This window comes from Bradyrhizobium sp. R2.2-H (genome assembly GCF_004346455.1).
Classification (GTDB): domain Bacteria; phylum Pseudomonadota; class Alphaproteobacteria; order Rhizobiales; family Xanthobacteraceae; genus Bradyrhizobium; species Bradyrhizobium diversitatis.
The window spans coordinates 1-40,920 of sequence record NZ_SMBR01000029.1 but is presented as its reverse complement, the minus strand read 5'-3'; the positions used below and the strand labels follow the sequence as shown (position 1 = coordinate 40,920).

The following is a 40,920-nucleotide window of genomic DNA, read 5'->3' as shown; positions in this document are numbered from 1 at the left end:
AAGCTCTCGACCGGCATCAATGCCGACCTGTCGATCACCGGCACCGGCAACGCGCTGAATGCGCTTGGCCTCGCCGGCAACACCGGCACCGCCAGCGCATTCTCGGCGGCCCGCACCTCCGGCATCGGCGGCATCAGCGGCAAGACCCTGACCTTCACCTCCTTCAACGGCGGCACCGCGGTTGACGTCACCTTCGGCGACGGCACCAACGGCACGGTCAAGACGCTCGACCAGCTCAACTCGAAGCTTCAGGCCAACAACCTGTCCGCGACGATCGACGCCAACGGCCTGCTGACGATCTCGACCACCAACGACTACGCGTCCTCGACCATCGGGTCGAGCACCGCGGGTGGTGCGATCGGCGGCACGCTGACCTCGTCGCTCACCTTCTCGACGGCTTCCACCCCCGTCCAGGACGTCGTCGCGCAGACCTCGCGTGCCAATCTGGTCAACCAGTACAACAACATCCTCCAGCAGATCGACTCGACCGCGCAGGACTCCTCGTTCAACGGCGTCAACCTCTTGAACGGCGATCAGCTCAAGCTGGTGTTCGACGAAACCGCCAAATCGAGCCTGAGCATCACCGGCGTGACCTACAACTCCAAGGGTCTGGGCCTTGCTGCGCTGACCAGCGGTGTTGATTTCATCGACAACGCGGCCACCAACAAGGTGCTGACCAACCTGAACGCTGCGTCGAGCACGCTGCGCTCGGAAGCCTCCGCTCTGGGTTCGAATCTGACCATCGTGCAGGTGCGTCAGGACTTCAACAAGAACCTGATCAACGTGCTGCAGACCGGTTCGTCCAACCTGACCCTGGCCGACACCAACGTCGAGGCGGCCAACAGCCAGGCGCTCTCGACCCGCCAGTCGATCGCGGTCTCCGCGCTGTCGCTGGCCAACCAGTCGCAGCAGAGCGTGCTCCAGCTGCTCCGCTAAATCGCGGACGACATCGCAAGCAGGATCCGGCGGCGGGGCTTTGGCCCCGCCGCTTTTTCGTGTGTCATGCGATCTTTCGAGAGGTGAGGAGACGCTCTGAAAAGTAACCAGCGGTTATGGTTAATGGAGCGTAAGCGTAGAGAAACGCCAATTATTTCAGACGGATTGTCGATGCCATCCGCGCCTTCCGGCAGCTTATGGTGAACCGCCGCTTATGCCGGCGAGATGCGTTTCACCCTTTGTTAGCCATGTCCGCGCAGGCTGTGCCCGTCACTCGATCCGAAGCGATCGAACGAAGACGCGTAAGCCAGAAGGGTAAGAGTCATGTCCGGTATCGTTCTCTCTGCGTCGGTTCGTCAGAACCTGCTCTCTCTACAGTCCACCGCCGATCTTCTCGCCACCACACAGAACCGTCTGTCGACCGGCAAGAGCGTCAACTCGGCCCTGGACAATCCCACCAACTTCTTCACGGCGCAGTCGCTCGACAACCGCGCCAGCGACATCAACAACCTGCTCGACGGCATCGCCAACGGCGTGCAGGTGCTGCAGGCCGCCAATACCGGCCTGACCTCGCTGCAGAAGCTGATCGACAGCGCCAAGTCGATTGCCAACCAGGCGCTGCAGACCACGGTCGGCTACTCCACCAAGTCCAACGTCTCCACCACGATCGCGGGCGCAACCGCCGCCGACCTGCGCGGCACGACCTCCTATGCCAGCGCGACCGCCTACAGCAACGTGCTGTACAACGGTACGGCGGGCGGCGTTACCGCGGCCGTCGCAACCACCACTCTCGGCGCGACGCAAGGTACGTTCTCGAACACGGTTGCCGTGAACGCTGCCGACGGCACTACCGCCGTGACAGGCACGATGACCCTGATCGGCACCACCGCGGCCACGAAGATCAGTTCGGCTCCCGCCGACGGCGACACGCTGACGGTGAACGGCAAGACCATCACATTCCGCGCCGGCTCGGCTCCCTTGGCGGCCGCCGTTCCGGCCGGCTCGGGCCTCAGCGGCAACCTCGTGACCGACGGCAACGGCAACACCACCGTCTATCTCGGCACCGCCGCCACCCCGGCCGCGACCGTCAACGACCTCCTGACCGCGATCGACCTCGCCAGCGGCGTGAACACCTCGGTGATCGCAAGCGGGTTGGCGACGATCGCGAACAGCGCCGGCCAGACGCCTTCCTCGATTGCCGCGGGTATCGTGGCGCTGAAGAGCTCGACGGGTGCGGATCTGTCCTTGACCGGCAAGGCCGACCTGCTCACGGCGCTGGGCCTCTCCGGCGCAACGGGCGGCGGCAATGCGTCGCTGAGCGTCAACCGGACCACGACCGCGGGCTCGCTGGGATCGCTGATTTCCGATGGCGCATCCCTGAATGTCGACGGCCACGTCATTACCTTCAAGAACGCCCCGGTTCCGGGCTCAGCAGGTGCGCCGGCCATTCCAGCCGGCTTCGGCAAGAGCGGCAACGTGATCACCGACGGCAACGGCAACTCGACGGTCTACCTCCAGGCCGGCACTGTCGCCGACGTGCTGAACGCGATCGACCTCGCCACCGGCGTGCAGACCGCGTCGATTGCGGCCAACGGCGCGGCGACACTGAATACCGCAACCGGCCAGAGCAAGTCGTCGATCAACACCAGCGGCCAGCTCCAGCTCTCGACCGGCATCAACGCCGATCTGTCGATCACCGGCACCGGCAACGCGCTGGCGGTGTTTGGGCTTTCGGGCAACACCGGCAACGCGACGGCGTTCTCGGCGGCGCGCACCTCCGGCATCGGCGGCATCAGCGGCAAGAGCCTGACCTTCACCTCCTTCAACGGCGGCACCGCGGTCGACGTCACCTTCGGCGACGGCACCAACGGCACGGTCAAGACGCTCGACCAGCTCAACTCGAAGCTTCAGGCCAACAACCTGTCCGCGACGATCGACGCCAATGGCCTGCTGACGATCACGGCGTCCAATGACTATGCTTCCTCGACGCTCGGCTCGACTGCAGCGGGCGGTGCGATCGGCGGCACGCTGACCTCGGCGCTGACGTTCTCGACGGCTTCCACCCCCGTCCAGGATGCGGTTGCACAGACGGCCCGTGCGAACCTGGTATCTCAGTACAACAACATCCTGAACCAGATCGACACGACCGCGCAGGACTCCTCGTTCAACGGCGTCAACCTCTTGAACGGCGACCAGCTCAAGCTGGTGTTCGACGAGACCGGCAAGTCGAGCCTGAACATCACCGGAGTGACCTACAACTCCAAGGGCCTCGGCCTCGCCGCGCTGACCGTCGGCGTCGACTTCATCGACAACGCCGCCGCCAACAGGGTGTTGACCAATTTGAACGCCGCCTCGAGCACGTTGCGCTCGGAGGCTTCGAGCCTCGGTTCGAACCTCTCGGTGGTGCAGATCCGTCAGGACTTCAACAAGAACCTGATCAATGTGCTGCAGACCGGCTCGTCCAACCTGACCCTGGCCGACACCAACGTCGAGGCGGCGAACAGCCAGGCGCTCTCGACCCGTCAGTCGATCGCGGTCTCCGCACTGTCGCTGGCCAACCAGTCGCAGCAGAGCGTGCTCCAGCTGCTCCGCTAGTAAGCAACTGAAATTACGAGGTAAAATCGAGCGGCGGGGTCATTTGCCCTGCCGCTCTTTTTGCATTTGGAGGCGGGCAGGGGCCTTCACCCGCCGTTAACCCTATCCCTTAAACCGGCGTTAACCATACTTTAAAGGACACCTCCTAAAACTGGACAAAAGCCCGCTTTGCAGACCGCGCGGCCGATTCGTATCCGGTTCAAGAGGAAGACTCGCCAATGTCCAACATCGTTCTCTCGGCGTCCGTTCGCCAGAACCTGTTGTCGCTGCAGTCGACGGCCGACTTGCTGGCCACGACGCAGGAGCGGTTGTCGACCGGCAAAAAGGTCAATACGGCGCTCGACAATCCCACCAATTTCTTCACGGCGCAGGGGTTGGACAACCGGGCGAGCGACATCAGCAACCTGCTCGACGGCATCAACAACGGCGTGCAGGTGCTCCAGGCCGCCAACACCGGCATCACCTCGCTGCAAAAGCTGATCGACAGCGCGAAATCGATCGCCAACCAGGCGCTGCAGACCACCGTCGGCTATTCCACCAAGTCGAACGTCTCGACCACGATTCCCGGTGCGACGCCGGCCGATCTGCGCGGCACGACGTCGTATGCAAGCGCAACCGCCAACAGCAACGTGCTCTACACCGGCGCTCCCGGTGGCGTGACGCCGGTGACGGCCGCCGCCGCACTCGGCGCATCGTTGGGCTCGACCGCGGGCACGTTGACCGGCGCCGCCACCAACGCGGCCGACGGCACCACTGCACTGACTGGCACCGCGACGCTGATCGGCACCACGGCAGCGAGCACCCTCGGCTCGTCGCCTGCCGACGGAGACTCGATCACGGTCAACGGCAAGACCATTACCTTCCGGACCGGCGCGGCGCCCGCGACGCAGCCGACCGGCTGGGGCCTCGATGCCAGCGGCCACATCGCTACCGACGGCAACGGCAACTCGATCGTCTACATGGGGACGGCCGCCGCGCCCACCGGCACCGTCAACGACCTGTTGAGCGCGATCGATCTGGCCAGCGGCGTCAAGAGCGCGACGATCAGCGCCGGCGCCGCGACCATCTCGGTCAGCGGCTCGGCCGGTCCTGTCGGCACGTTGCAGGTGGCATCCTCCATCACGGGCGGCCAGGTCACGCTGAAGAGCTCGACCGGCGCCGATCTGAGCGTGACCGGAAAGGCCGACTTCCTCAAGGCGCTCGGTCTGACGGCCGCAACCGGCGCCGGCAATGCCAACGTCACCGCGGCCCGGTCGACCACCGCGGGTTCGCTCGGCACCCTCGTTCAGGACGGCTCGACGCTGAACATCGACGGCCACACCATCACCTTCAAGAACGCGCAAACGCCGCAATCGGCGGCGAGCGTCACGTCGGGTGGCGTCAGCGGCAACATCGTCACGGACGGCAACGGCAACTCGACCGTCTATATCCAGAGCGCGACGCTGACCGACCTGCTCAACGCCGTCGACCTCGCGACTGGCGTCAAGACGGCCAGCATCTTCAACGGCGCGGCGACGCTGTCGACCACGGCAGGCCAGATCCCGTCGTCGGTCAACAGCAGCGGTCAGCTTGCGCTTTCCACCGGCGTCAACGCCGATCTCTCGATCACCGGCACCGGCAATGCCCTCGGCGCATTCGGTCTCAGCGGCAATACGGGAACGGCGACCGCCTTCACTGCGGCCCGCACGTCCGGCGTCGGCGGCATCAGCGGCAAGACGCTGACTTTCACCTCGTTCAACGGCGGCACCCCGGTGAATGTCACTTTCGGCGACGGCACCAACGGCACCGTCAAGACGCTGGACCAGCTCAACGCGCAGCTGCAGGCCAACCACCTGACGGCGACGATCGATGCCAACGGCGTGCTCACGGTGACCACCGTCAACGAATACGCCTCGTCGACGCTCGGTTCGACCCTCGCGGGCGGCGCGGTCGGCGGCACCATCACCGGCGTTCTGGCCTTTACCACCGCGCAGCCTCCGGTCCAGGATCCGGTGGCGCAGACCGCGCGCTCCAACCTGGTCAACCAGTTCAACAACATCCTGGCCCAGATCGACACGACGTCGCAGGACTCCTCCTTTAACGGCGTCAACCTGCTCAACGGCGACACGCTGAAGCTCGTCTTCAACGAGACCGGCAGCTCCACGCTGAGCATCAACGGCGTGGTGTTCAATGCGGCGGGCCTCGGTCTCAGCAATCTCGTCAACGGCGTCGACTTCATCGACAACGGCGCCACCAACAAGGTGCTGGCCAGCCTGAATGCAGCCTCGAGTACGCTGCGTTCGGAAGGCTCCACCCTCGGTTCGAACCTGTCGATCGTGCAGGTGCGTCAGGACTTCTCCAAGAACCTGATCAACGTGCTGCAGACCGGCTCGTCCAACCTGACGCTCGCCGATACCAATGAGGAAGCGGCGAACAGCCAGGCGCTTTCGACTCGCCAGTCGATCGCGGTTTCCGCGCTGTCGTTGGCCAACCAGTCGCAACAGAGCGTGCTGCAGCTGCTCCGCTAAGTTCGCGGCGCAGGTTCGCTACTCGAGATTTCGCGGCGGAGCTAACGCTCCGCCGTTCTTTTAAGGGAGATCGCTAAGACAAGATTAGCTGAGATCGATGCGCATCACGCCGAGCGAGTTTACATCGTGCGTGCGTGCATCTAGCGTTGCGCCGACGAAGAGCTCCGTGCCCCGTAATTGTCCGGAGTGCTTCCAAGCACAACACGTAAGCAAATCTTAAGCGGTGCTGCCTAGGGTTGGGAAAGAAATCCTTAAGCGCGTATAACGCGCTAGGTAACGTCCAGGGTGTGATTGATGTCGAATTCCGCTGCCTCGGCTTATGCGCGTGTTGCAACGACCACCGCATCTCCTCGGGACATCGAGGCGCAGACCCTGCTCAAGGCCGCCAACAAGCTCCAGGACGCGGTGAACAACGCCGATCCGCTCAGCGAGCAGACCATGCAGGCCCTGATGTTCAACCGCAAGCTCTGGACGATCTTCCTGAGCGAGGCGATGCGTGACACCAATCCGCAGCCGATCGACGTCCGGCAGAAGATCGCCAACATCAGCGTGTTCGTGCTGAGCCAGACGGCCGCGCTGCAGATGAGCCCGCAGTTCGATCATTTCCGCCCGCTGATCGAGATCAACCGCAACATTGCTGCAGGCCTGTCCGGACGGCCGTGACGGAGAGCGGTCGTGGTCGAGCATTTGCCGACCGCGGACCAAGTCGATGCTGAAGGAAGCCGGCGCCGGGGCGGATCAACGACATCGCCACCGAACTTGCGGCGGACTCGACTGGTGTCGATCCGCCGTCGTGACGGTCGACACCTGGTCGTCAGGCGCTGACGTCCGTGCTGAGCGGACGCGAGGGCTCGGACTGCATATCCAGCGCATGGAAATAGGCGCGCCGGCGCAGCATCGCCTCGTCGGGGAACTGGGTCACCACCGCGTCGGTCCTGGCGTTGACGACCTGGAATACGAAGGATGCGGCCGCCTGGTCGAACACGACCTGGCGCGAGACGTTCTCGTGGTTCGGCAGATCATTGCGCACAGGCGCGCCGGTAGCGCTCGCGGCGACCGTCTGGCTCACCGGAAGATCCGTTTGCACGGCCTCGTTCGCCGCCACGTTGGACGTCGGTACGATCTGCGCGGGTGCCGGGATCCCCACCGGCCTGATGCTGAAATCTGTACTCATGGCAGCCTCCTGGTTGCCTTACGTGAGTCAAATCCCAACCCCTCTAATAACGCAACCATGGAACACCAGGTTTGAAGACCTGGTAAGGAAACGTGACTAACCGTGCGACGCCATCGCCGAGCAATATTTCGTAAAAATGTCGCTTGTTCCTGCGCGCTCAGAGCGAGCGGCTGACCGCGAGCGGGGTGATGTGGCGCGGACCCGGCGCGGCGCGGCGTCCCGCGGCCGTATAGGTGTTCGGCACGTTGCGCTTCTGGATCTCGGCGTTGACGCCGCGCACGACGCTCTCGGAGACAGCGTGCGCGGTCGCGAGCACGGTGAGATTGACCTGGAGCATCGCGCGAAACGCATCGTGGTGGCGATGCAGCGTCGAGAGCAACTCCGGCGCGGATTTCGCGAGCTGGGCCTGGTTCGCCTTCAGCTGGCTGACGGCGCCGACGTAATTGCGCGACAGCTCCTGCTTCTTGCTCTCGAGCGTCATCGCCTCGCGGACCTTGCCGGCGCGAACGAGCTCGGTCTCGCGCTCGATCAGTCCGAGCAGCGCGCTCATTGCGTCCATCAGGCCTTCGGCGAGCTTGCGCGCCTCGGTGCTGCCGGGCGCGGTGTTCGGACTCTGGGCTTGCATCGGCTGACGTGAGGCGTGGAAATGGTTCATTTCGTTTGACCTTATGCCGTGCGGATCGTTTTCGCCTGCTGCATGATCAGGGTGCGGTAGACTTCGGTGGCGACGCCGACGCCGCCGGCCTGGGCAAAGCTCTTGGAATATTGCTCGGTCAGCATCGAGCGCCACACCCCGGTGCCGGTCGTATCGCCGAACGGACCTTCGCCCTTCAGGCCCGAGGTCATCTGCGAGAACATGCTGTTGAGGAACATCGCCTCGAAATCGGTGGCGGTCTTCTGCGCCTTGGCCTGCTGCTGCGGTGAGACTTTCTGCAGCGCGGCGGCGAGCTCGAAGTCCGGCCGGCCGTTGCGGCTCTCCACCGAGAACGCCGAAGCGGTGGCGAGGCGCGGGGTGTTGATTGAGCCTGCCTGCATCACATCACCTCGATGTCGGCTTCGATCGCGCCGGCGGCCTTGATCGCCTGGAGGATGCTGATCATGTCGCGGGGACCGATGCCGAGGCCGTTGAGGCCGTCGACGAGCTGCTGAAGCGAGACGCCGTCCTTGACGACGGCCAGCTTCTTGCCGTCCTCGGTGACGGTGACGCTGCTGCGCGGCGCGACCACGGTGCGGCCGCGCGACAGCGGGTTGGGCTGACTGACCTGCGGGCTCTCGGAGATGGTGACGGTGAGGTTGCCCTGCGCCACAGCCACGGTGGCGACGCGGACGTCGCGGCCCATCACGATGATGCCGCTCCGCTCGTCGATGATGATCTTGGCGGCGAGATCGGGATCGACCTGGAGCTGCTCGATCTCGGTGAGGAATGCGACGACGTTGCCCTTGAACTCCGGCGGGACCGACAGCTGCACCGTCGATGGGTCGATCGGCTCGGCGGTCTTGACGCCGAGATAGTCGTTGACCGCAGCCGCAATGCGCTTGGCGGTGGTGAAGTCGGCGTTGCGCAGCGCCAGGCGCACGTTCGGCAGCCGATTGAGCGCGAACTCGATCTCGCGCTCGATGATGGCGCCGTTGGCGATGCGTCCGACGGTCGGAACGCCGCGCACGATCTTGGCCGCCTCGCCCTCGGCCTGGAAGCCGGAAATCGCGAGCGAGCCCTGCGCCACTGCATAGACGTTGCCGTCGGCGCCCAAGAGGGGGGTCACGAGCAGGGTGCCGCCCTGGAGGTTCTTGGCGTCACCGAGCGCGGAGACGGTGACATCCATGCGCGTGCCCTGGGTGGCGAAGGCTGGCAGGTTGCCGGTCACCATCACGGCCGCGACGTTGCCGGTGCGGATGGTGGCGCCGCGGATGTTGACGCCCATGCGCTCGAGCATCGCCTGCAGCGATTGCTTGGTGAAGGGGATGTTGTTGAGCGTGTCGCCGGTGCCGTTGAGGCCCACGACGAGGCCGTAGCCGATGAGCTGGTTCTGCCGCACGCCCTCGATGTTGGCGAGGTCCTTGATGCGCGAGGTCGCAGCCGCTGACGTGACCGAGAGCGCCAGCGCTGACAGCGCGGCGCAGGCCACCCCAACAATCCTCACCCAACGAACGCCTGGCATCCTCTGCTCCCCAAGGCTCCTAGAAAGGCTCCTCAAATCGGAAGGACCTGCACGACACTCCCATGACGAGCTGGTCCGGCGCTTTCCTTGCGAGCGCTGTGCCAACCCGGGGCTTCGGGATAGATCGCTGAATAGGTTGAATAAATCTGTTTCGACCGGTGTCAGCGGGTGTTGTGCCTGAGGAGCGAAACTGCCGCCTGTCGGCAGATTTTGCCGGGCTGTTTACGGGCCGTTAACCATAAAACGGCGAAGCTCCGGCATCGATCACCCGGATTCCTTCCGATGCGCATCTACGGACCGAACGGAACCACGCTGGGAACGCCGGCCAGCCAGGCCAGGCGGACCGGCTCTGGCACCTTCGTGCTGCCCGACACCTCGTCGGCACAGGAGACGCGGAGCGCTGCCGCACCGAAAACCACCGCCAACATCGACGCGCTGCTGGCATTGCAGGGCGTCGAAGAGGATCCGGTCGAGCGCCGCAAGCGCTCGGTCGCCCGCGGCAGGACGGCGCTCGACGTGCTCGACGATCTGAAGATGGGACTGCTGTCCGGAAACCTCGACGCCTCGACCGTGATGCGTCTGCGTGATGCTGCGGCGAACCTCAAGTCCTCGTCGGGCGATGCCGGACTCGATTCCGTGCTCTCGGAGATCGAGTTGCGCGTCGAAGTCGAGCTCGCGAAGGCCGGGCAGGCCTAGCGTCTACGCCGCTTCCTCCTTCTGCTGCGCATCGTAGCGGCGCTGCGCCGCGAGCACGTCCTTCAGATTCTGCTCGGCCCAATCGCGCAGTGGATCGACCGCCGCGGCCAGCGTCAGCCCGAGCGGCGTGATCGAATATTCCACCGTGACAGGAACGGTCGCGATGGCATGTCGCCTGATCAGGCCGTCGCGTTCGAGCGACTTGAGAACCTGACTCAGCATCTTCTGCGAGATGCCTTCAATCGTGCGGCGCAACTGATTGAAGCGCATCGGCTCCTCGCGCAGGAGCAAGAGGATCAGCACCGCCCATTTGTCGCCGACGCGATCGAGGATCTGGCGAGTAGGGCAGTTCGCTGCGTAGACGTCCGGTTTCATCGTCGGCCCTCAAGAGTCTGGTCGCTTGAGAATATGCATGCCGGTTACTCCAGCGTAATCAGGTAAGCACAAAGTGCTCTCTTAACACCAGCATCCTTTGCGATATCTAGTTACTGATAGTTACTATAGAAGCAAAGGAGCCTTCCATGAAAATCGCAGTCGCCGGCGCCTCGGGCCGGGCCGGGTCGGAGATCACCAGGGAACTGTCCCGCCGCGGCCACGCCGTCACAGCCATCGCTCGGAACCCCGAGAAGATCGCAGCCCTGCCCAACGTCACGCCGACCAAGGGGGATGTGCTCGACCAGGCCGGCCTCGCCAGGCTGTGGGCCGGACACGACGTCGCCGTGAGTTCCGTGCACTTCCTGGCCAGTGACCCGCTCAAGCTGATCGGTGCGGCGAAGGACTCCAAGGTCGGTCGTTACCTCGTCGTCGGCGGTGCCGGCAGCCTTGAGGTCGCCCCAGGCGTGAAGCTGGTCACAACGCCCAATTTTCCTACCCAATACAAGGCTGAGGCGGAGGCGGGCTCGGCCTTCCTCGACCTGCTGCGGCAGGAAAAGGACCTGAATTGGACCTTCATCTCGCCGTCGGCTTTGTTCGTCGAGGGGGAACGCACGGGCAAGTTCCGGCTTGGGACCGACCAGCTTCTCGCAGATGCGAACGGCAAGAGCTGGATCACCTTCGCCGACTATGCCATCGCGCTCGCCGACGAGGTCGAACGGCCCGCCCATCTGAGGCAGCGCTTCACGGTCGGCTATTGAGCCGTCAGCCGCCCCCCGGATCCCTCCAGGATAAACCTTCCTGTGCAAGGGCTTGGGGGCGGCACCGGGGCGATGAGGGGAAATATTGTCTGTCACAGGAGGCCGCTATATAACGCCCCGCTCGACGGACCTCGTTCCGTATGCGAGTCGTTGCTTAGACAGATAGGCCTCCCTTGGAAAAGTTGAAAAACTACCGACCGACCGACAAAGAGCCTTTCATGAACGACCGGCAGAAGGAGTACTTCCGTTTGAAGCTCCTCGCCTGGAAGGATGAGATCCTCAAAGAGTCCAAGCTCACCCTGCAGGCTTTGCAGGAGGAGAACGTGAACCACCCCGATCTCGCCGATCGGGCATCGTCCGAAACCGACCGTGCCATCGAACTCCGCGCCCGCGACCGCCAGCGCAAGTTGATCGCCAAGATCGACGCCGCGCTCCAGCGCATCGAGGACAACACCTACGGCTATTGCGAGGAAACCGGCGAGCCGATCTCGTTGAAGCGGCTCGAAGCCCGGCCCATCGCGACGCTCTCGGTGGAAGCGCAGGAGCGCCACGAGAAACGCGAGAAGGTCTATCGCGACGAATAGAGCCCGAGCCGCCAAGTGCGGCTCTTTGTTTTTGGGGCGCAAGGTGCCGCTTGGCGCCGTGATCCGCATTTTGCCTGCAGCTTGCAGCCGCGCGAAGCGTGATCGCGAAAAGTGAATCACGATCAATGGGCTAGACTCTACTCCTCCGAGCTCACGTGAGCTCGGATGAGAAACAGCCTTCACTTCAGGTGGGACGAGTTTTGCGAGTCGCATCAACGACATCGGCTCGAATGGTGAGACGCCGATCCAGCTGCATCAAGCATCGCTGCAATCAGGCCTGCCGCGACGCCAGGAGGCGCGTGTCCCCATAAAGCCTGGACCAGCTCAATATTTCCTTAAATGCCGGCAAGAGGCCGTAAGCCGCATCCGTCAGCTCGTACTCGACCCTCAAAGGTTTCTCCGTGAGGACGATGCGCGATACGAGGCCATCCTGCTCGAGCTCGCGAAGCTGCGTCGTCAGCATGTGCTGGGTGATGCCGCCGATCGATCGTCGCAAGGCACCGAAGCGAACCGCACCGTTCATCAGCGTAAACAGGATCTCCAGTTTCCACTTGCCGCCAAGCGCGTGGATGGCGCGCTTGAAGTCGCCGAGCAGGGCAGGATCCGGGCTGCAATCGCAGTCGTCGTCACAGTTGCTGGTCAGGTTTTCCATACCGGTCTTGAAATCCATTCTACTTGTCCCCTTGGAGATAGTGATCAGATGCGGCCTTGAGCAGGGCCGCGGCGGAACCGATCCGCCGGCGCTCGCATCGAGGGGAATTTGGCAATGAGCACTGTTCTGGTCACCGGCGGGTCGGGCTTCGTCGGCATTCACGTCGTCCTGCAACTTCTGGCCGCGGGCCATGCCGTGCGGACGACGGTGCGCCGGCCCGATCGTCGGGACGACGTGCTGGCGATGCTGCGCGAGGGCGGGGCGGCTGCGCCGGAAACCGTGTCTTTCTTCACGGCGGACCTCACGGCAGACGCGGGCTGGCGCGAGGCGATCGACGGGTGCGACTACGTCCTGCACGTCGCCTCGCCGCTGTCGACCAGCGTGCCCAAGGACGAGAACGAGATGATCGTCCCGGCCCGCGACGGCACGCTGCGGGTGCTGCGCGCCGCGCGCGAGGCCGGCGTCAGGCGCGTCGTCATCACCTCGTCGCTGGGCGCGATCGGCTACGGCCATCCGGCGCGTGAAAAACCGTTCGACGAGACCGACTGGACCAATCTCGATGGTCCCGGCCTGCAGCCCTACATCAAATCCAAGACGCTGGCCGAGCGGGCGGCCTGGGATTTCATCGCGCGCGAGGGCGGCGGCCTCGAACTGTCGGTGGTCAATCCCGCCGGCATTTTCGGTCCCGTGCTGGGGCCGGACTTCTCCGGCTCGATCGAGATCGTCAAATCGCTGCTCGACGGCGCCATGCCGGCGGTGCCGCGGGTTTATTTCGGCGTGGTCGACGTGCGCGATGTCGCCGATCTGCATCTGCGCGCGATGACGGCGCCCGAGGCCAGGGGCGAGCGCTTCATCGCGGTCTCCGGTGAAATGTCGATCCTCGATATCGCCAAGGTGCTGCGGCGGGAACTCGGGCCGTCGGCACGCCGGGTTCCGCGGTTTCAGGCCCCCGACTGGCTGGTGCGGCTGGCCGCGACCCGGATTCCCCTTTTGCGTGCGGTCGTGCCGATGCTCGGCAGGGTGCGGCATTCCACCAGCGCCAAGGCGAGGTCGCTGCTCGGCTGGGAACCCCGTTCCAGCCACGAGGCGATCCTTGCGACCGCCGAGAGCCTGATCCGGCTCGGCCTGGTCAAGGCGTGAGGTTGCCTCTGGCTTGTCACGCCCCGGCGGGGATGCTGAACTGTCGCCTTCGAATGCGTAGCGTGGGAGGCGGCGCCAATGGACAGGATACTCCAAGCCGCAAAGGCGATCGCGCTGGCGCGCCGCAACCATGCGCCGCTCGCGGCGCTGGAGCGTCCTCCCGCTGATGAAGCCGAGGGCTATCAGGTCCAGCGTGCCCTGCACGATCTCCTGCTGCCGCATCTCGGTCCGCTCGTCGGCTACAAGATCGGCTGCACCAGCCAGGTGATGCAGGACTATATCGGCATTCCGCACCCCTGCGGCGGCGGCGTGTTCCAGAAGGGAGTCCACGACAGCGGCGCCAAGCTCGCCACCTCCAACTATGTCCGGGTCGGCGTCGAGTGCGAGATCGCGGTGCGGCTCAAGCGCGACCTCGCCGCCGGCGAGGCGCCGTTCACGGCCGAATGGGTCGGCGAGGCGGTCGAGGCCTATCATCCCGCAATCGAGATCGTCGACGATCGCTACGTGAAGTGGGAAACGATGGGCGCGCCGACCTTGATCGCCGACGATTTCTTCGCCGCCGGTTGCGTGCTGGGCCCGTCGGTTCCACGTTCGTCGGTGCCTGACCTGAAAGCGGTCAAGGGCCGCGCCCTCGTCAACGGCGAGGAGGTGAGCCACGGCACCGGCGCCGACGTGCTCGGCCATCCCCACAACGCCCTCGCTTGGCTCGCCAACCATCTCGCCGCCGAGGGCAAGGGCCTACATGCGGGGCAGCTCGTGCTGACGGGCAGCCTGGTCAAGACGCTGTGGCTGAAAGCCGGCGACAAGGTGCGGATGGAGCTGGACGGGCTTGGGACGGTGGAGGCGGAGTTTACGTGAAGGGCACCGGTAGTCTTCGCAGTCATTCCCCGCGAAGGCGGGGAATCCAGTACGCCGCGCTGCGTCAGGACAATCACGAATATCTCCGAGTACTGGATCGTCCGCCTTCGCGGACGATGACAGAGGGGTGGGGCTTGAATGCTGTACCCTCATCCACGTCATTGCGAGCATCGCGAAGCAATCCAGAATCTTTCCGCGGCGGCAGTCTGGATGGTTTCGCTTCGCTCGCAACGAGTGAGTGTGAGGCGCGACTGTTCCATCAACCCAAGTCGCAATCGGACACGCCTTCGTATTCTCGCGGCATCTTCCGCCCGAGCTTTGGAATCGTTTTGCCCTCCTGAAGATCAAGAAGGCACAGGGAAGGCCGGGCGCCGGCTGGCACCCGAAGTCCCGCGTGTGCCTTAGAAGCGCGCACGGGGTGGACGACAGGTGACGCCGGTCGCCCGGCCTTCCCTGCGCGATGGTTTTCACGGTGTCCTTCGTGCTCCTCGGGGAGCGATGCACTATTGCCCCCGTCGCCTTGCGGCTGACTGATGTGCGCACCGGTTGGCCGCCACATCACCGCAAGACTTGACGCACAGACCCCGGGCGTCAGGACCACACGACTTCTCCGTCCGCGCACATCCTCGCTGGGCCCTCCACGGCTGGCGTGCGCTCACCGTCGAGACCATGCGAAGACGCTGTCAGCGCCGTGTCGTATCGCGCCGATCGCCGCTCACGGTTTCCCGCCCTGCAGCTATCATTCACGCCGACGCCGTCGCGGCCACCGCATTCCATCCCTCGTTTCGTGACGATTGCGATACGCCCTCTTGTGGAATGGAACGAAACGAGAACATAATGAGGTGGTCAGGGCGCGTCAATGAAAATTTTCAATAAACCGAATTTTCTGAAATTGAAAAATGGTAACGGGTGTGGTACCAAATGATCAAGGTCGAAGAATATATCGTCGATGATCGCAGCCCGTTTCGCGATTGGCTCGAACGACTTGATCCGCAGGCCCGCGTCACGATTGCGGTCGCGATCGAGCGGCTAGCCGATGGCAACAGGTCAAACGTCAAGTCCATTGGGGAGGGGGCCGCTGAACTCAAGATCAATCGTGGCCCTGGCTACCGGGTTTATTTCGGCTGGAACGGCAATTCGCTGGTTATTCTGTTGGGAGGCGGCACCAAGCAGAGACAGCAAAACGATATCGATACGGCGTTACGCCGCTGGCGTGATTACAAGTCAAGAGCACGGTAGGGAGAAGGTGATGCCATTAACTCGGAGTTTTCGCGACACCGTCCGTGCGATGGCGGAGCGCGATCCCGCCTTTCGCGAAGCGCTGTTCCTAGAGGCGATGCAGGGCCTGTTGCAAGGGGACGTCGACTACGGCCGCACGGCATTACGCACTTACATCAATGCGACCATCGGTTTCGAACGGCTGAGCGAGGTGATTGACCGTCCGCAAAAGAGCCTGATGCGGATGTTCGGACCACGCGGCAATCCGACGGCCGAGAACCTGATGGCGGTGATCCACGCACTTCAGAAGGAGACCGGCGTGCACCTGGAGATACGCGCCGTCGCGAATGCGGCGTGATGAAGAGCGCACTCTCGCCGCCGTCATTGCGAGGCGCACTCGCGACGAAGCAATCCAGGCTGTCTCCGTTGAGGGATTCTGGATTACTTCGCTGCGCTCGCAATGACGAGTGTGCTGTCGTGGCGTTGCAATAATGTCGCGGATCTGCCTCGCAGTACGCAGTTTCCGACACCATCCCGACAAGACATGTTGCGCTCGCCCGCAATCGGGTCTATGAGCCCCGTCCCATTCAACCTGCGCGTTCAACTGTGAGGAGACCAGCCGTGAGTACGTTGTGGCGATCGACACATTCCGTGCCGACGCTCTCAGTGCGTCCGGCTGACACTCATCCAATCATGTTGAACGACAATGGCACAGTCATTGATTCAGCGCCGGCGGGAGGCCGAGCGCGCGCGGGTTGAAGCCTACGAGCTGTCGCTGCAGCATGTGTCGCAGCGGACGCGTCCTCCACCGGATTTCAAGAATGCGATCTGCGAGGCCAGGCGTGGTTTCGAGGCAGACATCGTGCGCGATGCCGAGGCCTGGCAGCCGCGAATGAAGACTCGCGATGCCGCGCGTCTTCGTCTTGCTGCGGCTCGCTATCTCTTCGCGCGCTATCCCGTTGCCGAACATCTGGAGCAGATCTGGATCGACGGCGCGGGACTGGGCGCCGACGAGATCCGCTTGCGCAAGCGCTGGTACATCGCGGCGGCCGGCGGCGGTTCGCTCTACGCTGCCGGTGCGACCGAATGGCTGTCTCGCAAGGAGGTTCATGCGTTCCTCAATCCGTTGGGGAAGGTCGGCTTCGAGGCTGCGATCTGGCAGGCGATTGCGCGTTCCTATGCGACAGATCCCGCTGTTGCGATGCGGATCGCGCGCACCAGGATCACGCAGACGCAGCGCGCTCACCATCGCTTCTGGCGCGAGGTGGTGCGCTTCTTCTGCGCGCATCCCACCACGGTCGAGGACATGGATGACTTCCATGACTACCTCGCCGATTGCCACCGGCGTGATCCCGAGTACACCCTCAAGGGGCGTTCACTGATCTCGCTTGGGCGGCAGATGCGCGAATGGCATCGCGATCTCGATGCGATTGCTCGTATTGAGGCCGCACGCCGTCGCGCCGAGGCGGCGCGAAACCGTGCGCGGGGGCTGGCAGCAGGCCCCGAGCAGAGCGAGGACCGTTGGCTCGGTGCAGCGATCGCGGACTGGTCATGGACAACGTCGTCCAAGGACCGGGCCAAGCGCGAAGAATATGTTGTGGTCCAGTTGAGGACGGCAGCCGATCTCGTGGCTGAGACGCGGGGCATGCGTCACTGCGTCGCCACTTACGCGACAAAGTGCATTGCCGGGCATGCCTCGATCTGGTCGCTCCGTCGCCGTGCCTCGGGTGACGTCCAGCGGATGCTGACCATCGAGCTTGATACCCGTTCCCGGGCGGTTCAGGTTCGCGGGTTTGCGAACCGCCCGCCGCTTGCCGAGGAGAGCAAGATCCTCCAGCGGTGGGCGCAAGCGCGCGGGATCATGCTGCTGTGAGAGAGACGCCTGCACCGCCTCGGCGGCGGAGGCAAAATACATGCGGCCCTCGCCAGGGGAGCTAGCGAGGGCCGCGTCGTACATCGTCGCTCGCGCCTAGGTTCGCGAACACGATGTGGGAGCTCTTGAAGAGGCTTAGAAGGGCAGCAGCACGTCCATGACTTGCTGGCCGTAGCGCGGCTGCTGCACGTCGGTGATCTGGCCGCGGCCGCCATAGGCGATGCGGGCCTGGGCGATCTTGGTGGAGTCGATGGTGTTGTCGCTCTGGATGTCCTCGGGGCGCACGATGCCGGCTACGATCAGCTCGCGGATCTCGAAGTTGACGCGGATCTCCTGCTTGCCTTCGACGACCAGGTTGCCGTTCGGCAGCACCTGGGTCACCACGGCGGCGACGTTGGTTTGCAGGGCTTCCTTGCGGTCGACGCTGCCCTTGCCCTCGCTGGACGAGGTCGAGTCGGCTGTCAGGATGCGGCCGGGCAGGATCTTGTTGGCCTGGGTGATCGTTTGGGAGCCGATGAAGTCCGTGATTCCGGAATCTTCCTTGTTGGTGCGGCTGCGCGAGGTGTCGTTCTCGATGTTGGCCTTGTCCGTGATGTTCACGGTCACGGTCAGGAGGTCGCCGACCTGGCGGGCGCGCTGGTCCTTGAAGAACGCGCGGCTGCCGTTGCGCCACAGCGAGTTCGGATTGTAGGAGGCAACTTCCGGCTTCGGCATCGGCATCTGCACCGGCTTGTAGCCGGGCTGCGTCGTCGGATTGTCGATCGCCGACAGCTTCGGCTGCTCGCCGATCTGCGACAGGCGGTCGATCGAGGAGCAGCCGCTCGCCAGGGCACAAGTTGCCAGTAGCAGGGCAGAGATCGCGATGCGACGAAGGCGGAAGGCCGAACTGAACCTGGACATGACTTACTCTGACTTGGCTGGAGCTTGCGAGGGGCGAACTTGCGGGATCTGGGCTTGCGGAATCTGGGCTTGGGCGATCTGGGCCGCAGACGCAGGCGTCTGGATCAGGCTCTGCGCCAGGGCTGCGGCCGGCGGCACGTCGTCACGTTTGATCGACGAGGTCTGCTCGATGGCCGGCGTCATCGGTGCGGACTGACTCGCGCCCTGGACCGTCACCTGGCCGCGGCCGGTGACGACGCCGGTCAGCGTGCGCTTGGAGTGTAAATTCAGCACGCTGACGGTGTCGCCCTCGGCGCCGTTCTCGATCGCCTTGCCGCGCGTGGTGAGATAGAGGCCGGGCACCTGGTAGATGATGGTGACGGCCTGATCGCGCAGCACGAAGTCGGGCTTGACGATGTCGGCGACGCGGAGCGGCGTGCCCGCGCGCATCGCCCGGCGCAGCTGCATGCCGATGCTGCGGTCGCGCGCGGCCGGTTCCCCGGTGACCTCGGCCTTCGGCCGGCGCTCCAGCGAGACGTCGGAGGATTTCAGAAGCTCGGCGCGGTCGATGTCGCGGGTCAGCACGGCCACTTCCACGGTCTCGATCGCGGTGCCGGTGAAGCGCAGCTTGGTCGGCGCAGAGTTGCTGTCGTTGGCAATCTCGAAGGCGATGTCGAAACGGCCGCTGCGGGCGTCGTAGCGGGTTGCAACCGGCTCGAGCGCGCCGGTGTTGGAGGCATCGAGCCGCATCTCGGCGACGCTGCGGTCGAACGTGATGGTGATGTTGGCGGCTTCTCCGAGGCCGAAGCGGCGCTCGAGCGCAGCGGTGACCGCGTCCTGGATGTCCTTGCTCGCGAGCGTGCGGGCGAGGCGGGTGACCTGGACCTCCTTGATGTCGCCGGTCGTAACGCCGATCACCTGTTTTGCCCGCAGCACCGAGAGCACCTGGCCAACCGTCAGCGTGCCGGTGGTGCCGAGATCGGGCGAGCGGTAGACCGGGATCAGCGCGGCCGATCCTGCGTTCTCGATCAGATCGCCGATCCGCACCACGTCCGCCGTGACGGTGACGCTGGCGCGCAGCGCCGGCGAGGCGATGAATTCGTCGGCGGCCACTGCCGGCAATGCCAGCAAGAGAAGGGTGGAGATCGAGGCGAGCGTGGTGCGGATCATCGTCATCACCTCAGCGGAACAGCGCCGTGGTCGACTGCATCATCTGGTCGGCCGCGCTGATGACCTTGGCGTTCATCTCGTAGGCGCGCTGCGCGGCGATCAGGTCGCTCATCTCCGAGACGACGTCGATATTGGCCTGCTCCAGGCTGCCCTGCGTGATCTTACCGTAACCCTCGGAGTTGGCGGTGCCGTCCTGCGGCGCGCCGGAGGAGGGGGTCTCGATGAACTGGTTGTTGCCGACCGGCTGCAGGCCCGCCTTGTTGATGAAGCGGGTGATGCCGATCTGGCCGACGATCGAGGAGGTCGTTGAGCCCGGCAACGTCACCGAGACCTGGCCCTGCTCGCTCACGGCGATGCCCGAGGCGTTGTTGGGGATGGTGATGGTGGGCTGCACCGGGTTGCCCTGCGCGGTGACGACGCGGCCCTGATTGTCCATCTGGAAGGTGCCGTCGCGGGTGTACTGGTAGGTGCCGTCGGGCATCAGGATCTTGAAGAAGCCATCGCCCGAGATCGCGAGATCGAGGTCGTTGCCGGTCTGCGACAGCGTCCCCTGCGTCATGCTGCGCGGCGTGCCGACGGTCTTGACGCCGCCGCCGATGTCGACGCCGACCGGCAGGATGGTGCCCTGGTCGGACGACTGGGCGCCAACGCGGCGGACGTGCTCATAGATCAAGTCCTGGAATGCCGCGGTCTGCTTCTTGAAGCCGGTGGTGCGCAGGTTGGCGATGTTGTTGGAGATCACCTGAACGTTGAGTTCCTGTGCCGCCATTCCGGTCGCAGCGGTGTGAAGCGCCTGCATATCAATTCTCCTTCAATCAGGCCGGAACGTCGGCGAGCTTGTCGATCGCCGATTTGTGGAGGTCGCTCTGCTGCTGGAGCAGGCTGGCGATCGCGGTGTAGCTGCGCATCACCTCGACCATGCGGGTCATCTCGCCGACCGCATTCACGTTCGACTTCTCGATGTAACCCTGCTGCAAGGTGGACTTGGCGTCGGCCTGCTGGTTGGCCGAGCCGGCGCCATAGAGATTGCCGCCGAGCTTGGTCAGCTTGGCCGGATCGTCGAACGACACCATGCGGATCTTGCCGCGGATCGAGTCGGTCCGCGCCGTACCCTCGAGCACCGTGACGGTGCCGTCGGGCGCGACATTGATGTCGTGGTCGGTCGGCTGGAAGGTAATCGGGCCGGCATTGCCGAGCACGAGATTGCCGCTCGCGGTGACGAGCTGGCCGGTGCTGTTGAGCGAGAACTTGCCGTCGCGGGTATAGAGCTCGCCGCCATTGGCCTGCACCGCGAAATAGGCGTTGCCGTTGATGGCGATGTCGAGCGGATTGTTGGTCGGCTCCATCGGCCCCTGGCCGACGTCGCGGAAGGTGCCGCGATCCTGCACATAGGAGATCCGGCGGTCGCGACCGATGAAATTGTCATGACGTGCGTTCGAGTTGAGATACTCCTCGAACAGCGAATGGTCGGCCTTGAAACCGTTGGTGTTGGCATTGGCGACGTTGTTGGCGATGACGTCCATCTGCCGTTCCAACGTCATCTGCCGTGACAAGCCGATCAGAAGCGCGTTCTGCATCGGAAATCTCCCCTGAGTGAGATCTGCCATTTCGCTCTCCCAAGCGCCCTGGCGGATCCCGTGAACGAGACCTCTGGTTCTCCCAAACCGTGAGGTCTCGGCCCTTTCTCAGCGAAAGCCGTGCCAACTTAAAAAATTACATTATTTCAAATGGTTGTTGATTTTTGATGGGTGCGGAAGGGCGGCAGAAAGGTTCTGTTAGCCATGTTTGCCCGGCAGAATTTTCCTAGCGGAGGCCCAATCGAAAGGTTCCGTTAACCATTATTACCGTAGCGTTTGCACATCAGAGGAGCGCATTGCGCTGGGGCATTTGTATCGCGTCATTGTCTGCCAGGAGGCTTCGCTCTTTCGACCCCTTTGAGAAATGAACGAGCGCGGCAACCATGGCAGAGAATGAGGAGGGCGGCGCAGCCGCCGACGGCGCGGAAGCCGCTCCGCCGAAGAACAAGCTCAAGCTCATCATCATGGCCGTCGGTCTGCTCGCCGTCCTCGGCGGCGGTGCGGCGACCTGGTTCTTCTTCTTCCGTCACGGCGAGGGCGAGCACCATGCCGAGGCCGCGCCGCCGCCGAAGCCGCCGGCCTTCGTCGATGTCCCTGACCTGATGGTCAACCTCGCCGGCTCGCCCGGCGAGCGCGTGCAATATCTGCGGCTGAAGATCGTGCTGGAGCTGAAGGAAGAGAAGCAGATCGAGGCGATCAAGCCGACGATGCCGCGCGTCACCGACATCTTCCAGACCTATGTGCGCGAACTGCGCCCTTCCGACCTCAATGGTTCCGCCGGCATCTTCCGCCTCAAGGAGGAGCTGACCAAGCGCGTCAACGCGGCGGTCGCCCCGATCCAGGTCAGCGCGGTGCTGTTCAAGGAAGTCGTGGTCCAGTGAGCATGACGGACTAGGATCATGGCGGGCAACGACCAGGTCGACCAGGATGCAATTGCCGCCCAGTGGGAGGCCTCGCTCGATTCCGAGGATCCCGCCGAGGCCGCAAAGGCTGCCGCCGAGAACGAGCTGTCGGAAACCATGGCCCTGCAATGGGCGGCCATGGTCGAGGACGGCAGCCGCGATCTCGGCACCGGCAAGAACTCCGGCGAGCGGGTGCTGTCGCAGGAGGAGATCGACAATCTCCTCGGCTTCACCGTCGGCGACGTCACGCTCGACGATCATTCCGGCATTCGCGCGATCATCGATTCTGCGATGGTCTCCTACGAGCGTCTGCCGATGCTCGAAATCGTCTTCGACCGCCTGGTGCGGCTGATGACGACGTCCTTGCGCAACTTCACCTCCGACAACGTCGAAGTCTCGCTCGACCGCATCACCTCGGTGCGTTTCGGCGACTACATGAACTCGATCCCGCTGCCCGCCGTCCTCACCGTCTTCAAGGCCGAGGAGTGGGAGAATTTCGGCATGGCGACGGTCGATTCCAACCTGATCTATTCGATGATCGACGTGCTGCTCGGCGGCCGCCGCGGCACCAGCCAGCTCCGCATCGAGGGCCGGCCCTACACCACGATCGAGACCGAGCTGGTCAAGCGGCTGGTCGAGGTGGTGCTGGCCGATGCCGAGCAGGCGTTCCGGCCGCTGTCGCCGGTGACCTTCACGATCGACCGGCTCGAGACCAATCCGCGTTTCGCCGCGATCAGCCGTCCCGCCAACGCCGCGATCCTGGTCCGCCTGCGCATCGACATGGAAGACCGCGGCGGCAATATCGAGCTGCTGCTGCCCTACGCGACTATCGAGCCGATCCGGGGCGTCCTGCTCCAGATGTTCATGGGCGAAAAGTTCGGCCGCGACCCGGTCTGGGAAGGCCATTTCGCCACCGAGATCGTGCAGGCCGAGATCGCCGTTGATGCGGTGCTCTACGAGGCCGACATTCCGCTCAAGCAGCTGATGCGGCTCAAGGTCGGCGACACGCTGCCGCTGGACATGCGCGCCGACGCCAACGTCACCGTGCGCTGCGGCGACGTCACGCTGACCGAGGGGCGGATGGGCCGGGTCGGCGACCGCGTCGCGATCCGCGTGACGAAACCCTTGCGCAAGCCAAGTACGACACTTGCGATGTTCGAGAAGGTCGACGAGCAGAACAAGATGATGGAGGCCCCATGAACCACTCCCTGGGAATGGCGATCGAGACGCTGGTGGCTATCCTGCTGATGCTGACGATCGTCTACTGCGTCATGCTCAACAAGCGGCTGACGCGGCTGAAGGCGGACGAGCATTCGCTGAAGGCGGTCATCGGCGAGCTGATCACGGCGACGGAGATCGCCGAGCGCGCAATCGGCGGGCTGAAGCTCGCCGTGCGCGACGTCAACGAGAACCTGGGCAGCCAGCTCGCCGCCGCGACGCAGATGTCGGACCAGCTCTACAAGCAGCTCGGCGAGGCCGACAACGTGGTGCGGCGCCTGTCCAAGATCGCGATCGCCGCGCGTCCCGTGACGAACCCCGAAACAGCTGCCGCGCCTGCGGCGAAGCCGTCGACGGCGAAGGCGGTGGCGGCTGCGGCCGAAGCCTTCTCCGAGCGCCGGCGATCCAACGGCCTTGCCGCATAAAGCCTGGGTATGAAGTCCTTTCGTAACATCCGCGTCATTCCGGTCGTCCTGGTCGCCGTCGCGGGCCTCGCCACGCTGAAGGTGGCCGGCCTCGTCATCAACGGCGGCTATGTCTTCGACTACAAGCCGAACCAGGGCAAGAAATCCTGGGCGCAGGAGAACCTGAATTTCCCCGGCGGCGAGGACCCCGACATCACCGGATCGACCCATGGCGCGCCGAAGGAGCCGCCCAAGCCCGCCGCGCCCGAGACCAAGATGGAAGGCGGCACCCCGGTCAAGATCGACGAAACCCAGCCGCAGGTCTCGGCATCGGAGCGTGCGATTCTGGAACGGCTGCAGGCGCGGCGGCAGGAGATCGAGGCCCGCCAGCGCGAGATCGACATTCGCGAAAGCCTGCTGAAATCGGCCGAGAAGCGCATCGAGAACAAGGTCGAGGAGATGAAGGCGGTGGAAACCCGTATCTCCGCAACGCAGGCCGAGCAGAAGGCCGCCGAAGCCCAGCGCATGAAGGGCCTCGTGACCATGTATGAGGGGATGAAGCCCAAGGATGCCGCGCGGGTGTTCGACCGGCTCGAGATGGGCGTGCTGATCGAGATCGCCTCGGCCATCGCGCCTCGCAAAATGTCGGACATCATGGGATTGATGTCGCCGGAGGCGGCCGAGCGGCTGACGGTCGAGATGGCCCGCCGCGCCAATGGCGGCGGCGATCAGTCGGCCTCGGCTGTCGATCTTCCCAAGATCGAGGGCAAGCCGACCCAAAAGCCGAATTGAGGGCTCATACTTAAGAAGTCCTTAATTGGGAAAACCTTAGATTCGACGGCACGGGCCGGCGCCAGTGCCGGCACGCCCGCCGAACCGGAAGAAATGCCGCCAATGGCGCGAGAGGCTGCCGCTGGATTTGTGTCGCGAGCCCGCGCAGTGGCGCGGGGGTTGTCGCGTCATGTCCGGAAGGCGCGCGTGCTGGCGGCCTGTATCCTGATTGGCTTCACGGCGCCGGCCCGGGCGGCCGACCCGATCAGGGGCGAGGCGAATTTTTCCGCCGGCGGCGGCTTCGCCCGTCTCGTCATCAAGCTCGGTGAGGATGTTCCCTCCGAGGTGATGACCGCAGGCTCCATCCTCGTGATCCGGTTCGACCGGCCCGTCGACGTTCCCGTCGACCGGATCCCGGAAGGTGCGCCCGATTACGTCAACTCCGCCCGCCGCGACCCGGATGGGAGCGCGATCCGCCTGTCGCTGGCGCGGCGCGTCACCGTCAACACCATGAACGCGGGCGAGCGCACCTTCGTCGACCTGCTGCCCGAAGGCTGGAAGGGACCGCCGCCGAGCCTGCCCATGGACGTGGTCAAGGAGCTCGCCGAGCGCGCGCGCGTGGCCGAGCGCGCGTTGCGTGCCCAGCGCGCCGCGGCCGAGGCCAGGAAGCGCCCGCAGATCCGCGTGCGTGCCTCGGTGCAACCGACCTTCGTGCGCTTCGTGTTCGAGATGCCCGACGGCGTCGGCGTCTCCTCCGTGCTCAACGAGCAGAAGCTCACGCTCATCTTCAACGCCAACCTCAATTTCGACCTGGCAGACGCGATCGTCGCGGCGCCGCCGAACGTCGCCTCGATCAAGCAGAAGGCCGACATCGACCAGACCAATGTCGAGATCGCGCTGATCGGCGATTCGGACGTGCATTCGTTCCGCGACGAGAAGAACTACGTCGTCGACGTCGCCTTCCAGCCCGACAAGGGCAAGGCGGCCGCGACGCCCGAGGCGGCGATCGCACAGATGAAGCCCGCCGGTCACGCACCGGCGCCTGCGCCGGAAAAGCCGGCGGCCGAGAAGCCGAAGGATCCCCGCAGCGAGATCGCGCCGCCGACCTCCGAGACGATCGCGCGCGAAGCCAGGATCGACATCAAGCCCGAGGTGAAGCCGGAAGCGCCCGCCGCGATGCCGTCCACCGAGGCGCCGAAACCGGCAGCCGCTCCCGCGGTCGAAGCTGCGCCCGCTCCGGAAGTGTCCAAGGAAGCCGCGAAGCCGGCGGCGCCCGTTCCCGAAGCTGCGGCGGCGACTGCCAGGCCGGCGCCGGCCGACGCGCCGAAAGAGGCCGCGAAGGAGCCGGTCAAGGAAGTTGTCAAGGCTGCGCCCGCGCCGCCGGCCGCGCAGCCCGCTATTGCCGGAGTCGATGCGCGCCGCGACAGCGACGGATTGCGCGTGACGTTCCCGCTTCAGGTCGCAACGCCGGCGGCGGCGTTCCGCCGCGGCGACACGGTATGGCTGGTGTTCGATACGCCGAAGCCGATCGATGTCGAGGCGATCCGCACCAAGGGCGGCGCCATGATCGGCGAGGTCGGCCGCATCCCGCTCGACAAGGGGCAGGCGGTGCGCATCCGTCTCACCCGTCCGCTGGTCTATTCGCTGACGAGCGAGGAGGTCGGCAAGGAAACCAACTGGCTGTTGACGCTCGCCGACAAGATCCAGGCGACGCCGCTGCCGCTGATGATGTCGCGCAACATCACCGATCCCGCACTCGCCAACATCGCGATCCCCTTCGCCAATCCGGGCCTTCTGCACAAGCTCACCGATCCCGACGCCGGCGATACGCTCTATGTCGTCACCGCGCAGCGGCCGGTGCGCGGCTTCATCAAGCGGCAGGATCTCGTCGATCTCTCGCTCCTGGAATCCGCGCACGGCATCGCGATCCGGCCCAACTCCGACGAGGTCGGCGTCGAGGTCGGCTCCGACAAGGTGATTGTCGGCAAGAAGGGGGGCTTGACGCTCTCGCCGGTCGACATCTCGGCCGAGCGGGCGCCGACCGCGGTGCGCCCGATCTTCAGCCCCGAAGGCTGGCGCAAGGGCCAGTCGGAAAACTTCATGGCGCGCCAGAGCGAGCTGCTGACGGCGATCTCGGCGGTCGAGCCGGCGCTGCGTTCGCTGCCGCGGCTCGACCTCGCGCAGTTCTACATGTCGCGTGCGATGTATCACGAGGCCAAGGCCGTCACCGACGTGATGCTGAGCGATCCCCTCAACAAGGAGGAGAGCGGCGCGCTGATCATGCATGCGATCGCGAGCATCCTGATCGGCCGGCCGGCGCAGGGCCTGAAGGACCTCGCCAATCCCGTGATCGGCAACAGCCACGATTCCCAGCTCTGGAAGGCGCTCGCTTATGCGCGCCAGGGCAAATGGGCGGACGCGCGCGAGAAGTTCAAGAACGTCGAATTCGCGATCGCCTCTCTACCGCTCGACATCCAGCGCATCGTGACGATGGACGCGATGCGCGCCTCGCTCGAGGTGAAGGACTATGCCGGCGCCTCCAAGCGCCGCAGCGAACTCGAGGTAGTCGGTGTCCCGCCTGAGGCTGCGCCCGGCTTCGCCGTGCTGCGCGGCCGGCTCGCCGAGGCGCTCGGCCACGACAAGGATGCGCTGGACGACTACAAGTTCGCGGTCGCCTCGAGCGATCGGCAGGCTGCGGCCGAGGCCAAGCAGCTTGAGGTCGCACTGCGTCAGAAGCGCGACGAGATCAGCAAGGAAGAGGCGCTGCGCGAGCTCGAGACGTTGTCCATGACCTGGCGCGGCGACACGATCGAGGTCAAGACGCTCCAGATGCTGTCGCAGCTGTATGCCGAGAACGGGCGTTACCGGGATGCGCTCACCGCCGCGCGCACCGCGACGAGGCTTCAGCCGAACGCCGAAGCTTCGCGTCAGGCTCAGGATCTCGCCTCCGAGCTGTTCACGCAGCTATTCCTCGGGCCGAAGGGCGACGAACTGCCGCCGGTCGAGGCGCTCGGGATGTTCTACGAGTTCCGCGAGCTGACGCCGATCGGCCGCCGCGGCGACGAGCTGATCCGCCGGCTCGCCGACCGTCTGGCCTCGATCGATCTGCTCGACCAGGCCGCCGAGCTCCTGCAATACCAGGTCGATCATCGCCTTGAAGGCGCGGCGCGCGCCCAGGTCGCCGCGCGCCTGTCCATGATCTATCTCGCCAACCGCAAGCCCGACATGGCGATCACTGCGCTGCGCGCGAGCCGCATCAGCGATCTCTCCGGCGAGCTCCGGCAGCAGCGCCTGCTCCTGGAAGCGCGCGCGCAGAGCGACGTCGGCCGCCACGATCTCGCGCTCGACATCGTCTCCAACGTCTCCGGGCGCGAAGTGCTCCGCCTTCGCTCCGACATCTTCTGGGCGGCGCGGCGCTGGCGCGAGTCCGCCGAGCAGATCGAACTCTATTACGGCGACCGTTTCCGTGACTTCAAGCCGCTCAACGCGGTCGAGAAGAGCGACATCATCCGCGCCGCCGTCGGCTACGCGCTCGCCGACGACTCGATCGGCCTGTCGCGCTTCCGCGAGAAATACGCGCCGCTGATGAGCGAGAGCGCCGACCGTCTCGCCTTCGACATCGCCAGCAAGCCGGCCGCGGCCTCGAGCGCCGAATTCGCCGAGATCGCCAAGCTGGCTGCCAGCGTCGATACGCTCGACGGCTTCCTGCGCGAGATGAAACAGCGCTTCCCCGACGCCACGGCACGCGCGCCCGGCGCACCGCAGGCCAAGGACGAGTCCGACCACACCGGCTCGCTGCCCACGATCCCGGTCGTGCGGCAGATCAAGATGACGCGGTAGAGGCCTCTCTCACCCCCCGTAACTCTGCACCAAGCTCCCGGCCACCAGCGACCAGCCGTCGACCAGCACGAAGAAGATCAGCTTGAACGGCAGTGAGATCGTCGCCGGCGGCAGCATCATCATGCCCATCGACATCAGCACCGAAGCGACGACGAGGTCGATGATCAGGAAGGGGAGAAACAACAGGAAGCCGATCTCGAAGGCGCGCTTCAACTCGGAGATCATGAAGGCGGGAACGAGGATGCGCAAGGCGAGTTCGTCGGGGGTGGCTGGCGGGGGCTCGCCCGACAGATCCAGGAACAGCTTGAGGTCCTTCTCGCGCACGTTCTTCTGCATGAAGCCGCGCAGGGGGACGGAGGCGCGCTGGAGCGCATCCTCGACCCCGATCTGGTTGGCGACAAGCGGGCGGATGCCTTCGTCGTAGGACTTTTGCAGCACCGGGCCCATCACGAAGAAGGTGAGGAACATCGCGAGCGCGATGATCACCGAGTTCGGCGGGGCGGTTGCGGTGCCCAACGCGGTGCGCAGCAGCGACAGCACCACCACGATGCGCGTGAACGACGTCATCATGATCAGGATCGACGGCGCGATCGACAGCACCGTGAGCAGCGCGATCAGCTGGATCGCGCGCTCGGTGACGCCGCCGCCGCCAGCGCCGCCGCCGAGATTGATGCTGATGTCCTGGGCATGCGCCGGCATCGCGAGCGAGGCCGCGCCGACCAGGACAGAAAGGAAAAGAACTCTACGCGGAAGGGCCGGCAACCTCACGAAGACGGCTTCGGACGGCCGAGCAGGGAGGCCATCTCGTCTTCGAGATTTTCAAAGCTGGTCTTTTCGGCGGCCGGCTTTGCTGCCGGGGCGGGTGGCGCCGGCGGCTCGCTGCGGGCGGCACGCGGCGGCCCGGCCGGCGGCTCCGGCGCAACCGGCGGCGCGACCGCTTCGCCGGCTGGGCGGCGCAGGGCAGCCTCTAGCCGCTGCGCCATTTCGGCGAGATTCTGCTCGGCGCTCGAGGGCACAGGGGCCGGCGCCGGCGGCGGAACGGGCGCAGCCTGCGGCACAGGCGGAGGCGGAGCTGCGGCGCGCTCGGGGCGCATCGGCGGCATCTTCACCGGCTCGCTTTGGCGCGACGGACGCGGCATCAGCGGCGGTTCGCCGCGGGCGATGCGCGGCGGCAGGGGCTCGGGCCGTGGTTCGCGCTCGGGACGCGGCGCGATCGGCTCGGGTGTAAAGCCTCCCAAGGGCGGTTCGCTGCGTCGTTCGGCCAGCGCAGGAGCAGGCCGGCGTACCTCATCGGCGAAGGATGGGCGGGCGGGCCGCGGCGGAGGCTCGGGCATCTGCGGCTCGGGATGATCGAGCAGTTCCGGTCGCGGCGCCTCGTCGGCCCAGCCGCCGACGTCGGGCATGGGGGCAAGGCGCGGCGGCTCGGCGGCGTTGGGACGCTGCGGGAGCTGGTCGCGGCTCGGCGCGGCGCGAACGATATTGGGCTCGACGACGATGTCGGTGGGGCCGCCGATCATCAGGAGATGTTCGACATTGTCGCGCCGGACCAGCACCAGACGGCGCCGGCCGTCGACCGCGGCGGCGTCGATCACGGCGAGCCGGGGCATCCGGCCGCGCTGGGTGTTGGCGCCCAGCCGGCTGCTGCCGAATCGGCGAACCAGCCATGCAGCGACGCCGATCAGCGCCAGAACGGCGATGAACGCGACGATGAAGGTGATAGGGCTGCCTTGCATACTTGTCCCCGACAAATGGCGCTTTTCTCGTACCCATGGTCACCTTGCCAACCACCGGCGTACGATGCCCCAAGCTGCGATTTCTTAACGTTCCACGGCAAGTTTTGCCGTCCCCAACTCTTAATAACCCATGAATCGCCCGATCCAAAACGACTTCTTGGCCTGTGCACGCTCCGCCAAACGATTGGGTTAATGCCACTTTTCGAGGCGTAGAATCACGGGCGCGCGAAAATCGTGTCTCGCCTGGCGACATGCTTCGAGAGCGCTCTTAACCAGCTGTTAACCATACAGGCGGCAAATTCTGCCTAGCTTCGGACTTCGGGTCCGCAAGGGTGGCGGAAGGAGCCGCGACGATGTCCATCAACGACCTCCCGGTGCTGTCGGCGCTTCGCACCAAGATGCAGTGGCACCAGGAGCGCCAGCGCGTCCTGTCCGAAAACGTCTCCAATTCCGACACGCCCAAATTCCGGCCGCGCGACCTGATCGAGCCGAAGTTCGACAGGACCGGCGCCGTCACGGGGGCCATGGGGCCGCTGGCCCTGACGCGTACCAGTGCCTCGCACATGACGCCATCGGGCGCCGCCTCCGCATTCGACCAGGACAAGAACGCCGGCTTCGAGACCCGCCCTGCGGGCAACGCCGTCAATCTCGAGGAGGAGATGATGAAGGCCGCCAGCAACCAGATGGACTACGCGGCGGCGACCTCGCTCTATTCGAAGAGCCTGCGCCTGCTCAAGACCGCGATCGGCAAGGCCTAGGCGTGATCCCGCAACCAGGAGAGCTAGAGGCGCATCATGGCGAATGACAGCAGCGACTTTGCCCGTTCGATGGCGATCGCCACCTCCGGCCTGCGCGCGCAGGCCGGGCGCATGCGGGTGATCTCGGAAAACATCGCCAATGCCGACTCGACGGCGCAGACCGCCGGCGGCGATCCCTATCGGCGCAAGGTTCCGACCTTCTCCTCCGCGCTCGACCGCACGCTGGACGCGCAGGTCGTTACTCTCGGCAGGATCAAGCCCGACCAGTCCGACTTCCGCGTCAAATACGAGCCGAACAATCCGGCCGCGGATGCGAGCGGCAACGTCAAATATCCCAACGTGAACTCGGTGGTCGAGATAACCGACATGCGCGATGCGCAGCGGTCCTACGAGGCCAATCTCAACATCATCAGTGCGACGCGCCGGATGATCCAGCGCACGCTCGACATCCTCAAGAGCTGAACAGGACATTTGAGTCATGGCATCACCGACAATCGCCGCGAACGCCTACGCCAACCTCGCCCGCGTGCTCGAGAACGGCGGCGCCGGCAAGGGCAGCGAGCCGACCGGGCAATCTTTTGCTTCGCTGCTGAAGGACGCCGTCGGCAGCGTCATGGAGTCCGGCCGCAAATCCGATGCGCAGACGGTGGCGATGGCCGCCGGCAAGGCCAACGTGATGGACGTGGTGACGGCGGTCGCGGACACCGACGTCGCGGTATCCACGCTGGTCTCGGTCCGCGATCGCGTGATCGCGGCGTATGAAGACATCATGAAGATGCCGATCTGACGAGGTTGTCATTCCGGGGCGCGACGAAGTCGCGAGCCCGGAATCCATAACCACGATCGGGAGTATGGATTCCGGGCTCTCGCTGCGCGAGCCCCGGAATGACGAGAAACAATTCAGAGTAGGAATTCTGCAAATGACCGGACCCGAGACCCTCGATGTCGCACGCGATGCGATCTGGACCATCGTGATCGTGTCCTCCCCGCTGATGGTGGTCGGCCTCGTGGTCGGCGTCATCGTGTCGCTGTTCCAGGCGCTGACGCAGATCCAGGAGCAGACGCTGATCTACGTGCCGAAGATCCTGGCCATCTTCGCCACGATGCTGCTGGCGCTGCCGTTCATGGCCGACTCGCTCCACGCCCACATGATGCGTATATCGTCGCGAATCATCGGCGGCTGAGGCAAGATGCGTGAATTATGCGCATCGACGTCTCGCTGCTGCCGGCGCTCGCCGCTTCCTTCATGCTCGCCTTCGCCCGGGTCGGCGCGATGGTGATGCTGCTGCCAGGGCTGGGCGAGACCAACATCCCGACGCGGATAAAGCTGTCGATCGCGCTGATGCTCACGCTGATCATCCTGCCGCTGCATCGCAACGCCTACCACGTCGACATGGGCTCGCTCGCGCCGCTGCTGGTGCTGATGCTGCATGAGATCGCGATCGGTATCGTGCTGGGCGCGACAGCGCGCGTGACGCTGTCGGCGCTCCAGGTTGCGGGATCCGTGATCGCGCAGCAGATGGGGCTTGGCTTCGTCACCTCGGTCGATCCGACGCAGGGGCAGCAGGGCGTGCTGGTCGGCAACTTCCTGACCATGCTCGGCGTGACGCTGCTGTTTGCCACCGACAGCCACCATCTGGTGATCGCCGCGCTGAACGACAGCTATACGATCTTCTCGCCGGGCGAGACCGTATCGAGCGGCGATGTCGCCTCGCTGGCGACGCGCGCCTTCGCCGCCGCGTTCCGCCTGGGCCTGCAGCTCTCGGGACCGTTTCTTGTGTTCGGCCTCGTCTTCAACATCGGGCTCGGCGTACTGGCACGGTTGATGCCGCAGATGCAGGTCTATTTCGTCGGCGTGCCGCTGGCGATCTTCGCAGGCTTCCTGGTGCTCGCCGTGGTGCTGACCGCGATGATGGGCACTTTTCTCGATTATTTCATCGGTGTCATGCACCAGATGATGCCGCTCAAGTGACGGGGGCGCTACGTGGCGGAAGACAACGATCCCGAAAGTCAAACAGAAGACCCGACGCAAAAGCGCCTCGACGATGCGCTCGAACGCGGCGACGTCGCCAAGAGCCAGGAGATCAACACCTGGTTCATGATGGCGGGCGGCACGCTCGTGGTCTCGACCTTCTCGGGCTCGGTCGGCAGCGGGCTGCTGACGCCGATGCGCAACCTGCTCGCCAATTCCTGGATGATCAAGACCGACGGCAAGGCTCTGCTCGCGCTGATGCAGCAGATCGAAGTCGTCGTGCTCGCGGCCGTCGGCGTGCCCCTCCTGATGCTGATGCTGGCGGCGATTGCCGGCAACATGCTCCAGCACCGCCTGGTGTGGTCGGCCGAATCCCTGAAACCCAAATTCAACAAGATTTCGCCTGGCGCCGGCTTCAAGCGCATCTTCGGCAAGCAGGCGGCAGCCAATTTTCTCAAAGGCGTCGGCAAGCTGGTCTTGCTCGGCGCGGTCATGACCATGATCCTGTGGCCGGAGCGGCACCGCATGGAGGCGATGGTCCGGCTCGATCCGGCCGGCATGCTCGGCGCGACAACCAGCATGACCATTCATCTGCTCGGAGCGGTGGTCGCGGCGCTCGCGATCGTCGCCATCGCCGATTACTTCTTCCAGTACCGAAGCTGGTTCCAGCGGCAGAAGATGTCGCTTCAGGAGATCAAGGAAGAATTCAAGCAATCCGAAGGCGACCCGCACATCAAGGGCAAGATCAGGCAGTTGCGGCAGCAGCGCGCCAAGAAGCGCATGATGGCGGCGGTTCCCAAGGCCTCGGTGATCATCACCAACCCGACCCACTATTCGGTGGCGCTCTCCTACGAGCGGGGCATGTCGGCGCCGATCTGCGTCGCCAAGGGCGTCGACAACCTCGCCTTCAAGATCCGGGAGATCGCGCGCGAGCACGACATCCCGATCGTGGAGAACGTTCCGCTGGCCCGGGCGCTCTATGCCACGGTCGACATCGACCAGGAAATCCCGACCGAGCACTATCATGCGGTCGCCGAAGTCATCGGCTACGTCATGCGGCTGAAGCGCGGATTCAGCGCCGGGCGGGGATAAAATACCCGAAAAATACCGGAAATGGCCGTAATCTGGGAATCAGCGTACCTTTCGCCGTTGCTGCCCTTGCACCTCAGGGTCCGATTCAGGCAGGGAGGACCCCACGCGCCCCGTAACGCGTTGATTCTCTGCCGACAGGCTGCGCCAGCTCGATATGACTGCTGAGACCGACCACGACCTCACACGCGAGCCCATTGCGGCGCACGAGCCGTCGCCGCGCTCGGGCAGCATTGCGCTGGTGCTGCTGGTCGCCGCCGGCCTCGTCGCGGTCGCCGTCGGCCTGATGACGCTCGGGCGCGCGCAGGCGCAGCCCTATATCCTGGGCATCCTCGCCGTGCTGGCGATGGTCGGCCTGTTCAACCTGTTCGCCTTCGCCGCCGGCATCATCCGCTTCGCGGACCGCAATCTCGACGATCCCATCATTGGCCACATCTCCGATCACGCCTTCGACGGGCTCGCAGTCACCGATGCGCGCGGACACGTGGTCTATTCCAATACCGCCTATCTGACTCTGACCGGCGCCAGCGGCCCCCAGGACGTGCGTCCCGTCGAGCGTGTCTTCATTGGCAACCCCGACGTCTCCGAAGCGGTGTTCCGCCTGCTCAAGGCCGCCCGCGAAGGCAAGCGGCAGCAGGAAGAGGTGCGCATCTCCGGCCATGACGGCAGCCAGGGCCGCTGGTTGCGTATGCGGGTGCGGCCGCTCGGCACCGGAAAGCGCGAGGCGAAATACGCGGTGTGGTCGATCGCCGACATCACCCGGGACCGCGAACGCCAGGAGGATGTGTTCCAGGAGCTCCAGCACGCGATCGAATATCTCGATCACGCACCATGCGGCTTCTTCTCGGTCAATCCGGCCGGAGAGCTCGCCTATGTCAACGCGACGCTGGCGAACTGGCTCGACTACGATCTCGCCGAGATCGGTTCGGGTGGCCTCAAGCTCACCGACATCGTCTCCGGCGACGGCGCCTCGCTGCTCACCTCCATCGTGGCGGTGCCCGGCGAGGTGAAGACCGAAGTCTTCGACATCGACCTGCGCATGCGCACCGGCAAGACCATGCCGGTGCGGCTCTATCACAAGCTCGCCTTCGGCGCCGACGGCGCGCCGGGGCCGTCGCGCACGCTCGTGATCAGCCGCGCCCGCGACGAGCGCAGCGACCCCGACCGCGCCGCCGAAGTGCGCTTCATGCGCTTCTTCGACCACACGCCGATGGCGATCGCGACCGTCGATCGCGCCGGCAACGTCGTGCGGGCCAATGCGCGCTATGCCAAGCTCGGACAGGCGCTCGGGCTCGACAGCGCCGGCAAGTCGATCTTCCGCGCGGTCAGCTCGCGCGACCGGCAGCTTTTGATCGCGGCCATCAACCAGGCGGCCGAAGGCAAGGCCGACATCGCGCCGGTCGAGGTGGCGCTGGAAGGGGCCAAGGAGCGCTGGGGCCAGTTCTTCGTGACGCCGGTCGATTCGGCCGAGACCGAGGCGGAAGCCGCCATCGTGCACATGCTCGAGACCACCGAGCGGCGCGCGCTGGAGAACCAGATCAACCAGTCGCAGAAGATGGAGACGGTCGGCCAGCTCGCCGGCGGCATCGCCCACGACTTCAACAACGTGCTCTCCGCCATCATGATGGCGAATGACTTCCTGCTGAACGCGCACAAGCCGACCGACCCGTCGTTCCAGGACATCATGCAGATCAAGCAGAACGCAACGCGCGCCGCCACACTGGTGCGGCAGCTGCTGGCGTTCTCGCGGCGGCAGACGCTGCGGCCGCAGGTGCTTGATCTCGGCGACGCGCTGTCCGATCTCACCATGCTGCTGCGCCGGCTGATCGGCGAGAAGGTCAAGCTCGACCTCGTCCACGGTCGCGACCTCTGGCCGGTGAAGGTCGACGTCTCCCAGTTCGAGCAGGTGATCGTCAACCTCGCGGTGAACGCGCGCGACGCCATGCCGGATGGCGGCAAGCTGATCATCCGGACCGCAAACGTCACCACCGAGGACGCGGGCAAGCTCGCCTACAAGGGCATGCCGGCTGCGGACTATGTCCGGATCGAGGTCGCCGACACCGGCACCGGCATTCCCGCCGACATCCGCGACAAGATCTTCGAGCCGTTCTTCTCGACGAAGGAAGTGGGCAAGGGCACCGGCCTCGGGCTCTCCACCGTCTACGGCATCGTCAAGCAGACCGGCGGCTTCATCTATGTCGATTCCGAGCCGGGGCAGGGCACCTCGTTCCATATCTTCCTGCCGCGCCATCACGCCGAGCAGGACGTGCAGGTCGAGCAGCCCGCAACCGCGGCCGGCGCGACCGGCGGCGCCGCGAAGGAGGCCGCGCCCGCCGAGGCCAAGCCGCGCACCGATCTCACCGGGCAGGGCACCATCCTGCTGGTCGAGGATGAGGAGGGCCTGCGCGCGCTCAACGCCCGCGGCCTGCGCTCGCGCGGCTACACTGTGGTCGAGGCCGAGAACGGCGTCGAGGCCATGGAGGTGCTGGAGGAGCAGAGCGGGGCGATCGATCTCGTCGTCTCCGACGTCGTCATGCCCGAGATGGACGGCCCGACGCTGCTGAAGGCGATGCGGGAAAAGAACCCCGACATCAAGTTCATCTTCGTCTCGGGCTATGCCGAGGACGCGTTCGAGAAGAGCCTGCCTGAAGGCCAGCAGTTCGACTTCCTGCCGAAGCCCTTCACGCTCAGCCAGCTCGTGGCGGCGGTCAAGGAGACGATGACCAAGCAGGGGTGAGGAGCCTCAATGCCGTCACTGCGAGGAGCCGTTGCGGCGAAGCGATCCAGGCTGCTCCCTCGGAGAGATTCCGGATTGCGTCTGCTGCGCACGCATGACAAGGACAAAGCGGAATTTTCGTCCAGAGAGCGCCGGTAGCCCGCGGCCGCGGTTCCCGTCCAAGCCCCCGCCAAATATGGGCTTTTGCCACATCCCCGCGACTGAGGGCCGCAGTCACAGGGTCCGAAACCGGCTTCACTTTTCGGGAAGTCTGCCCATCTTAAGCGCACGTCCCCATGCCGGGGATTTGGGAAACGCACATGACTTTCTCGCTTCGCTCCCGGAAACTCTTCAACACGATCGCCGTGGTGCTGGCGCTTGCGCTGCCGACCGCGCTGACGATCTCGTCGGCCGACGCCCGCGCGGGTGGCGGCATGTCGTCCGGTTCGCGCGGTACGCGCTCCTATTCGGCGCCGCCGTCGACCACGACCGCGCCGGGCTCGACCTCGCAGTTCAACCGCACCTACACCCAGCCCGGTGCAGGCATGAACTCGGCGGCTTCCGCGCCTGCGCGCGGCGGCATGTTCGGCCGGGCCGGCGGCTTCATGGGCGGCCTTGCGGCCGGCTTCCTCGGCGCAGGCCTGCTCGGCATGCTGTTCGGCGGCGGCCTGTTCGGCGGCCTCGGCGGCCTGTCCTCGATCCTCGGCCTGATCATCCAGATCGCGCTGGTGGTGCTCGTTGTCCGGCTGGCGATGTCCTGGTGGCAGCGCCGTCACGCCCCGCGGGCGGCTTACGCCAATGCTGACGCCGGCGCCGCGCCTGGACCGCAGACGAACCATCGCAGCGGTCTCGGTGGCGGGCTCGCCGGTGGTCTTGGCGGCTTCGGCTTCGGTGCCAACAACGCGCCGCTCGAGATCAAGCCGGACGACTATGAGGCGTTCGAGCGCCTGCTCGGCGATGTCCAGACCGCCTGGTCGAACGAGGACGTGGCCAAGCTGCACACGCTCGCGACGCCGGAAATGGTTTCCTATTTCGAGCAGGACCTTGCCCAGAACCGTACGCGCAACGTCGTCAACAAGGTGACCGACGTCAAGCTGCTGCAGGGCGACCTCGCGGAAGCCTGGCGGGAAGGCGAGACCGAGTACGCTACGGTGGCGCTGCGCTTCGCGCTCACCGACAAGACGGTCGACCGCAACACCGGCGCGATCGTCGCCGGCAGCGAGCAGCCGGGCGAGGCCACCGAGATCTGGACGTTTGCCCGCAGGCCGGGCAGCGGCTGGGAATTGTCGGCGATCCAGCAGACCAACTGATCGCAAGCGACACGAGAAGCCAGGGCGTCGTGCTTTCCGCACGGCGCCCTTTTTCTTTGAGCTCCTCGCCTCGCTGCATCGGAATAAGCGGCCGCGTGTCGGGTTGACATGAGGCAGTTAACGACAAGCAAGACGGGAGGACAGCATGATCCGCATCGAGAGATCCGCAACGATTTCAGGCCTGGCGCTCGCAATGGCTTTGCTGGCGACGCCATCGGCGCAAGCGCAGTCGGCCGACATGACCTTCTTCGTGACCTCTAACGGCCCCGGCAAGGGCGCCGATCTCGGTGGCCTCGAAGGTGCCGACGCGCAATGCCAGAAGCTTGCACAAGCCGCCGGCGCCGGCACCAAGTCCTGGCGCGCCTATCTCTCGACGCAGGCCGCCGACGGCAAGCCGGCCGTCAACGCCAAGGATCGCATCGGCAAGGGGCCCTGGCAGAACGCCAAGGGCACGGTGATTGCCAAGGACGTCGCCGAGCTGCACGGCGCGACGAACAATCTCACCAAGCAGACCGCGCTCAGCGAGAAGGGTGAGGTCATCAACGGGGCCGGCGACCAGCCGAACCGGCACGACATCCTCACGGGATCGCAGCCGGACGGCACCGCGTTTGCCGGGCCCGACGATCGCACCTGCAAGAACTGGACGTCGAGCACGCAAGGCGCCGCGATGGTCGGCCATTTCGATCGTCGGGGTCTGCGCGACGACGAGCCCTCGAAATCCTGGAACAGCTCTCACCCCTCGCGCGGTCCAGACGGCGGCTGCTCGCAGGCCGATCTGAAGAGCACCGGCGGCGACGGGCTGCTGTACTGCTTCGCGGCGAATTGAGGCGCTGAATTCTCCCCACCATCATTGCGAGGAGCTGTTGCGGCGAAGCAATCCAGACCGCCTCCGCGGAAAAATCTGGATTGCTTCCGCCTTCGCCAAGGCTTCGGCGGACAAGTCCCTTACGCTCGCGATGGCTGAAGTGTAGCGGTACCTTCCGCCTCACGCTGACGGAACCTTCAGCCACGTGCTACATTGGTCCGGTTGCCTCCACGCTCACGGATCCCTCCCATGAAATACGAGCTCTACTACTGGCCCGAGATCCAGGGCCGCGGCGAATATGTGCGGCTGGCGCTGGAGGAGGCGGGGGCCGCTTACGTCGATGTCGCGCGCGGTCCGCGCGGGACTGCTGCGATGATGAAGATGATGGACGCGCACAAGGGCACGCCGCCTTTTGCGCCACCGTTCCTGAAAGCAGGCAAGCTCGTCATCGGCCAGACCGCCAACATCCTGCTCTATCTTGGCGCCCGCCATGGGCTTGCGCCGAAGACGGAAGCCGGCAGGCTCTGGGTGCACCAGCTTCAGCTCACGATCACGGACTTCGTCGTCGAGATCCACGACACCCATCATCCGCTTGGACCCTCGCTCTATTATGAGGACCAGAAGGCACCGGCGAAAAAGCGCACGGCCGATTTCTGGGACGAGCGCGTACCGAAATATCTCGGCTATTTCGAGCGGCTTCTCGAGGGGAGCGGGGGCACCTATGTCACCGGTCGCCGCCTGACCTACGTCGATCTCTCGCTGTTCCAGATCGTCGAGGGGCTGCGTTATGCCTTCCCCAGGCGCATGAAGGCGTTCGAGGCGGATGTCCCGGGCCTTGTCGGCCTGCACGACAGCATCGCCGCGCGGCCGAACATCAAGGCCTATCTCGAAAGCGAGCGCCGCATTCCCTTCAACGAGCAGGGCATCTTCCGCCGCTATCGCGAGCTGGATGGGTAACCGTCCGGAAGCGAGATCAGGCCTCACCAGACGCCGGGCACGAGGCGGTAGCGCACCCGTGCCGCATAATCGGTATAGCCCGGCAGGCCCTCGCGCAGCGTGCGCTCCTCGATGGGGATGCGGACCGCGAGCAAGGCGATGAAGAGCGGCATCATCGCAAGTCCCCACCCCGACCCCAGCAGCAACGGCACGCCGGCGAAGAACAGCACCAGGCCGCTGTACATGGGATGACGGACATGGGCGTAGGGACCGGTCGAGATCACGTGCTGCGCGCGCTCGGTTTGCAGCTTCACCACGGGGGCGGCGAACGAATTCTCGCGGAAGACCCACATGGTGAACAGTGTCGAGGCCAGGAACAGCGCGAGGCCGAGCGCCTTCAACGCAGTCGGCATGTCGGAGGATTGAAAGCGCCGGTCAAGTCCCATCACGACCAGCCAGGCCAGCATCACGACGACGAAGACGGCCATGAACATCTTGTCGGCGGCGGGCTGATCCCTTTGCAGCACCGGCCGCAGACGTTCGGCGAGCAGCGCCGGATCGATCCGGTAGAGCCACCAGCCGCAGAGCGGGCCGAGGAGCGCGGAGGTGGCGAGGAACGTCCAGGCCGACGGCCACTGCAGTGTTCCGGCGCATGCGAACAGCACCGCGCCCATGGCGACGACGAAGACCGTGTTCTGCAACAGCAGGCGTGCGTTCATGCGCAGGTCCCCGGTGAGCGGCGCACGATATTGGTGCAGCTATCCGGCAAAGATGCGGCCGGGCGCGCGAAAAGCCCGATCGACCGGATCGGGCGCTTCAGCTTTGGCAAGCCTGATCAGGCGAGTTGATCGATCCGCGTGCCCTGACCCGGCGGCAGCGGCGCGGGCGGCTGCGGCTTGAAGGTCGGATCCTCGTCCTTGAGCTTGGTCTGGTCGTCCTGCTGCTTGGTCGTGTCGTAGTTAGGGACCACGATCGCGATCGGCGGTGGCGCCACGGTGGAAACCTTCATCCGCAAATCCTCACATATGGAAACAATTCAGCCTGCCCTGCGAGGAGCGAAGTTTCCTTCAAGCCAATCGCTAAAATGCGAGGGAATTGGTGCGGAGAAGGCCGTGCACGCGTGGCGCAACGCGGCTCACCACGTACTCCGTCATTGCGAGCCAACGGGTCCGCGCGGCGCGCGGCCCGATGACAGGCTCCGCGAAGCAATCCAGAAATCTCGCCGCGGAGACAGTCTGGATTGCTCACATGGGGATTTGGTGTGTCAAGTGGGATGGTCAGCTCTTTGTTCGACTGCAGGCCAGCTCTTCGTCCC

At 65.1% G+C, this 40,920-nt stretch carries 41 protein-coding genes; 27 read left to right on the top strand and 14 right to left on the bottom strand.

Annotated features, from left to right (window positions below; translation table 11 throughout):
• From EDE08_RS38005 to flaF, 4 genes are all read left to right on the top strand, one after another.
• The coding region (locus tag EDE08_RS38005; protein ID WP_283810593.1) for a DUF1522 domain-containing protein at positions 1–936 on the top strand (936 nt) is incomplete at its 5' end.
• A 324-nt stretch (positions 937–1,260) separates the two neighbouring features.
• Positions 1,261–3,531 (top strand): DUF1522 domain-containing protein, encoded by a 2,271-nt coding sequence (locus EDE08_RS38000; protein ID WP_131874759.1) that lies wholly within the window; start codon positions 1,261–1,263, stop codon positions 3,529–3,531.
• Between the two features lie 218 nt (positions 3,532–3,749).
• Positions 3,750–6,038 carry a DUF1522 domain-containing protein gene (locus EDE08_RS37995; protein WP_131874760.1) on the top strand — a complete coding sequence of 763 codons (2,289 nt, stop codon included), beginning with the start codon at positions 3,750–3,752 and terminating at the stop codon, positions 6,036–6,038.
• 294 nt (positions 6,039–6,332) lie between these two features.
• Entirely contained in the window at positions 6,333–6,701 is a 369-nt protein-coding gene (gene flaF / locus EDE08_RS37990) for a flagellar biosynthesis regulator FlaF (RefSeq protein ID WP_028181463.1), read from the top strand.
• A gap of 151 nt (positions 6,702–6,852) precedes the next feature.
• Here the strand turns inward: flaF and EDE08_RS37985 are convergent, their stop codons facing one another.
• The 4 genes from EDE08_RS37985 to EDE08_RS37970 form a co-directional block, all read right to left on the bottom strand.
• Positions 6,853–7,212 (bottom strand): hypothetical protein, encoded by a 360-nt coding sequence (locus tag EDE08_RS37985; protein WP_131874761.1) that lies wholly within the window; start codon positions 7,210–7,212, stop codon positions 6,853–6,855.
• A 157-nt stretch (positions 7,213–7,369) separates the two neighbouring features.
• Positions 7,370–7,867, bottom strand: a complete 498-nt coding sequence (locus tag EDE08_RS37980; RefSeq protein ID WP_028181461.1) for a hypothetical protein — start codon at positions 7,865–7,867, stop codon at positions 7,370–7,372.
• 11 nt (positions 7,868–7,878) lie between these two features.
• Complete coding sequence (gene flgJ, locus EDE08_RS37975) at positions 7,879–8,247, bottom strand: flagellar assembly peptidoglycan hydrolase FlgJ (RefSeq protein WP_028181460.1); 369 nt, start codon at positions 8,245–8,247, stop codon at positions 7,879–7,881.
• The gene (locus tag EDE08_RS37970; RefSeq protein WP_131874763.1) at positions 8,247–9,371 is read right to left on the bottom strand and encodes a flagellar basal body P-ring protein FlgI; all 1,125 of its coding nucleotides are present in this window, start codon (positions 9,369–9,371) and stop codon (positions 8,247–8,249) included. Before EDE08_RS37970 ends, flgJ begins: the two co-directional genes overlap by 1 nt.
• A 282-nt stretch (positions 9,372–9,653) precedes the next feature.
• Between EDE08_RS37970 and EDE08_RS37965 the strand changes: the two genes are divergently transcribed.
• Complete coding sequence (locus EDE08_RS37965) at positions 9,654–10,067, top strand: flagellar assembly protein FliX (RefSeq protein WP_131874764.1); 414 nt, start codon at positions 9,654–9,656, stop codon at positions 10,065–10,067.
• A 3-nt stretch (positions 10,068–10,070) separates the two neighbouring features.
• On the opposite strand, the gene EDE08_RS37960 is transcribed toward EDE08_RS37965, so the two are convergent.
• Positions 10,071–10,442 carry a winged helix-turn-helix transcriptional regulator gene (locus EDE08_RS37960; protein WP_061023262.1) on the bottom strand — a complete coding sequence of 124 codons (372 nt, stop codon included), beginning with the start codon at positions 10,440–10,442 and terminating at the stop codon, positions 10,071–10,073.
• Between the two features lie 146 nt (positions 10,443–10,588).
• Between EDE08_RS37960 and EDE08_RS37955 the strand changes: the two genes are divergently transcribed.
• Together EDE08_RS37955 and dksA are read left to right on the top strand one after the other, a co-directional pair.
• Positions 10,589–11,200: an NAD(P)-dependent oxidoreductase gene (locus tag EDE08_RS37955; RefSeq protein ID WP_131874765.1), complete on the top strand. Its 612-nt coding sequence runs from the start codon at positions 10,589–10,591 to the stop codon at positions 11,198–11,200.
• 218 nt (positions 11,201–11,418) lie between these two features.
• A complete protein-coding gene (gene dksA, locus EDE08_RS37950; RefSeq protein ID WP_085966600.1) occupies positions 11,419–11,784 on the top strand; it encodes an RNA polymerase-binding protein DksA in 366 nt (121 codons plus the stop codon).
• Positions 11,785–12,055: 271 nt separating this feature from the next.
• On the opposite strand, the gene EDE08_RS37945 is transcribed toward dksA, so the two are convergent.
• Positions 12,056–12,454, bottom strand: coding sequence for a winged helix-turn-helix transcriptional regulator (locus EDE08_RS37945; protein ID WP_207913204.1), 399 nt, complete (start codon positions 12,452–12,454; stop codon positions 12,056–12,058).
• Between the two features lie 96 nt (positions 12,455–12,550).
• Between EDE08_RS37945 and EDE08_RS37940 the strand changes: the two genes are divergently transcribed.
• The 5 genes from EDE08_RS37940 to EDE08_RS37915 all read left to right on the top strand — a co-directional run bounded on the left by EDE08_RS37940 (position 12,551) and on the right by EDE08_RS37915 (position 17,525).
• Positions 12,551–13,576 (top strand): SDR family oxidoreductase, encoded by a 1,026-nt coding sequence (locus EDE08_RS37940; protein ID WP_131874766.1) that lies wholly within the window; start codon positions 12,551–12,553, stop codon positions 13,574–13,576.
• A 78-nt stretch (positions 13,577–13,654) separates the two neighbouring features.
• Positions 13,655–14,434: a 2-keto-4-pentenoate hydratase gene (locus tag EDE08_RS37935; RefSeq protein ID WP_131874767.1), complete on the top strand. Its 780-nt coding sequence runs from the start codon at positions 13,655–13,657 to the stop codon at positions 14,432–14,434.
• Positions 14,435–15,355: 921 nt separating this feature from the next.
• Positions 15,356–15,673 (top strand): type II toxin-antitoxin system RelE/ParE family toxin, encoded by a 318-nt coding sequence (locus tag EDE08_RS37925; RefSeq protein ID WP_245525007.1) that lies wholly within the window; start codon positions 15,356–15,358, stop codon positions 15,671–15,673.
• A 10-nt stretch (positions 15,674–15,683) separates the two neighbouring features.
• Positions 15,684–16,010, top strand: a complete 327-nt coding sequence (locus EDE08_RS37920) for a helix-turn-helix domain-containing transcriptional regulator (protein WP_131874769.1) — start codon at positions 15,684–15,686, stop codon at positions 16,008–16,010.
• Between the two features lie 348 nt (positions 16,011–16,358).
• Positions 16,359–17,525 carry a PcfJ domain-containing protein gene (locus tag EDE08_RS37915; protein WP_131874770.1) on the top strand — a complete coding sequence of 389 codons (1,167 nt, stop codon included), beginning with the start codon at positions 16,359–16,361 and terminating at the stop codon, positions 17,523–17,525.
• Positions 17,526–17,660: 135 nt separating this feature from the next.
• Here the strand turns inward: EDE08_RS37915 and flgH are convergent, their stop codons facing one another.
• Genes flgH through flgF form a run of 4 tightly spaced genes read right to left on the bottom strand, consistent with a single transcriptional unit; the run spans position 17,661 to position 21,151 of the window.
• Positions 17,661–18,425, bottom strand: coding sequence for a flagellar basal body L-ring protein FlgH (gene flgH, locus EDE08_RS37910; protein ID WP_131874771.1), 765 nt, complete (start codon positions 18,423–18,425; stop codon positions 17,661–17,663).
• A 3-nt stretch (positions 18,426–18,428) separates the two neighbouring features.
• Positions 18,429–19,574: a flagellar basal body P-ring formation chaperone FlgA gene (flgA, locus tag EDE08_RS37905; protein ID WP_165936422.1), complete on the bottom strand. Its 1,146-nt coding sequence runs from the start codon at positions 19,572–19,574 to the stop codon at positions 18,429–18,431.
• Between the two features lie 10 nt (positions 19,575–19,584).
• Positions 19,585–20,373, bottom strand: coding sequence for a flagellar basal-body rod protein FlgG (gene flgG / locus EDE08_RS37900; RefSeq protein ID WP_131874773.1), 789 nt, complete (start codon positions 20,371–20,373; stop codon positions 19,585–19,587).
• A gap of 16 nt (positions 20,374–20,389) precedes the next feature.
• Positions 20,390–21,151 (bottom strand): flagellar basal-body rod protein FlgF, encoded by a 762-nt coding sequence (gene flgF, locus EDE08_RS37895; protein ID WP_131874789.1) that lies wholly within the window; start codon positions 21,149–21,151, stop codon positions 20,390–20,392.
• A gap of 383 nt (positions 21,152–21,534) precedes the next feature.
• Between flgF and fliL the strand changes: the two genes are divergently transcribed.
• The 5 genes from fliL (at position 21,535) to EDE08_RS37870 (ending at position 28,286) form a co-directional block, all read left to right on the top strand.
• Entirely contained in the window at positions 21,535–22,032 is a 498-nt protein-coding gene (fliL, locus tag EDE08_RS37890) for a flagellar basal body-associated protein FliL (protein ID WP_131874774.1), read from the top strand.
• Between the two features lie 18 nt (positions 22,033–22,050).
• Positions 22,051–23,253: a flagellar motor switch protein FliM gene (fliM, locus tag EDE08_RS37885; protein WP_061883026.1), complete on the top strand. Its 1,203-nt coding sequence runs from the start codon at positions 22,051–22,053 to the stop codon at positions 23,251–23,253.
• A complete protein-coding gene (locus EDE08_RS37880; protein WP_035675328.1) occupies positions 23,250–23,696 on the top strand; it encodes a DUF6468 domain-containing protein in 447 nt (148 codons plus the stop codon). The genes fliM and EDE08_RS37880 overlap by 4 nt, the downstream gene beginning before the upstream one ends.
• 9 nt (positions 23,697–23,705) lie before the next feature.
• A complete protein-coding gene (locus EDE08_RS37875) occupies positions 23,706–24,467 on the top strand; it encodes a MotE family protein (RefSeq protein ID WP_131874775.1) in 762 nt (253 codons plus the stop codon).
• A gap of 102 nt (positions 24,468–24,569) precedes the next feature.
• Entirely contained in the window at positions 24,570–28,286 is a 3,717-nt protein-coding gene (locus EDE08_RS37870; RefSeq protein ID WP_165936423.1) for a tetratricopeptide repeat protein, read from the top strand.
• A gap of 9 nt (positions 28,287–28,295) precedes the next feature.
• On the opposite strand, the gene fliP is transcribed toward EDE08_RS37870, so the two are convergent.
• Together fliP and EDE08_RS37860 are read right to left on the bottom strand one after the other, a co-directional pair.
• Positions 28,296–29,054: a flagellar type III secretion system pore protein FliP gene (gene fliP, locus EDE08_RS37865; protein ID WP_131874777.1), complete on the bottom strand. Its 759-nt coding sequence runs from the start codon at positions 29,052–29,054 to the stop codon at positions 28,296–28,298.
• Positions 29,051–30,019, bottom strand: coding sequence for a flagellar biosynthetic protein FliO (locus EDE08_RS37860; RefSeq protein WP_131874778.1), 969 nt, complete (start codon positions 30,017–30,019; stop codon positions 29,051–29,053). The genes fliP and EDE08_RS37860 overlap by 4 nt, the downstream gene beginning before the upstream one ends.
• 353 nt (positions 30,020–30,372) lie before the next feature.
• On the opposite strand from EDE08_RS37860, the gene flgB reads away from it, so the two are divergent.
• From flgB to EDE08_RS37810, 10 genes are all read left to right on the top strand, one after another.
• Positions 30,373–30,777, top strand: a complete 405-nt coding sequence (flgB, locus tag EDE08_RS37855) for a flagellar basal body rod protein FlgB (RefSeq protein WP_131874779.1) — start codon at positions 30,373–30,375, stop codon at positions 30,775–30,777.
• Between the two features lie 36 nt (positions 30,778–30,813).
• Complete coding sequence (flgC, locus tag EDE08_RS37850; RefSeq protein WP_028180906.1) at positions 30,814–31,239, top strand: flagellar basal body rod protein FlgC; 426 nt, start codon at positions 30,814–30,816, stop codon at positions 31,237–31,239.
• Between the two features lie 16 nt (positions 31,240–31,255).
• Positions 31,256–31,564 (top strand): flagellar hook-basal body complex protein FliE, encoded by a 309-nt coding sequence (gene fliE, locus EDE08_RS37845; RefSeq protein ID WP_028180905.1) that lies wholly within the window; start codon positions 31,256–31,258, stop codon positions 31,562–31,564.
• A 133-nt stretch (positions 31,565–31,697) separates the two neighbouring features.
• On the top strand, positions 31,698–31,961 hold the full coding sequence (fliQ, locus tag EDE08_RS37840) for a flagellar biosynthesis protein FliQ (RefSeq protein ID WP_028180904.1): 264 nt from the start codon (positions 31,698–31,700) through the stop codon (positions 31,959–31,961).
• A 17-nt stretch (positions 31,962–31,978) separates the two neighbouring features.
• On the top strand, positions 31,979–32,749 hold the full coding sequence (gene fliR / locus EDE08_RS37835) for a flagellar biosynthetic protein FliR (RefSeq protein ID WP_131874780.1): 771 nt from the start codon (positions 31,979–31,981) through the stop codon (positions 32,747–32,749).
• A gap of 12 nt (positions 32,750–32,761) precedes the next feature.
• Positions 32,762–33,841 (top strand): flagellar biosynthesis protein FlhB, encoded by a 1,080-nt coding sequence (flhB, locus tag EDE08_RS37830; protein WP_131874781.1) that lies wholly within the window; start codon positions 32,762–32,764, stop codon positions 33,839–33,841.
• Between the two features lie 154 nt (positions 33,842–33,995).
• Positions 33,996–36,575, top strand: a complete 2,580-nt coding sequence (cckA, locus tag EDE08_RS37825) for a cell cycle histidine kinase CckA (protein ID WP_131874782.1) — start codon at positions 33,996–33,998, stop codon at positions 36,573–36,575.
• A gap of 275 nt (positions 36,576–36,850) precedes the next feature.
• Positions 36,851–37,864: a Tim44 domain-containing protein gene (locus EDE08_RS37820; protein ID WP_131874783.1), complete on the top strand. Its 1,014-nt coding sequence runs from the start codon at positions 36,851–36,853 to the stop codon at positions 37,862–37,864.
• A 145-nt stretch (positions 37,865–38,009) separates the two neighbouring features.
• Positions 38,010–38,690, top strand: coding sequence for a lectin (locus EDE08_RS37815; RefSeq protein WP_131874784.1), 681 nt, complete (start codon positions 38,010–38,012; stop codon positions 38,688–38,690).
• 228 nt (positions 38,691–38,918) lie between these two features.
• Positions 38,919–39,626 (top strand): glutathione S-transferase, encoded by a 708-nt coding sequence (locus tag EDE08_RS37810; RefSeq protein WP_131874785.1) that lies wholly within the window; start codon positions 38,919–38,921, stop codon positions 39,624–39,626.
• Positions 39,627–39,649: 23 nt separating this feature from the next.
• On the opposite strand, the gene EDE08_RS37805 is transcribed toward EDE08_RS37810, so the two are convergent.
• Both EDE08_RS37805 and EDE08_RS38795 read right to left on the bottom strand, forming a co-directional pair.
• A complete protein-coding gene (locus tag EDE08_RS37805) occupies positions 39,650–40,324 on the bottom strand; it encodes a methyltransferase family protein (protein ID WP_131874786.1) in 675 nt (224 codons plus the stop codon).
• Between the two features lie 116 nt (positions 40,325–40,440).
• Positions 40,441–40,614: a hypothetical protein gene (locus EDE08_RS38795; protein ID WP_165936424.1), complete on the bottom strand. Its 174-nt coding sequence runs from the start codon at positions 40,612–40,614 to the stop codon at positions 40,441–40,443.
• Positions 40,615–40,920 lie beyond the last annotated feature (306 nt).

Bases quoted from the DNA above. Each gene is read 5' to 3' on its own strand.
- fliL (WP_131874774.1), top strand. From the start codon at position 21,535: ATGGCAGAGAATGAGGAGGGCGGCGCAGCCGCCGACGGCGCGGAAGCC.
- EDE08_RS37980 (WP_028181461.1), bottom strand. From the start codon at position 7,867: ATGAACCATTTCCACGCCTCACGTCAGCCGATGCAAGCCCAGAGTCCG.
- fliQ (WP_028180904.1), top strand. From the start codon at position 31,698: ATGACCGGACCCGAGACCCTCGATGTCGCACGCGATGCGATCTGGACC.
- flgH (WP_131874771.1), bottom strand. From the start codon at position 18,425: ATGTCCAGGTTCAGTTCGGCCTTCCGCCTTCGTCGCATCGCGATCTCT.
- EDE08_RS37815 (WP_131874784.1), top strand. From the start codon at position 38,010: ATGATCCGCATCGAGAGATCCGCAACGATTTCAGGCCTGGCGCTCGCA.
- EDE08_RS37880 (WP_035675328.1), top strand. From the start codon at position 23,250: ATGAACCACTCCCTGGGAATGGCGATCGAGACGCTGGTGGCTATCCTG.
- EDE08_RS37970 (WP_131874763.1), bottom strand. From the start codon at position 9,371: ATGCCAGGCGTTCGTTGGGTGAGGATTGTTGGGGTGGCCTGCGCCGCG.
- EDE08_RS37805 (WP_131874786.1), bottom strand. From the start codon at position 40,324: ATGAACGCACGCCTGCTGTTGCAGAACACGGTCTTCGTCGTCGCCATG.
- EDE08_RS37995 (WP_131874760.1), top strand. From the start codon at position 3,750: ATGTCCAACATCGTTCTCTCGGCGTCCGTTCGCCAGAACCTGTTGTCG.
- EDE08_RS38795 (WP_165936424.1), bottom strand. From the start codon at position 40,614: ATGAAGGTTTCCACCGTGGCGCCACCGCCGATCGCGATCGTGGTCCCT.
- fliR (WP_131874780.1), top strand. From the start codon at position 31,979: ATGCGCATCGACGTCTCGCTGCTGCCGGCGCTCGCCGCTTCCTTCATG.
- fliE (WP_028180905.1), top strand. From the start codon at position 31,256: ATGGCATCACCGACAATCGCCGCGAACGCCTACGCCAACCTCGCCCGC.
- flaF (WP_028181463.1), top strand. From the start codon at position 6,333: ATGTCGAATTCCGCTGCCTCGGCTTATGCGCGTGTTGCAACGACCACC.
- EDE08_RS37915 (WP_131874770.1), top strand. From the start codon at position 16,359: ATGGCACAGTCATTGATTCAGCGCCGGCGGGAGGCCGAGCGCGCGCGG.
- flgG (WP_131874773.1), bottom strand. From the start codon at position 20,373: ATGCAGGCGCTTCACACCGCTGCGACCGGAATGGCGGCACAGGAACTC.
- EDE08_RS37820 (WP_131874783.1), top strand. From the start codon at position 36,851: ATGCCGGGGATTTGGGAAACGCACATGACTTTCTCGCTTCGCTCCCGG.
- EDE08_RS37860 (WP_131874778.1), bottom strand. From the start codon at position 30,019: ATGCAAGGCAGCCCTATCACCTTCATCGTCGCGTTCATCGCCGTTCTG.
- flgC (WP_028180906.1), top strand. From the start codon at position 30,814: ATGGCGAATGACAGCAGCGACTTTGCCCGTTCGATGGCGATCGCCACC.
- EDE08_RS37955 (WP_131874765.1), top strand. From the start codon at position 10,589: ATGAAAATCGCAGTCGCCGGCGCCTCGGGCCGGGCCGGGTCGGAGATC.
- flgA (WP_165936422.1), bottom strand. From the start codon at position 19,574: ATGATCCGCACCACGCTCGCCTCGATCTCCACCCTTCTCTTGCTGGCA.
- EDE08_RS37985 (WP_131874761.1), bottom strand. From the start codon at position 7,212: ATGAGTACAGATTTCAGCATCAGGCCGGTGGGGATCCCGGCACCCGCG.
- EDE08_RS37935 (WP_131874767.1), top strand. From the start codon at position 13,655: ATGGACAGGATACTCCAAGCCGCAAAGGCGATCGCGCTGGCGCGCCGC.
- EDE08_RS37940 (WP_131874766.1), top strand. From the start codon at position 12,551: ATGAGCACTGTTCTGGTCACCGGCGGGTCGGGCTTCGTCGGCATTCAC.
- EDE08_RS37810 (WP_131874785.1), top strand. From the start codon at position 38,919: ATGAAATACGAGCTCTACTACTGGCCCGAGATCCAGGGCCGCGGCGAA.
- EDE08_RS37920 (WP_131874769.1), top strand. From the start codon at position 15,684: ATGCCATTAACTCGGAGTTTTCGCGACACCGTCCGTGCGATGGCGGAG.
- EDE08_RS37875 (WP_131874775.1), top strand. From the start codon at position 23,706: ATGAAGTCCTTTCGTAACATCCGCGTCATTCCGGTCGTCCTGGTCGCC.
- flgB (WP_131874779.1), top strand. From the start codon at position 30,373: ATGTCCATCAACGACCTCCCGGTGCTGTCGGCGCTTCGCACCAAGATG.
- EDE08_RS37965 (WP_131874764.1), top strand. From the start codon at position 9,654: ATGCGCATCTACGGACCGAACGGAACCACGCTGGGAACGCCGGCCAGC.
- dksA (WP_085966600.1), top strand. From the start codon at position 11,419: ATGAACGACCGGCAGAAGGAGTACTTCCGTTTGAAGCTCCTCGCCTGG.
- EDE08_RS37925 (WP_245525007.1), top strand. From the start codon at position 15,356: ATGATCAAGGTCGAAGAATATATCGTCGATGATCGCAGCCCGTTTCGC.
- flgJ (WP_028181460.1), bottom strand. From the start codon at position 8,247: ATGCAGGCAGGCTCAATCAACACCCCGCGCCTCGCCACCGCTTCGGCG.
- fliM (WP_061883026.1), top strand. From the start codon at position 22,051: ATGGCGGGCAACGACCAGGTCGACCAGGATGCAATTGCCGCCCAGTGG.
- EDE08_RS38000 (WP_131874759.1), top strand. From the start codon at position 1,261: ATGTCCGGTATCGTTCTCTCTGCGTCGGTTCGTCAGAACCTGCTCTCT.
- cckA (WP_131874782.1), top strand. From the start codon at position 33,996: ATGACTGCTGAGACCGACCACGACCTCACACGCGAGCCCATTGCGGCG.
- EDE08_RS37960 (WP_061023262.1), bottom strand. From the start codon at position 10,442: ATGAAACCGGACGTCTACGCAGCGAACTGCCCTACTCGCCAGATCCTC.
- EDE08_RS37945 (WP_207913204.1), bottom strand. From the start codon at position 12,454: ATGGATTTCAAGACCGGTATGGAAAACCTGACCAGCAACTGTGACGAC.
- EDE08_RS37870 (WP_165936423.1), top strand. From the start codon at position 24,570: ATGGCGCGAGAGGCTGCCGCTGGATTTGTGTCGCGAGCCCGCGCAGTG.
- flgF (WP_131874789.1), bottom strand. From the start codon at position 21,151: ATGCAGAACGCGCTTCTGATCGGCTTGTCACGGCAGATGACGTTGGAA.